The organism is Halostagnicola kamekurae, assembly GCF_900116205.1.
GTDB classification, from domain to species: domain Archaea; phylum Halobacteriota; class Halobacteria; order Halobacteriales; family Natrialbaceae; genus Halostagnicola; species Halostagnicola kamekurae.
The window spans coordinates 288142-344297 of sequence record NZ_FOZS01000004.1; the positions used below are offsets into that span (position 1 = coordinate 288142).

The window sequence follows — 56156 nt, forward strand, 5'->3', positions numbered from 1 at the left end:
GATTTCGCGTCGAACCCGTGATCGCGGAGGAACTCGGCGGCTCGAGCGGACGTAACGCCCGCCACGCAGACGACCGCGATTTCCGTGTCTTTCGGGAGTTCGTCCAGCCGGTTCTCGAGCGTGGAGTAATCGTACGCGAGCAGTTCGTCGTAGATCGGGAGGTTCGTGCTGCCCTCGATTTGCCACTCCTCGTACTCGGCTTCGTTTCTGACGTCGAGAACGAACAGCTCCGGTGTCTCCTCGTCCTCGAGTCGTCGAGCGACGTCCGACGGATCGATCTTTGTATTGCTCATTATGCCCAATACTACTGGGCCGTGATACTTAAAATCTCGGTCGCGTGTAGATAAATCAATAGGAGCGATAGAGGCGGCTGAGAGACGGTAGCGTAGTCGAGCTTTGGATCCCATATACGTATTCGTTGACCGAATTCCGACCCGGTAGGAATTGCCTTTCCGGGTATATATGGTAGCGTTCGTACACTCACATGTACTATGAGAGGATCCACAGAACCACTCGTCTCGAGAGTATCTCGCCGAAAGCTCCTCATAGCCTCCGGCGCGGCGGGTTTCTCGGTGCTAGCGGGGTGTGCTAGTGAGTCGACAGATCCGGCGGCGACCCAGACCGCAGAGACCATGACGGCGCATTCGTCTCCGGACCTAGAGAAGTGGGTCACCGAGCTTCCCAGACCGGCCGTCGCCGAGCCGTCGGGGACGAAAGACGGACACCCACACTACGAACTCACGATGGGCGAATTCGAGCAGAAACTCCACCCCGACCTACCGGAGACGACCGTCTGGGGGTACGGTGGGTCGTTCCCCGGGCCGACGATCGAGGCCGAGCAAGGCGAACCGATCTCCGTTCGGTGGGAAAACGACCTCCCGGACGAGCACCTCCTGCCCGTTGACACGTCGATCCACAGCGAGACGATCCCGTACGACCTGCCGGGCATTCGAGCCGTCACCCACCTTCATGGCGGGAACGTCGAAGCGGAGAGCGACGGTCACGCACAGGCGTGGTACACTCGAGACTTCGAGGAGACCGGGCCCGCCTTCGAATCGAAAGACGACTACTACGCGAACGAGCAACCGGCCTCGACGCTGTGGTATCACGACCACTCGCTGGGTATCACCCGGTTGAACGTCTACGCCGGACTCGCGGGGTTCTACCTCCTTCGAAGCGACACCGAACGCTCCCTCGACCTGCCCGACGGAGAGTACGAGATTCCGATCGTCTTGCAAGACCGAAGCTTCAACGAGGACGGCTCGTTGTTCTACCCAAGCGCCATCTCGGAGGAACAATCGCTCGGAGACGACTCGAAACCCGATCCGAGTATCGTTCCGCAGTTCTACGGCGATACCTCGGTCGTCAACGGCAAAGCGTGGCCACGTCTCTCCGTCGAACCCAGAACGTATCGGCTGCGCCTCCTCAACGGTGCGAACAGCCGGTACTACTCGCTCGCGCTCCGCGAGTACGACGAATCGTCCGGCGAAACCGGCGGCGACGGACCGGCGTTCGTCCAGATCGGAAATGACGGCGGACTCTTCTCGGAACCGGTCGAAGTCGACGGTCGGCTCGAGCTATCAGGCGGACAGCGCGCCGACGTCCTCGTCGACTTCAGCGAGTACGCGGGCGAAACACTGCTCTTGCACAACGACGCGCCCGCGCTCTACCGCGGCGAAACGAACGCACCGGACGACGACCTCGTCCCACTGCCGGAGATCATGACCATCGAGGTGAGCGACGACGGTACTGCGGGCGAATCCGCGCAACTGCCCGAGTCGCTCGCACGGGTGCCGGACATCCCGGTCGACTCCGTCGACAACCAGCGCTACCTGACGCTCAACGCCGGCGCGACCGACGACTACGGGCGGAAACTCCACCTGCTCGGAAACGAGGACGACCCCTCGGGACTCATGGTCACCGACGAAGTCACCGAGGAACCGTCGCTCGGCGATACCGAAATCTGGAGCATCGCCAACCGGACCGCGATGTCGCATCCAGTTCACCTCCACCTTGTCCACTTCCAGGTGCTCGGCCGAGAGGGTATCGGCGACTACGAACCGGGTGACGAAGTCGATCCGGACGCACTCGAGGAACCCGCCCCCTACGAACTGGGCTGGAACGACGTCGTCAACGTCGATCCCGGCGAGGTGGTTCACGTCATCGTCCACTTCGGGGAGTACGAGGGTCTGTTCACCGATCAGACCGGCGAGTATATGTGGCACTGTCACATGCTCGAGCACGAGGACCACGACATGATGCGTCCGTTCACCGTCGTCGAGAGCGACGACGACGGATCCGACTCGACGAACGAGGGCGGCACCGACTCCGATACCGACCAGTAGCCGTCCTCAGTCGGAAAGTTGAGTCTCGTTTGACGGATCGTGGGTCAATCGATGCGCCGTATACTACACGGTATTGCTGCCGTTCTACAGGCGGAGCAGGCCGAGTGCCTCGGGTTGTCCGAAAGACTCGTCTTTCGGGATCAAGCGAACCCTTCGGGTTCACGGGCGGTAAGGCCTAGAGAAATCCGAAAAAATCACCTGTTTGATTACGGACAACTGGTACGATTTCGTCAGAACGAATCGTGCTACCACCGTAATCGCCATCTCGGTGTTAACACATACCGATCCGTGAGCTGTTGTCGCGTCACTCGGTCCAGCTAACTCGAGGCGGGCGCTTCCGCTTCGGGCCCGGCGTTTTCGTACTTGTCTTCGAACTCCTGAATGAGCAGCCCCATCTTCGCGTACCAGTCGTTCAACATGCGCTGCATGTCGTTTGCGATCTGGGTCGGGTCTGCGGGGTGATAGACGTGGTAGTAACCGCCCTGATCGTAGTTGATCTGCTCTTTTTGGATGAAGCCGCTCTGGAGGAGCCGCTGGATCGACCGGTAGGCGGTCGATCGCTCGCGGTCGACTCGCTCGCCGATCTCGTCGATCGTGAGCGGTTCCTCGCTCTCGACCATCACGCGGAAACACTCCTTGTCGAGTTGCTTGAGTCCGTGGATGCACTCGAGCAGCCCCTCGCATTCCATGTCCTGCTGGAGTTGTTCTGCCATCGAGTTCGCCATGTTACTATCCCGGAGTAGGGGACGTGTCGATATAAGAGTTGTGTGAATATTGCGCAATCTCACTGAGCAATCGTCGTGTCTGGACCTGGTACGAGATTACGGGAAACGCTGAGTGTAGACATAGCTCTCAGAGTTCAACCAGCCACATCGAGCCGTACCCGAGACCGAACGCGAGTCCGAACGACCCGATCCACGCCAGCACGGTGAACCCGAGTTTCCGCGGGCTGATACCCTCGCCGCCGGTGACCGCGAACCCGCTGCCGACGATCGCGCTGACGATTATCTCGTTGAACGAGACCGGCACTCCCAGCAGAACCGCACTCTGGGCGATGAGAAAGGACGGGACGAGCGTTGCGATCGACCGGCGCGGTCCGAGCGACGCGTACTCCTGGGAGAGGGACTTGATCATCCGGGGTGCGCTTGTCCACGAGCCGACGAGGATTCCGATTCCACCGCCGAGCAACACGACGACCGACGACACCATCGGCACCGCCTCGAGCAGCGGGAACAGCGGCCCGACGGCGAGTCCAACCTGACTCGCACCCGCGGAGAACGCCACGAGCGCGCCGAGCGAGAGCAGGAATCGGCGGAGCCCGCCGGCCTGATCACGGCCGATATCCCAGTGGACGACCGCCGCGGCGACGGCTCCGAGGGCGATCGAACTCACGAGCGTCGCGCCCGCTCCGTCGACGGGAACGAGCGCCGCGCCGCCGGCGGCGATCGTTCCGCCGATCGACGAGAGAAACGCGAACTCGAGGTTCGCGACGACGATACCGACGACGCCCGCAAGTATCGGGACGCTTTTCGCCTCCGGGACGTCCGCTCGTGGAAGCACGCTCGCGATCCCGTAGGCGATACCCCCGCCGACGAACGGCGTGAGCACCCACACCAGCCCGATCTCGACGTACTTCCCCCAGACGGGAGCGCCGCCGAGGGCGAATCCCACGCCGATCACCGCGCCGGTAACGGTGAACGCGGTCGCGATCGGATACCCCGTGTAGATGCCGATCGCCATCAGTCCGGCACCGAGTCCGAGCACGACGATGACGGCGATCGTCGGCAGGGAGACGCCTTGGACGAGTCCGCTTCCGACGGTTTCCGAGACGCTCGTCCCCTGGGTCACCGCCCCGGCGAAGCCGAAGATCCCGACGAGAAAGGCCGCGCGCATCGTCGAGATGGCGTTCGCGCCGACGGCCGGTGCGAAGGGAGTCGCGCCGCTCGAGCCGGCTCCGATCACCCAGGCCATGAACAGGCTCGCGACCCCGGCAGCGGCAAACAGCAGTAGCGTTGTGAGTTCCATGAGTACTGATCGATTGATCCGATCGATTCGACCACTAGCTAGTCCGCTCGGTTCGTCGCCGGACCGGTCTGCGCGGATTCGCTCCGCCAGACGCCTTGCAGGTACGCGCCGGCGAACATGCCGACGAGCGCCCACAGGATGGTGACGTTCCCGACGCCGAGACTGGCGTAGGCAGCGCCGGGACAGATCCCCGACAGGCCCCAGCCGACGCCGAATATCCCCCCGCCGAGCAGGACGTTCCGGTCGAACGACTTCAGCCGTCGCCCGTAGGTGTCTCCCGTCAGCGGCGCGGTATCGCCAACGCGGGACATGACTGCGAACGCGATCCCGGAGACGATGGCCGCGCCGAACATGACGAACACGAGTCCGAAGTCTTCGAACTGGAGGAAATCCAACACGACTTCCGGCCGGGCCATGTGGCTGTAAGCGAGCCCGAATCCGAAGATCAGGCCGCCGACGAGCACGAGGGGCATGAACAGGGGATGGCGATTTCGGGCCATCTTACGGACTCACCCCCATCACCTGGACGAGTTGTGCGGTCGCGATCGCGACGCTCAGGAACGTGATCACGCCGACGATGGACGTTTTCGACGCCGAACCGACGCCGCAGACGCCGTGGCCCGAGGTACATCCCTTGCCGACGCGCGTCCCGATTCCCACGAGCACGCCGCCGATCAGCAGTCGCCAGGGCTGTACGTCGGTCGTCCACGCACCGCCCTGCCAGACGACGCCGTAGACCGCCGCCCCGAGTACGATCCCGATCGTGAAGACGACGCGCCAGTCTCGAGAGGCGCGATACTGCTGGAATCGCGATTTATCCGAGACGTACGACAGCGTCGACTCGAGAAACGTGCTCGCTCCCGCTGTGATTGCGGTCCCGAGGTAGATCACGACGGCACCAAGCCCGACGAGCAATCCTCCGATCGCGTACCGGGAGATGCCGTTCGGGAACGGTTCGGCGGGCACTATCTGCCCCACGGTTGCCAGTTCGGCGAGCATTGTGATCTCGGTCACGGCGTTAGTCACCCGCGAGTGATTCCTGGCTGGCCGCGCAGTTGTTCGGGCCGAGCTCGAGTTCGAACGCCTCCTCGTCGTCCGGCGCTCGCTGGCCGAGATTCGTCGCGATGATCTCCTCGTAGTTGGCCGGTCGCGGCGGCATGTCCGACAGGACCAGCTCGACGAACTCGTCTTCATCCAGCGACAGGGCGTCCATTCTCGCCTCGAGGTCGCCGATCGATGCCGTGTAGGTGCCGTCGGCGGCGGGTTCGGCAGAATCGCTGACGTGTGCGCCGCCGACGAGGGTGTCCTCGGGCAGGGCCAGCACGCGCTCTTGGAGCGACTCGTAGAGCTGTGCGGCCGCTTCGGGCGCGCCGTCGTCACCCTCCTCGAGATCGGGGCGAGCGACGCTCTCGACGAACAGGCCGTCCCCGGTCGCGAGCAGCGAGCCGTCGATCAGGTAGGAGGTCATCCCCGAGGTGTGCCCGGGCGTGTAGACGGCCTCGATCGCCGCGTCGCCGACTTCGAACTCGTCACCGTCGCTCGCGTGGGATACGTCCGACGCGTAGGTGACCCCGCGGGCGGCCGCCGGATCGGGGATGACCCCCGTAACGCCCTCCTCGAGCAGCGTTCGAACGCCCGAGATGTGATCGGCGTGAACGTGCGTGTCGAACGCGTATTCGACTGTCACACCGAGGTCGTCGGCGTCGGCGAGATAGCGATCGGCGAACGCCCGCAGCGGATCGATCACCGCCGCCTCGTCGCCGTCGACGAGGAGGTAGGCGAGACAGCCGCTCGAGGGCCGCTGGTACTGATAGAGGTCCCCGGCCCCCTCGTAGCGTTCGACTTCGACGCGGTCGTAGATGCGCGCCCAGCCGTTCATCCCGTCCTCAAGGTGATCGACGTCGTACCCGCACTCGGCGAGCGCGCCCGCAACGAACTCGCTCGCACCGCCTTTCGCACAGAGTACCGTGATTTCACGATCATCTGGAATCTGTGCAAGAACGCTCTCATCGACGTCCTCTTCGAGGAACTCGAAGTACGGCACGTTGATCGATTCCACGTTCTCGCCGTCGATGTGCCACGCTCGGTAGTCGGACTCCATCCGCGCGTCGAGAAGGGTGACGCGCTCGCCCGCGTCGATCCGGTTTCGCAACCGCTCCGGGGCTACCGTCTCCACCTCGGCGGCTGGCGTTGGAAGTTCCAAATCGCTCATGTACACCGTCCAGTATCGGGCGCTGGCACTTAAGGATTTGTATAGTAATTCCTATTATACACAATATGGTGTAGCCACGATTACGACCAGAACCCACTATTACTGTATCTATAGGCCTCTAGAACTCCATATAGGGCGTATGTGCGTGTGGCTGGCGATAATAGTATATCTTGTATTGTGCAATAACCAATAGGCTTTTATGCTGTAGGCCGGTATTGTAGGGCAACCCCAATACGGGAGACAGCAAACATGAGTTCGGAATACCAAGCCACGGAAACGCTGGACGTGAAAGGACAGTCCTGCCCAATGCCAATCGTGAAGACCAAGCAGACGATCGACGGCCTCGAGGCCGGCGACGTCCTCGAGGTCCTCGCGACGGATTCGGGCAGCATGAGCGACATTCGAGGATGGGCAGACGGCACCGACGGCGTCGAACTCCTCGAGCAGGTCGAGGACGACGACCTGTACACCCACTACGTGAAGAAGACGGAATAATGAGCACGGACAACTCAACGACGCCGGTCGAAGGCGCCGGGGAGGTCGACGCTGCCGAGTTGCAGGCGCTGCGCGAGCGCGTCGACGAACTCGAGGAATCGCTGGCGGCGGTCGACACCGGCGACGACGGGAACAAGATGACCATCGTCGCCACCCAGGGCAGCTTCGATATGGCGTACCCGCCGCTGATCCTCGCGAGCACGGCGGCCGCGTTCGGCTGGGACGTCGTCGTGTTCCACACGTTCTGGGGACTGGACATCCTCCACGAGGAGAAATCGAAGGATCTCAAGCTGAGCGCCGTGGGTAACCCGAACATGCCGGTTCCCAACGCCGTCGCCGCGTTACCCGGCATGGACGCGATGGCGACGCGGATGATGCAGAAGAGAATCGACGAGAACGGAACGGCAACCATCGAGGAGCTGATCGACGTCTCCCTCGAGAGCGGCGTCGACCTGCAGGCCTGCCAGATGACGATCGATCTGATGGACTACGACGAGGACGACTTCTACGACGGCGTTACGACCGGCGTCGGAGCCGCGACCGCGTTACAGCACATGGCCGACTCAGACGTCCAATTGCTCGTCTGAACACCGGCGGATAGGGGGTGACGGCGGAAAAAGCGTTGGCGATTTCTCGAATCGAATATTGACTCGAGACCCACTCGTCTGTAAACTGTTCGTCCCATCAGCTATCGGTATTGCTCCACACAATACCGAGGGCAACACCGAGACTTACTCCGATTCCGGTCCCCAGCGCGAGATTGTCCACCACCACACCGATCGCAGCGCCGAGACCGACGCCGACAGCGATACCGAGACCAATTTTGGGCTGCTCTTCGTCTCCGTTCTTGTTGGCGGTCACGACAGTTCGTTCGTTTTCAAGAACAGTAAATGTGTTAGTCGACTCGGTGCGGACCGTCTCGGACGGTATCGAGACGTTCGAGTGGGATTAGTCCTCTGTGCCACGCTCTTCGAATGATCCCCACTCGAGAAGCCCCGCAAACCGACAAATGAAATCGACACGTGAAAGCCGCGCTTAGGCTGGTGTCGGCTGGTAGGTCTGCAGGCGGTAGATCGCTCGAGCGACACCGAACACGACGATCGCGAAGAACGCGGCCGCGATGGCTTCCGGCACCGAGACGACAGCGGCGAGGACGCCGAACAGGGCCGTCGCGATTCCGATGCGGATCGCGAGCGAGCCGACGATGTCCGCTGCGACGGATCGTGGCACGTCGGTCGTTTCGTCGTATCCGGCGATGAGGAACGTCCATTCCTGGTACTTGATAAGATAACCGAGGACGAGCACCGCGAGTCCGGCGAGCAACGCCCCTGGCGATTCGAGTATGGCGTCGATCATACCTCAACATATGTCATCCTAATATATAAATATGGTCACGTGCAGATCAGACGGGCAGCATGAATCGATCCATCGACGCTCGTATCGCACGCTCACCGAGACCGGCGACGATCAACCCGACGATGTGAACTGGAATCAGTTCAACGGACACGAACAGCGGGTCGACCTCGGTAACGAGCGTCATCGGAACTGGAGCGATAGCGTACGTGATCGCGCCCGACTGGTTTGGGACGGTAAGAAACGCCGATAGGAGCGCCGTCGTGGACACGAATAACCACACCAGCGGAACGCGGAGGCGTTCCCGTTGATACGCGTATGCGGGAATGACCGCGTTCAGACACAGGGCAAGGAAAGTGGCGAGGAAGACCGCGCCGATCGGGACGATACCGGGTTCGATCGGGAGAGAGCCCTCGATACCGTACCGGGTCGCTGTCCAGACCGCGAGAACTCCGACTGCATACACCGTGCCGGCCGCAATTGGACGCCAGCGACCGGCGGAGGAGTGGCAAGCGGAGACGAGGGTCGGGACAACGCCGATCACGATTGAGAGAACCGCAGCGACGGCAAGAGAGAGTTCGTCGCTCACAAGCGCGAAGTGTGGGGTAGACGAGGGCATGCTTGAGAGTCGGTGGACAGTATGTTTAACTCATTGACTTCTCTTCAATTGTGCGCCACAGAAACCCCTCACGCATAGTGGACAAAACGCCTTAAATACATGCTACCGCGGCCTCTCTTATCCATCCTACGGTAGGCAGGCCTGGTAAAATAACAAATATATAAGTATAGTAAGAAAGAATTTTCAACTAATGTCAACCATTGTCGATCCCCGCTCGGTAACGACGCTTCCGATTACCAACATTGCCGTCCCCACTACCCTCATCGTGCTCGTCCTCCTCGTAGTCGGACTGATTAGTGGAGGACTACTATTCGGTCTCGTTTATCTCTTCTATTTGTTCTCTCGCGAATCGAAAGAACAGCCCGGAAAATGACACGAGAGCAGACGCGCCACAGCAAAGCGTGGTATAACACGCTCAGCAGGTATTACGACACCCTCATCGATCCCTTTCAGGGTCCGCTTCGGCGACGCGGAATCGACAGCCTTCGCGTGGCTCCCGACGACCACGTTCTCGCTGTGGGCTGCGGGACCGGCCGAGAGATTGCCACATTGCAGAACGCTGTCGAGTCTAGGGGGCGAGTCGTCGGGATCGACGTCGCAGAGCAGATGTGCCATCTCGCACAGGATCGACTCGACGAGGCGGATGCGTTCGCGGTTATCTGTGGAGATGCACTGGCGTTGCCGTTCGACTCCGACAGGTTCGATGTCGTTCTCGTAAGCTTCACACTCGAGCTGTTCGAAGCCGACCACCGGGCAACTGTCCTCGAGGAAATCCGTCGCGTACTCGAGCCCGGCGGTCGAATTTGTGTCATCAGCCCCTCCGCGACAGCGAGCAGTATCATCTCGCCGCTCTACACGCGACTCAACGAAGCTTTTCCGAGGCTAGTCGACAGTCGTCCGTTCGATGTCAGTGCCGTCCTCGCTGAAGCCGGCTTCGAGATCCTGCAGACCCAGGTCGAGTGGGCACTCGTTGTCCCGGTTGAACTCGTCGTTGCGCGTTGGGAATCGTGAGGGTGAACGACCCGTCTCCTGGCTCCGTTTGCAGATGGTGGCATGTCTGTGTTCATCCGATGCTCTGACCACCACACAGGCCCGGTGGACATCGATAGGCGATAAGAACACTCACTTATCGATAGCATCCGAAAACGTACGGTCACGCTCAGGGGGAACTGAGAACGACGACCGGACAGGGCGCGTTCGTCAGAACGTCCTCAACGTTCGGGCCGAAAAACGCCCGTCGGGTCATCGGTCGTTTGTTCGATCCCATTATCACGGCGTCCGCGTCGGTCCGGTCCGCGATCCCGACGAGTTCCTCGCCGGGGGAGTCAGAGAACAGCACGGTCGTGACGACGTTCGCTCCGAGCTGTCGGCCGAGTTCGGCTTCGCGGTCGACGATCCGCTCGCCGATCTCCACCTCCTGGGGCGGCGGTGTTCGGGCGACGAACCGATCGTCTGACCGGTGGCTCGTGACCACGTGGACGACCTCGACGAGCGCTCGCTCCTCGAGCGCGATCGTAAATGCGATCTCCGCGGCGTGACGGCTCGCCTGCGTCCCGATCGTCGGTAACAGAATTCGTTCGATCGGCTCGTCCATCTTCGTTGGCTCTCGACCGTCAACGCCGGACGCGCTGACGACCATCGCGGGACACGGGGTCTCCTGAACGACGCGATCGACCGTCGGGCTGAAAAGCGACGCGTCCGTCGAGCCCTCGAGCGTTCGCTCGCCGAGCACAACCAGATCGTAGCCCCCCGCGGCGGTCTCGAGGATCGATTCGGCGGCGCTCCCGTCGGTTTCTCTGACGAGACGCCGCGTCTCTCCCGAGAGCGTTCCCAGTTGCTGCTCGATACGGGAAAAGACCCGCTCGGTCTCGTCCGAGTCTGGATGACCCTTCCGATTCACTCGGTTCCGATCGGACCCGTCCCCCCGGCGATCCCCGAGTCGGGTAACGAATCGTCTGATCCGGTCACGAACGCCTCCGCTGGACCCTCTCGTCTCGGTCGATGGCGTGATACAGAGGAGGTCCAGATCGGTCTGGAGGTTCCGGAACAATGGACTGAGCAGTCGGGCCGCGTACTGCGTATCGGCGGTGCCTCGAGTCGGCAACAGAACGCGATCGAGGTTGTTGACGAAGCTGTCCTGGAGGTACCGCTCGCGCTCGATACGCTTGCGTTCGGCCTCGCCCATTTCGATCTTCGGGATCGACCAGCGCATGATCGCCGGCGCCATCAACGAAGTGACGATCGCAACCACGACGATGATGCTGTACATGCTCGTCGTCAGGATTCCGAGTCCGAGGCCGATCGTGGCGACGATGATCTCCATCGCGCCGCGGGCGTTCATGCCGCCGCCGATGGTGATCCCTTCCCACTTCGAGAGGCCGGCCAGTCCCGAGACGCTCACGATGCCGCCGAACTTGCCGATGCAGGCGACAGAGAGAACGACGAGTCCGACGCCGAACACGAGCGGGTCCGCCAGGACGGTGACGTCCATTCGGAGGCCAGCGATGGCGAAGAAAAGCGGCGCGAAGATGGCGAGAGTCACGGCCTCGAAGACGTGCCTGACCCGGTAGGAGAACCGCTTCACCTGACCGGCCAGCACGCCGACGACGAACGCGCCGAGTATCGCCTCGAGACCCATGTACTGGGTGAGCGCACCCGCGGCGAGTGTAAAGAGCATCACCGTCGATATCATCGCGATATCGCCGCCGATGACGTTGTCGACCCATCTGATCGTGTCCGCGATGATTCGCCGTCCGATCGTGAACGCGGCGCCGAGAAACGCGAGCACCGAAACGATCGTCACCGCCGCCGAGTCGAGATCCGCGACGCCCGTTCGAGCGAGGCCGGCGACGGTGGCCAGCAGAATCCAGCCGATCGTATCGTCGACCATTCCCGCCGCGAGGATCAACTGTCCGATATCGCGCCGGATCACGTCCAACTCGAGGAGGATCTTCGCGATCACCGGAATCGCGGAGATGCTCATCGCGGTGGCGACGAAGAGACTGAAGACGAGCCGGTCGTCCGCGGAGACGATGAACTCCGAGGGGAGAAACCACCCGAGAGCGAAGCCGGTCACGAACGGGACGAGGATTCCCCCCAGCGAGAGCAACAGCGCCGTCCGCCCTTTGCTGATGACGAGGTCGATGTCGGTTTCGAATCCAGTGACGAGAAGCAACATGATGAGCCCGAGCCAGGAGATGATCTCGAGGAGGTGAAACTGGCTCTCGGAGACCACGAACAGCGACTCGTAGGCGCCCGGGACGACGACGCCCAAAAGCGACGGGCCGAGAACGACGCCGGCCAGGAGTTCGCCGACGACCGCCGGCTGTCCGATCGAACTGAAGGCTTCGCCGAGGACGCGCGCGACGAACAGCAGGACGGTCAACTGGAGGATGACGAGGAACAGTTCGTGGTGTCCGAGCGGTTCGATGAGTTCCATATCGTCCGACCAGCGGTTTTCGAATCCTACCCTCCGCTCCCACTATACACATTCCCCTGTACGGAATCCATGACAGACACCGGTCAGAATGTTTTCCTCGCCTACCCGATAGACGTCGGTGCTTACGGTGGATTCGCCACGGCCGTTATGGTGACGACCGTGCCGACAAGTGCGAGAAACAACCCGCCGAGCGACAGCGACGACATTCCGTCGAAGTACGTGACCACGACCAATCCGACGACGGTCAGTTGTAGTCCGAGAATTCCCTGTTTCGTCGAATCCATAGTGATAGTCACCAGAAAATGACTAAAAATCTACTGGTGTTTGGCCACAATTCTCAGTGGGCTCGTTTTTTCGCCGTCTCGGCAGTCAATCCCGCAGTCGCGCTGGCGCGGCTCACTCGAGTTCGCGAACGACCTCCGCGGGGTTGCCCTGAACCACGACGTTGGCCGGAACGTCCTCGGTGACGACCGCCCCCGATCCGATCACCGCGCCGTCTCCGACGGTTACCCCGGGATTGAGCACCGCTCGGCCCCCGATCCAGACCGCATCGCCGACGGTAACCGGCTTGGCGTACTCGAGGCCGGCTGTCCGTTCGGCCGCCTCGAGCGGGTGGGTCGCCGTGTACACGTGGACGCCGGGCGCGAGCATGCAGTCGTCCCCGAATTCGACCGGTGCGGCGTCCAGAATCACGCAGTCAAAGTTCGTATAGAAGTCCTCACCGACGTGGACGTTGTAGCCGTAGTCACAGCGAAACGGCGGCTCGAGATAGACGCCGTCTCCGACCGACCCGAACAGGTCGCTCACGATGTCGGCGCGTCGTCGCTCGTCGGAGACCGGCGTGCGATTGAACAGGGCGAGGCGATCTCGCGCGGCCCGGCGGTCGGCGACCAGCTGGGGATCGTCGGGGTCGTAGCGATCCCCGGCGATCATCTTCTCTCGTTCGGTCGGCATACTTCGACGAGCACCAGCTAGCCTAATACGGGTTCCGTTATCGCCATGTCCGGGGATTAGCCACGAGATTCACGAACCGACAGCATACACCACAGACGGTCGACCGCCGAACGCTCGAGTGCCGTCGAAACCGATCGTCAGGTGCCGACTGGAAAGACAGGATGCACAGGCAAGCCCAACAGCTACCTCGGGGATCGAGAGAGGTGTAATATGGTCAGACTGTCGACGATCGTAATCGGTCTCGCGATACTCTTTGGTATCGGACTCATACCGATCCCGATTCCAGGGATCGGAGTGCTCGTAGGTCTCTCAGGGATCGTTATCGGCGTTATTCTGCGTCTCCTCGGGCACTAACGCGCGGTTTCAAGAAACTTCTCGAGCCGTCCGCACCAGTACCTGCTTGAGTCCCGAAAGGAACTCTCGAGCCACGGGAGCGCCGTCGTAGAGCCACAACAACGCGGCGAACGCTCCCAGGCTAAGTTGGAAGAGGAGGTACGGCGACGGCGATCCGGAGAGAAGTTCGTAGGTGTATCCGCCCAGCAGGTGAAAGAAGTACTCGAAGAACGCGATGTCCCGTTCGTATCCGGCGACGGTGGCGACTGGCCAAAAGGCGATTTCGGGAACGAAGTACCCGCCGCGGACGACCCGATCGAGGATGTCAGAGGGGAGGTGAAGCAGATAGACTACCCCGAACGCGGCTCCGACGTGTGTTCGGTCGTAGGATCTGGCGACGAGCCCGACCGCGGTCGCCACCGGGATGACGAAGAAAATCGAGTGGCCGATCGCGTACCCCGAGTCGAAGATTCCGAACTGCCAGGACAGGGGTTTGTCGATGAGATCCGGGAGGACCGACGCGAACACGACGGCGAAGGCCTCGAGACCGCCGGGCGCGCTCCGATAGTAGGCGTGACAGAACAACGAGTAGGCGACGTACCCGACGATCGCGTGCTCCCACGGCCACATATTAGGAACTCACCGGGGAGAGGACTACGGTAGTTATCGCGGGCGTGCGACGCCGCACTGCGACAGTGACCGACGCTGTCGGGGGACCCATTGGTAGAACGGAGGGTCCAGTCGGCAAAAAGATTTCCGAGACGGAATCGGGTACGCCGCCGTCTCGATACCCCCGCTGCATTCGATTCGCTCGGTCTCTCTCGAGTCCGAAACGGCCAAACGACTCGGCCGCGTCCGTCTTCGCATGAAGTTCGCGCCCGGTGCCTGGAAGTACGCGATCTGGCCGCTCGTGGTCGCCCCCTTCGCGGTTCTGATCAGCGCCACCGCGAGCGTCGTCTCGCTCGCACTCGGCGTCGCAACGCTCGCGTTCTTTCGCGACCCCGACCGAACGCCGCCGGTATCCGGCACCGTCGCCCCGGCCGATGGGAACGTCTCCGTCCTGCGAACCGAGGGCGACCGCACTCGCCTCGGGATCTTCATGAACGTCTGGCACGTCCACGTCGTCCGGTCGCCGTTCGACGCCACGGTGGTGGACGTCGAACACGTCGACGGCGCGAACAGGCCGGCGTTCTCGAAGGACTCCGATCGGAACGAACGGGTCCACGTCACGCTCGAGCTCGAGGACCCGGCTGCCGTCGTCCCCGACCAAGCCGACGTCGTCTCCGATCCCAACTCGCAAGCGCCCACCGCGACCGTCACCTTCGTCGCCGGCGCGTTCGCCAGACGGATTCACCCCTACGTCGAAGCGGGCGATCGACTCGAGCGCGGGCAGCGAATCGGCCACATCGCGTTCGGTAGCCGCGTCGACGTGCTGTTCCCGACCGGCGTCTCGGGCGACGATATCGCCGTCGAACCGGGCCAATCGACGACAGCGGGCGAAACCGTCATCCTGGACGCACCGCCGACGGCGGACGAAACCGGATTGGCGGGAGCGACCGACGAGCCGTAGCGCGATGGAAGACCGTAACGCGATCGATTATCGACGCAGTCAGCTATCGGAGCGCGGCCGATTACCGAGCGCGACCGGCGGTCCGCCCGGTCGTTCTCGAGTTTACCGGTTGTCCTCGAGTGCGTCCCGCGCCGCCTCGAGATGCGCGCGTTCGATGACGACGTCGCCCGCACGTTCGTTGGCTTCTTCTGGGCCGTACTCCGTGGCTACCTCTCGGATGGCCTTCATCGAAGCGTCGCGAACCAGCGCCTCGAGGTCCGCACCCGTGTGCCCCTCGAGTTCGTCCGCGAAGGCGTCGATGTCCACGTCGTCGGCGAAGGGCTTGCCGCGGGTGTGGACCTCGAGGATCTTGCGCCGAGCCTCGGTGTCTGGTTCGGGGACAAGTACGTGCGTGTCGAGTCGGCCGGGTCGGAGCAACGCCGGATCGATGAAGTCCCGGCGGTTGGTCGCGGCGAGGACGACGAGGTTCGGATTCTCGCTCATCCCGTCGAGTTCCGTCAGGAGCTGTGAGACGACGCGTTCGGTGACCTCGTGGCTCTCGCCTCGAGTCCCTGCGATGGCGTCGATCTCATCGAAGAAGACGATCGACGGAGCGGCCTGCCGTGCGCGTTCGAACACCTTTCGAATGGCCTTCTCCGACTCGCCGACGTACCGATCGACGATCTCCGGGCCGTCGACGCGAACGAAGTTAACGTCGGTTTCGCCCGCGAGCGCTCGCGCGAGGAGGGTCTTCCCGGTTCCGGGCGGGCCGTGGAGCAAGACGCCGGAGGGCGGATCAGTGTTGGTCTCCTCGAAGAGCCGTTCGTACGTCAACGGCCACTCGACCGACTCGCGCAGCGTTCGCTTTGCGTCCTCGAGTCCGCCGACGTCCGTGAAGTCGGTCGTCGGCGATTCTGCGACGTACTCGCGCATCGCCGAGGGCTCGACGGACGCGAGCGCCGCGTCGAAGTGGGATCTGGTCACCTTCGGGTCCTGATTCCACGCCGTGCGACCGTCGGCGTCGGTCGGCCTGCCTCGAATTGCGGCCATGGCCGCCTCGCTGGCTACCGCGTCCAGATCCGCGCCGACGAATCCGTGCGTTCGAGCCGCTATCTTGTCGATTCGAACGTCGTCGGCCAACGGCATGCCGCGGGTGTGGACCTGTAAAATCTCCTTGCGGCCCTCCTCGTCGGGAACGCCGATCTGAATCTCCCGGTCGAATCGGCCGCCGCGTCTGAGCGCCGGATCGATCGAGTCCACGCGGTTCGTCGCCCCGATGACGATCACCTCGCCGCGGGCGTCGAGGCCGTCCATCAGCGTCAGCAACTGCCCGACGATCCTGTTTTCGGCGTCGCCGTCGTCGTCCCGCGTGCCGGCGATAGAGTCGATCTCGTCGAAGAAGATGATCGTCGGCGAGTTCTCTCGAGCGGCCTCGAAGGTCTCCCGAAGCTGTTCTTCGGATTCGCCCTTGTACTTCGACATGATCTCCGGGCCAGAGACGGTCTCGAAGTTGGCGTCGACCTCGTTTGCCACCGCTCGAGCGATCAGCGTCTTGCCCGTGCCGGGCGGTCCGTAGAGCAACACGCCGGAGGGCGGTTCGACGCCGAGGCGCTGGAAGAGGTCCGGCTCCGAGAGCGGGAGCTCGATCATCTCGCGGACGAGCTCGAGTTCCTCGTCGAGGCCGCCGATATCCTCGTAGGTCACGCCCGAGGGCGTCTCCGGTTCGGCGTCGGGATCGCTTGTCTGTTCTGACGCGGACGATTGACTAGTGGCGGGCTCGCTCGCCGTCGGATCCGCCTGGGCGACGTCGATCGACGTCGAACTCGTGATGCGAACGTCACCGTCAGGATCCGTATCGAGCACGGTAAACGGCTCGGGCGCGACACCTTCGATGCGGATCTGCTCTCCGGATCGAATCGGTCGGTTGCGAAGTTTCTGGGTCGCGACCCGCTCTGCTAGCTGCGATTCGGCCTCGGCAAGTTCCGACGGCGCGCCGAGGGTGACACGTTCTGCCTGCCTGATCGCGGCGGTGTCTTTCGCCCGAACGACCACCGTATCGCCCACGTGAACGCCCGCGTTGGCCCGCGTGTCGCCGTCGATCTGGATCACCGTTTCCGGGATCGACGGATCGGCAGGCCACATCTTGGCGATCGTCGTCTGCTCGCCGTCGATCACGACGGTGTCACCGCTTAGCACACCAAGTTTCCGACGGGCGATTTCCGGGATTCGGGCGACGCCGCGTCCCGCATCCCGTTTCTCGGCGGCCCGAACGGTCAGGCTGACCTGCACGGAATCCGACTCACTCATACCCCATCGTTTCAGCCGTACGGTCTTGAGAATTGTCCTGGGCCGCTTTGGATCTCCCCGTGCTCGACTTGGCTTGCCACTCTGAACGTCGTCTCACCGCACCGTTCCCCTTCGAACCCACTGTGCCAGAGAAACGCCTTTGGGGTGTGACACCCCTAGACGATCCATGGTCGTCGAGACTGAGCGCGATAACGCCACCTGGTACGAGTGTGAGACCTGTGGGCTGCTCTTTACCGATGAGTCCGAAGCAACCGAACACGAAGCCCAGTGCGACGGAGACGATCCGTCCTACATTCAGTGACGGTCCAGCGCGGCTCATGACGGTCGGCTTCGAACGCCGGCTTCGGCCGCCACGTTGGCAACTCCCCGCCTACTCGAGGCGGTCCCGGTGTTCGGCAGCCAGTTCTTCGGCTTGCGCTCGAGTCTGCGTCGCCGTCCATCGAACGCGCTCCCCGTCGCCGTATGCGAGCGCCGTCTTGAGTTCGTCCCGCAGGATGCCGGTGCCGATCTGACGAACCGTGCCGTCCGCGTCACCGAGTTCGTAGACGCCCGGTCGGTCCGGGACCCGGCCGACGGTTCGCCGATCGAGATCGTGCCACTGCTTTCGAAGGGGCATTACTCTCCCCCTTCGACGAGTTCGTATGCGTGTTCGCTCATCTCGTCCTCGGCGAAGACGAACACCCGACCGTCGACGAGAGACGGCTCGGCATCGACGCGGATCGAGTACGCCTCCGTCGAAACCCGGACGCCGGGAAACAGCTCCTCCTCGTCGGTTCCCTCGAGCATGACCCGCCCGACGCCGGTCGTTTCGAGAATGTCGTCGTGAGTGTTGCGATCGTTGACGTAGGTCATCACGCCCTCGATACCATCGGGGTCGGTGACCAGCACGTGGACCTCCTTTCCCGGCGGCGTCGTGATCGACTCCTCGACAGCCTCTGGCGGCCCGTGATAGAACGCCTCGCGCCCGTCGAGGTAGTGGACGACGATACCGCCGTCGACCAGATCGACCTCGAGCGTGCTGGGGGGAACGTTGTTTCGCATGCTCATGCCCGGACTGACGTGATGAACTTGCAAAAACGAACCGCTCTCGCGTCGCGCGGCTCACCTCGGTATTTCTCGAGGACCGCACGGTTGACCACACCGGTCACAACGGCGTCGACCGCCAGCGGTAAATAGTCGCTCTGAATGGTGATAGATATGGACGGCCGTGCTGTCTCCCCCGCTGCAGGAACGGTGCTGAACGCGCTCGCGACCAGGACCGGGTCAGCCTTCGCTATCGACCTCGAGACGACAGCGACGGTCGATCTGACCGACGACGGCGAGATCGATGCCGAGATCGACGATCGGCCCGACGCGGACACGACGCTCATCGAATACTGTGCCGAACGCGTCCTCGAGCGATACGCCGAGGACGCGGGTCTCGACGCCGAAACGGTGGGCGCGCGCGTTCGCACCGAGAGCGAGATCCCGATGGCGGCCGGGCTCAAGAGTTCGAGCGCCGCGGCCAACGCGACCGTTGTGGCGACCCTCGACGCCCTCGAAATCGACGACGCCGTCGAGCGCGTCGACGCCTGCCGCCTCGGCGTGCAGGCCGCTCGAGACGCCGGCGTGACTGCAACGGGCGCGTTCGACGACGCAAGCGCGAGCATGCTCGGCGGCGTGACGATCACCGACAACACCACCGACGAACTGCTCGCTCACGAGAGCGTCGACTGGCACGCGCTGGTCTACACGCCGCCGGAGCAGGCGTTCAGCGCGGACGCGGACATCTCCGATTGCGAACGCATCGCGCCGATGGCGGATCTCGTCGCCGAACTCGCTCTCGACGGTCGGTACGGCGAGGCGATGACCGTCAACGGCTTCGCCTTTTGTGGCGCGCTCGGATTCTCCACCGGTCCGATGCTGGACGTCCTCCCGGACGTCGCGGGCGTCTCGCTGTCGGGCACCGGCTCGAGCTTCGTCGCGATCGGCGATAGAGAACAGCTCGAGGGGGTTCGCGACCGCTGGGACCGACGGGACGGATCGACGCGACTGTTGCGGACACGAACCGACGGAACACGAACGCTGTAACATACTCAGGACTATCTATGACCGAGGAATCACCGTCAAACGGGGAGAATCGAACGCCGGAGGAGATGGATCTCGAAGAGCTACGCGAGGAGATCCGTACGATCGACCAGGAACTGGTCGAACTGATCGCCCAGCGGACGTACGTCGCGGACACCATCGCCGCGGTCAAAGACGAACGGGACCTACCGACGACCGACGAGAAACAGGAAGAACAGGTCATGGAACGAGCGGGGGAAAACGCGGCGCAGTTCGATCTCGATCCGAACCTCGTGAAGGCGACGTTTCGAATGCTGATCGAACTGAACAAGGTTCACCAGCGCGAGAATCGGTAGCAAACAACACTGAGTTCACGTATGTATTGCTGTTTCTTCTCGTCGATAGCTTCAGCGGTCGGACGGCGAAACACCTACAGTAACACGCACGTAATACGACCGTATGTCTGAAGCGGCCACAAACAACGGCGATGACGAGATTGTCACGGTGAACTTCAAAGTCACACGGTCGTTTCTCGACGAAATCGAAGACACGTGGCAGGGACGAGGATTCAACAGCCGGAGCGAATTTATTCGGTATACCCTACGCGATGCCATCGAACATCCTACGTTCGACCGCGACGAACTCGTTGCACTCCTCCAAGCCGAAGAGGACGTTCGTGAACAACGAACGATGAGTGCCGAAGAAGCACGCGAACGATTCGGCACTGACGGGGCGAATGAGTGACGACGAGTGGACGTGGGAACTAGCGTCGAAAGCACAAGACGACCTCAGTACGCTCAACTCGAACGAGCAACAGCGAATCATCGACAAACTCGACGAAATCATCGATTCCCCGTGGCGCGATCCGCCAGACTATGGCGAACCGCTCCAGAACAGCCCACGCCGGAAAGTTCGCATTGGTGAATTCCGCCTTGCGGTAACGTTCCACCGAAACGAGTATCGAATGATCGTCGCGCGCATCAAACGCCGCGGTGGCGCGTATACCGCTGACGACGATTGAGTAGCTTTGCCGAAAATACTCACTCCGTACTCCCTCTAATCACCATCACCTTCACCCGCCGAACACCGTCGAAGTCACGAAGTTGGTAGGTCAATTCGCGAACTCGCTCGGCCGACCCCCGACAGAACAGCGACTCGAGACACCACTCACCCTGGTGGGTGTGACTGGTGTTGAGGATGACGTCCTGATACCGGTGCTGGACGGCGTGTAGTTCTCGAATTACCTCGTGGTGGCGATAATCGAAGGCGAGGAGGGAAACGACGTCACCGCTGGTGTCCTCGAGGCGGGAGTGGGATTCGATGTACTCGAGCATCGCTTCCCTGACCGCCCGTGACCTGTTTTCTAACTCCTGTTCTTGCCAGACCTGATCGAACTCTTCGACGACGTCATCGGGGATGTTGAAGCTCGTTCGCATACGTGTACTCTCCGCTTGGGTTCAGACGGCCCGCCTGTATTACGATTCCCCCGATACGGTAGTAACAACCGTTATCCTCGCATCGTCGGATACCTACTCGTATAGATGTTTCATGGAGACTCGTTCGGCCTTCTCCTCGGGGCGGTCGCACTGGGTGCCGTTCACGGTATCGAACCGGGCCACGGGTGGCCCGTTGCCGCCTCCTATGCGCTCGACCAGACTAACAAGTGGGTGTACGGATTTGCGGCGAGTTTCATCATTGGCGTCGGCCACCTCGTGAGCAGCATCGCGATGGTCGGCGTGTTCTTCTACGCGAAGAGCTATTTCGAACTCACACAGGTCAACGAGCCGATTACGATAGCCAGTGGCATCCATATCGGCGGCCCAGTCAGTCTCGTGGCCGGTATCTTGCTGATCGCGCTCGGCGTCCGTGAGTACTTCCACGGACACTCTCACGGCGGTCACGACGATGACCAAGACTCCGGTCAGAACCACCACGGAGACCCGAACGAACACGAACACGAACACGATTCGGATACTCATCGTCACGACTCGGAGGAGCATCACGGCCATGTACTCGAGGAAAGCCACAGCAATGCGCATGAGGAGGCTCATTCGCATGATCGCATCCACAGCAATCCGCACGATCACGATGATAACGGCGTACTTTCGCGTCTGAAGGGGTTCGTTCCGTTCGTCGGCGGGCACTCGCATTCACACGATGATCCCAGTGAGACCGCCGACCGGGGACTTCTCGGTATCGCCTGGTTCGCGTTCGTTCTCGGGTTTGCCCACGAGGAGGAGTTCGAAATTATCGCGCTTTGTGCCGGATCGAATCACTGTCTTGAGTTGATGAGCGCATACGCGCTCACCGTGATCCTGGGTATCGTCGGACTGACGATGCTGTTGATCGCGGGCTACCAGCACTCCGAGGAGAAAGTCGAGCAGTACACGCCGTATCTCCCGGTGTTCTCCGCCGCCGTCCTCGTTGTTATGGGAGTCGGGTTTATTATCGGGCTTTTCTGACCCATCGTCTTTTTTACATAGAAACGATCCAGTAACAGGCGGTCCGGCGACAGGTAGCGCCTCTGTGCTCTTTCGAAGATACGACGCAGTCCCGTGGGATTGACCGCCGATAGCAGGCCGGCGGAGAAACCCGGGGGTTACTCTCCGGGATTCTCGTCGGGCCCGAAAGCTCGATTGCTGGTTCGCATCCCCTGGTAGGCGAGAATAGCGCCCACGACGAAGACGATCGTTGCGAGATAGATTGGGCCAAGGTGGGACGTCCAACTGTACGTGAAGAGCTCCATATAGTGCATCGGGAGTGCGAGTCCGAGGCCGACCACGGCGCCCACGACCGCAGTGGCCCACGCCCACAGCTGACCGGTGCGAACACCGTACCACGACAGCGCCGCGATGGCGATCCCGGTGGTGATGATGAACGCCGCGGTCGCGACGTGGAGGTGGTTGATGTAGTGCATAACCGCCGGATCGATCGCGTTGAGATCCGCGGGAGTGACTCCGTTCAAGGTCGCGACGCCGAGTTCGAACCCGGTGCCGAAGAACGTTCTGGCGAGGAACACCATCCCGTACCCGACGAATGCGATACCCGCCAGCGCCATCAGTACAGATCCGCTTCGTCCGCCGCGGCCGAGTTCGTAGTCAGTTTCGTGCTGTTCGACGGTTGCTCGATCGACGCTCATAGTTCGGCTTTCCCTTGTATTGGCGTTCGTCCGTCGAGTCAGACCTCGACTTCGGTTACGTGTTGTTCCTCGATCTCCTCGAGGCTGTAGTCTTTTCCGTGCTGGTATCGGACGTGATCGCGGGTGATCTCGAGGAGTCGGTCTCTGTCGTTTTCCTCGGTCCGCATGAGGAAAAGACAGCCCGAGACCTCGGTGTCGCACGCTACTTGTAACGCTGTCTGCTGTTCTTCGGTCAGGGTGTCGTCTGGCATTGTCAGTCCCCTCCAAGTGGAGGTACAGCGAGCGTGGTGATGTAGGCATCTAGTGAATTTCGTGCGACTAGTGCGTTTCGTGCAGACGTTAGGTGCCGTGCAGGCGGTGGGTATCGTGCAGCCCTTGCATCTGGTCGTCGACAACGAAACGAGCGCACCGAAAGCGGAAACTGCGGGGAAACCCGTTGTGACCGCGCGATCCCGGTTAGGCTTCGGTCCCCTCGAGCGCGAGCGGCCGAGCCTCGTCGTGATAGGACTCGAAGATCGACTCCGCCCAGTCTCGCGCGACGGGGTCGTCCGTATCGAGTATCGCTCGAACCATTCCGCTGTCCGGGTCGTAGCAGCTAACGGCGATTCGGTCGTCGAAGAGGCTGACCCCGTAGGGCGGTAGATCGTCGTGTAGCTTGACGGTGAAATTCCGCCGCTCGAGGGCCGGCGAGCAGTGGTCTCGGTACGTCGAGAGGATGTATTCGGCGACGCTCGGCGGGTCGATGATCGACGTCTGCATTCCGCTTACGATCTGTTGGCGAAGCTCGTCCTTACAGGGCTCGAGTAGGGCGATATCGGCGCCGACGAAGCGAAACTGATCCGTTTCCCGGAGTAGCGACAGGAATCGATTGACCGGTGCGTACGGGGCGTCGGATTCGGCGACCGTCACAGTCGCATCGGCGACCATCTCGACGGTAAACCCGCCCGCATCGCTCGGAAACCACTGCCAGACGTCCCGAAGCGTTCGCTCGGTCTCGAGGCGGTCGATCAGGTCTCGCATTCCGGTCGCGACGAACGCACCCAGTTGCGTCGCTTCGTACCGATCGCCGTTTCTGCTGATCCAGTTTCGTTCTTCGAACGCGCGTACCGTCCGGCTGATCGTCGACGGCGACGCCGCCGTCTCGGCTCGAAGGTCTTCCCGGGTCGCTGGGCTTTCGGTCAACGCATCGAGGACGGCCACCCGATGCTTCGACCGGACGAGGAATTCGATGTCCTCGAGCGGGTCGCTGGTGGTTCTAAATAGCATGGTAATAGTACACACTCGAAGAGCATAGTTGTTGGTTCTTCCGCGATTACTAACAGATGACGAGTCGTCGTTCGAAGTTCGAATCGATGTTCGATAGCTCGGGCGGCTCCTCCCCTCTCGTCAGAAGGCCACTGTGAGAACAGTAACTGACGAATCCTGAAGCGGTTTCACGGGTTTCTTAGCGACCGAACGTAAGATTAGCCCGATGAGCATTCCCTCGTACATGGTCGCCATCGCCGGTGGGACCGGAGCCGGCAAGACGACGGTCTCGCGCGAACTCGCCGACGCCGTCGGCGAAGCGGTGACGCGGATTCCGCTCGATAACTACTACAAGGACCTCTCTCATCTCGAGTACGAGGAGCGAGAGTCGGTCAACTACGACCACCCCTCCGCGTTCGAGTGGGACCTCCTGTGTGACCACCTCGATTCGCTCTCGAGGGGGCAGGCGGTCGAGATGCCCCAGTACGATTTCGGCGTGCACAACCGCAAGGACGAGACGGTGACGGTCGAGCCGACTGACGTGATGGTACTCGAGGGGATCCTCTCGCTGTACGACGAGCGGATACTCGAAATGCTCGACTTGCGCGTCTACGTCATGACCGACGCGGACGTGCGCATTCTCCGGCGGATTCAGCGCGACGTCATCGAACGCGGACGCGATCTCGAGGGCGTCATCGACCGGTATCTCGGCACCGTCAAGCCGATGCACGAGCAGTTCGTCGAACCGACGAAATCTGACGCCGACGTCATCATTCCCGAGGGGGCGAATCGGGTCGCTGTCGATCTGCTCACCGAAAAAGTCCAGGCCGAACTCGGGACGGACTCGACTGACGTGACCGAGCGCGGTTCGTTCGACTCTCTCGAGGGCCGTTCGTCGACGGTCGGGACCGAATCAGATCGGTCGGACTAGTCGGACCGTTGGATCGGAGACGCTCGGGTGGATCCAAGGCGGCCCGATGAATCGGTCTCTACACCAGCGTCCGGTCGTTTAGGACATCGGTAGCGCGACTGTAGGCAGACACTGTCGGCGGTAGGCTGAGTCGTCCTCACGGACGAAAATAGATCACGGCGGCTGTCACTCGATGGATTCGAACTGACACGGTCGTTCGACACTCACCGGGAGTAGTACGATGCTACTCGTGACCGTCAGGGATTTCTAACAAATGATTGATACGCCGAGTGACGGAGAGGGCTCGTATGGTAGGGTACGACCGACGGCGGTTTCTCGCGGCCGCGGCGACCACGGCGGGTCTCTCGTCGATACCCGGATCCGCGCTGGGCGGCGGGGAGTCGAACGTCACTACAACCGGTGGAACCGAGTGGGAATACGCGAGGCCGCCGAGCAGTCTGTACGAGGACGTCCTTCGAATCGATGACGGCTATCTGGTCGTCGGCGGCACCGACGTTCCGGACGTATTCGAAACGCGAGGACTCGCAACGGCGCTTTCGACGGACGTCGAGGAGCGGTGGAATCGTACGTACCAGTCGACGCCACAACGAGAGGCTCGAGCGATGGAGCCCCAAATCGGACCGATCCCCGAGGATTGGCTGACCCTGGCGTTCGAGACCGGCGACGGCTATCTGTTGATCGGGTGGACTTACTTCGACAGCGCCGCGGTTTACGTTACTCGTGTCTACGAGGTCGACGAGGACGGCACTGTCCGAAGCGAGCGCTCGCTCGGCGACCTCGAGGACGCGTCCGCGTTCAGCTACCTGACCGACGGCGTCGAGACCGCCGACGGCTTTCTCTGCTGTGGGACCGAATCGCCCGGTATCTCGCTCGGAAGCGCCGGGTGGCTGGTGGACCTCGAGGGAGACGGCTCGGTCGCCGACTACACGAGAGTCCCGGCGACCGACCGTGATCTCGAGACGACGACCCGGTCCGACGTGTTTCAGGCGATTACGCCGGCCCCCGGCGGGTACGCCGTCGCCGGTTCGTACGAACCCGAACCGGATGCGCCAGCAGAGGGCTGGATCGTCGGCCTCGACGCGGACCTGAACCAGCGCTGGGACGAGCGGTTCGCACTCGAGGCGGGCGAACCGACGATCGTCTACGATATCGCGCCCAGCGACGTCGACGGGTACGATTTCGTTGTCGTCGGAACGACCGGCGAGTTCGATCGGTTCGGACGGTCGATACTCACCGATCCCGCCGTCACGGGTGACGGTTTCGTCGCGGGGTACACGGACGCCGGCGAACGGCGGTGGCTCGAGGTGCTCGAGAACCAGCCGCTTTTCTGTGCGCTGCGGACGCCCTCGGGCGTCGTCGCGGGCGGCGCTCGAGACGGAAACGGGTGGGTGGGAACGGCCGATCGAACGGACTTCGAGACCGACGATCCGGGTGTCGTCACCGCGCTCTCGCGCGGATACGGACGCGAGGTAGTCGCCGCGGGAAGGCGAATCGAAGACGGAGCACCCGCAGCCTGGGCGCGGACCGTCTCGGTCGGGAGCGGGACCGACCGACCCGAGACGCCGTCGAACGACGGACCGGCCGAGTTCCTCGATTGCCAGCGCGTTCGAATCGACGGAGATTATACGGACGTTATCGCTCGCGTCACGTTCGACCCCGGCGACGGCCAGGTCGGAAATATCGTCGAACCGATCGGTGGCGTCGACGGAAACAGACTTATCGACGTCGTAGCCGAGTTCGACGTCGATCCGACCACCGCCGCCCTGACCTCCGTCGAACTGTTCACGTCCGACGGCATCGCGGTTCCCGGCCTCGGCGACGACGAAATACGGAACCCGAACCTGAGTGCGTGTTTCGACGACGTGCTCGGCCACCTCGACATCGACTCACTGGGCCAGTGACGAGTTGCAGTATCGAAATGAAAAACTCGGCAAAAGCGTCAGACGGAGGGCAGACGAGCGTCATCGGAGGATCACCGGAGTTTATATAACGGAACGTGGCAGCGAAGTATATGACACGCGAAGAACTGATGAGCGTTCGAGTCGCCGAGAAAATCGCAGCTCGTGAAGGGGTACCCTCTTCTGAACTGACGCCGCCGATGTACAACGTTATCGACACGGACGCGCTCGACTCACTCTATCGCTCGACCCGCGACGGTCAGGTCAAACCGAGCCTCGAGTTCACGTACAACGGCTACTTCGTTCGCATCGATTCCTCCGGGCGGATTCACGTCGACGAGACGGCGACGACCCCCGACCCCGACGCCCACGGATTGAGCTGTTGAGAGAGACGCATTCACGTTCTATCGCTTCGTGCGGCTATCGGACCGAGTGAGAGACCGAGCTACCCCGATCAGTAATCGCTAAAGAACCCGAATTCCTCACCGCTACGGTGAATATAGTCCGTTTCCAGAACGTCACTAACCGTCCGGCCGAGTTCGTTTAGCTCCTCTTCGATACCTTGGATCTCCCCCCGATCGAATCTGTCATCGTATGGTGCTGGCAAATCCTCGGGGACGGCGGGTGCCCGGTACCCGACGTCTTCCGCGGCCACATTCCAGTAGAAATCGAACGCATCGATCAGTCCAAGCTCACGTACGAACTGGAATTCATCCACTTCCATATACGTCTGATCCTGCCATTCGTCGAATCCGGTTTCCCAGGCACCCTCCTGGAGGAACGTCGCTAACGCTTCGCGAGGGGTACTATCGCCGACCCGTTCGTCCGGTTCGACGACGGCGTCGTAGTCGCCCGGAGACGGTGGACTGTCGAGCGTCGGTGGTTCGGGGATATCGACATCGAGTGACATACTACGAGTTCGTTCGACAGAGATTTGATGGTTTCTATCACGGTGCTTGTCTCTCTGATTCACCGATGTGTTTCGATTTCGGCATCCGATTTGTCGATCAGCTCCGCTCGGTCCGACTCGGCCAGCCGTCGCATTGGCGTGCATCCAACCGGTCGTCGGTCATTGCGACCCACCGGATTTCGTTCCAGCTCAATCGATAGTGACAGGTATCTGGCTTGAGCTGTTCCCAGTAGATGGTTTGCATGGAGGGGGCGTTTCCGTCCGCGGGGGTTATCGGGAGGTCCTCCCCGGGTGGTTCGGCCTGCTGTTGATTCGTTTGCAGCGTCGGTTTCGGTGGCGGCGAATCGAGGTGCCAGACGACTCCGCCGAGAACGAGCACACCGACGAGCAATACGATGACGACACTCGCCAACAGACTGTTGTTCGTTCGGGAAATATCGTCACGGCGATCGTCTGTCGACTCTGTGCGCAGCGCGATTACGCGCTCTACGGTGACCGCAACTCCCAGTGCGATGAACGAAAGCAACAGGAACGCATCCGTCGAGCCGTCGAGATCGACGAACAGTACCTGCAGGGTGAGAATCACGCCTCCGACCGGTATCCACCAGCGCGAGTCCAAATCGCGGACGGCTGCCCGGCCCCAGCCGTAGAGCGCCACAGGAAAGATCACCGCTCCGTAGCCGAACACCAGCAATATCGAGTAGACGCGTTCGGCCAGAGTATACGGTCCGCCGGCGCGCAGCGGCGCGACGATCGACTGGACGACCATGGGAACGAAAGCCCCCGCGGCCGCGAATACGACGACGACGATCCCGGTCACGACGCCACCGCCCGCGATGGCCCTGACCGCGGCTCGTCCGCCGTATCGCTGATAGGCCATCCCGACGATCAGTGGCGCGAAGACGGCCCCCGACTGCCACGATCCGGCGGAGAGCGCCGCGGCGACCCCCGCGAGAAATGGGCGGTCGCGGAGGACGAGTACGAGCGCGAGCGATCCGAAAAACAGCGCGTAGAACTGCGCTCTGACCCCTTCCAGAGAGAGGACGACGAGTTCCGGAACGATCAGCATCGCGAGGCCGGCGGCGATCGCCGCAACGTGCTCTTCGGTCACGAGATACGCAGTCCAGCCCACGAGCAGGACGCTCGAGGCCGCGACGAGCACCGTGAGTGCGGTGCTCAGACCATGGAGGACGAGCATGTCCCCGCCGGAGAGGACGGCGAGCACGGCCGTAATGGCGAATGGAACGGGCGGGTTCACATCCCAGACGTCGACGTATGGAACGCCGCCGTGAACGATGTACCAGCCCGTGTGCTGGAAGAACGCCGGATCCGTTGCGAGCGTGGGCCACCTGGTCTGTACGTAGCGGACGGACGCGATAGCGAACAGGACCGCGACTATCGGACCGAGGACGACGAGCCAACGGGCGTGGATCTCGGAGAGTGAACGCGGCGACATAGTTGGGAATTCGTCGGGACCGACTCGTCAGATTCGCTGGGAGACTTTCTTCGCGATGGTGAGTGCTCCCTGATCCCACGCGACGCGGTGATCGAGGCCGGTTTCGTCTGCCGCTTCGTCCGACGCGTCGTGCTCTAAGTACCAGTCGTACGTCTCCACGAGCGCCTCTCGATTGGAGTACGTCGGCTCCCAGCCGAGCCCTTTCAGTTTCTCGACCGAGACGTAGGAGTCCTCGTGGGCTGTCTCGTAGACCCATGGGTAGAGCGGAGAGAGGTTCAGGCGATCCAGGACGCGCAGGACTGCAACCGTGAGGAAGGCCGGCGTTCCGATTGTGCGCTTGCCCGTATCCGCGTAATCGATTGGCGCCTGAAAATCCGCTTTCATGGTCGTGAACTCATCCGTGCCGACGTTGAACGTGTCGTTGGCCGCCGCCTCGTCGGCGGTGAGCAGCAGGTCGATCGCGGTGAGGAGGTCGTGGACGTGCAACAGTTGGTACCGGTTGTTTCCCCACCCGACGAGCGGGACGTTCGCGCCGTCTTCGATCCAGTCGAACAACACCTGAAACACGCCGAGCCGTTTCGGCCCGATGAACGTTTTCGGACGAAGGATGGGGACGCACAGCCCCATGCGCCGGAAGTCTTCGCACACCTTCTCGGCCTGTATCTTGGCCTCGCCGTAGGGACCGACCCCCTCGAGCGGCGACCGCTCGGTGATGGGATGCGTGTCGTGGGTCCCGTACACCGCGGTCGAAGAGACGTAACAGACCCGTTCGACGCCGGCTTCTTTCGCCGCCCAGAGCACGTTTCGCGTCCCGTCGATGGTCGTCTCTCGGATGCGGTCTGCGTCCCACAGCGGGAGCGCGGCCGCGGCGTGGACAACGGCCGTGGCGTCGCTGCGCTCGAGGGCGTCGGCCACGGAGCTTTCGCTTCGCACGTCTCCCTCGACGTAATCGATTCCGTCCGCGTCGTCGTCCGCCTCGAAGGGCTTCAGATCGAACGCGGTAACGTCCCACCCTTGATCCCGGAAGTACTGGCACGCGTGGAGACCGAGGAATCCGGTTCCCCCCGTCACGAGCAGGGAACCGGCGGCGGTACCGTCGTCGCGTTCACTCTCGCTCATTGCGGTATCGAACTATTTCTCGAGACGACGGGTGAATAGTGTATCGCCGAGTAACACCTGTCTAACCAGCAGTATCGGCCGTCGGCTAACGAAAAGGAGTTATTACGATACCGCGCGAGTAGGATGGCCGAATCGAGCGATGCGTATCGTACGTTCGTCTGACCGTTTCATCAACACATATCGTGCGCTCAACTGACCGTTTCATCGGTAGTCGGATATTACGGGCTGGAACGGATTTCGGATAAGCCGGGTTTTTTTGCCACTATATGTCGGAGTGAGACCGATCGATGGCCCGAGCATACACCACTCATCGCCGGGTCGCAGTGACCGTTTCGGGATTGGCCAAGGAGATCCGTCCCTGGCAGTGGTACAAACAGGGCATCCTGCTGCTGGGGCTCGTTTTCTCGGGACGCCTCTTCGATCCGGTCGCCGTTACGGACGTCACCGTCGGGATCGTCGCCTTCTGTGCCATCGCGGGCGCGACGTACATCGGTAACGACATCGCCGATCTCGAGGAGGACCGCAAACATCCGCAGAAGAAACATCGTCCCATCGCAAGCGGGCAAGTGCCGATCGCCGTCGCTGTGACGTTCGCGGCGGTGTTGTTCGTCGGCGGTATCTCCCTTTCTGTCGTCCTCGGACCGCTTTTTCTCCTGATCGTCCTCGCGTACCTCGCGCAGAACGCGCTTTACTCCGTGTTTCTGAAGCAGGTCGTCCTCGTCGACGTGATGGTGATCGCCGTCGGGTTCGTGTTGCGGGCCATCGCCGGCGTGGTCGCAATCGACGTCTCACTGAGTCCCTGGCTCGTCGTCTGCACCTTCCTCGGAGCGCTGATGCTCGCGTTCGGCAAGCGCCGCCACGAACTGGTCGTGAACGACGATCCGTCCGCATCGCGGTCGATTCTCGCCGACTACACCGAGGAGATACTCGACCAGTTCCTCGTCGTCGTGCTGACTGCGCTGCTCGTTTCCTACTCGCTGTACACGTTCTTCGGCAGCGGCGTCTGGATGATGGCCACCTTGCCGTTCGCTTTCTTCGCGGCGTTCAGGTACCACTATCTCGCCCACACGCGCGATCTCGGCGGCGATCCGAAGTTCCTCTTCGCCGACCGCCCGTTCTTTCTCAATCTCCTCGTCTGGGGTCTCGTCGTCGTCGGGATTCTGTACGACGTCCCGATCGTGCTCGTCGAACTATTCGCCTGATACGTAACACATAGAGTCTACCACCCACATGACCCGTCGATACGATCTACAGGTCCACACGGACGCTTCGCCCTGCTCGAGCACGCCGCCAGAGCGCGTCGGTGCGGCGGCGGTCGAGGCCGGCCTCGACGGTATCGCGGTTACCGACCACGATACGCTCGCCAACGTCGACGCCGTTCGGGACGCCGCGCCGTCGTCGCTGGACGTGATCGCAGGAGTCGAGGTCACGACGACCGAGGGGCATCTTTTGGCACTCGAGGTGACCGAACCCCCGCCCCAGACCGACCCGCTGACCGTCGTCGACCACGTTCACGATCAGGGGGGAATCGCCGTCCTCTCGCATCCGTTCGACGCGATGCGCCAGTCCTACGTGACGAACCTCGACGAACTCGCAGACGCCATCGACGCGGTCGAAGCGGTAAACTCCCGCTGCGTTCGCCGCCGGTTCAACGAGCGCGCGACGGCCTTCGCGGCCGCCCACGACTTGCCGACGACGGGAGGGAGCGACGCCCACTTCCCGATGGAGGTCGGTCGCGCGTACGCCGTCGTCGAGGGAGACGGGTCGCTGGTCAACGCCGTAGTCGAGGGTCGCGTTCGACCCGGCGGCCGCGGCCGGTACCTTTCGGGTCACATCGCGACAAAAATACATCAGTTCCGCACCGTTTCCGGTCGTCTCGTCGCCGACCTCAAACCGGGGCGATCACCGTGACGGAGAGCTCGAAGGCGATCGTCGATCGCGGCTGGACCGTCGTCCGGGATCACGGCGTCTGGCTGACGGCGTTGCTCTCGGTCGTCGTCTTCTTCGCCCTGGCCGCGTACGCGGACATCGACAGCGTGACGAGCGCGCTGGCCGCGGTGGACTGGAGCACGTTCGCAATCGTCATCGGTCTCACGACAGTCGGGTACGGCTTTCGATTCGCCAAGTGGCACTACTACCTCCGACGCCTCGACGTGAACGTCCCGCTCGAGGCGAGCGCTATCACCTTCTTCAGCGGGCTGATGATGGTCGTCACGCCGGGGAAAGCCGGCGAGGTCTGGAAGGCGTGGTTCCTCCGGGACACGCGCGACGTCCCCGCGAGCAAGACCACCTCCGTCGTGGGCGCAGAGCGCATCACCGATCTCATCGCGTTGAGTGCGTTGGCCGCGCTCGGCGTCCTGGTTTACAGCCGCTCGACGTTCGCCGTGATCGCCCTCTTCGGCTCTCTCATGGTCGGGATCGGTCTGCTCCAGTGGCGACGGGGCTGTTTGGCGCTTCTCGGACGGCTCGAGTCGGCCCCCGTCGTCGGCGAGTACGCGGCCGAACTCGAGCAGTTCTACGAGAGCGCCTACAGCCTGTTCCAGTTTCGCCCGTTGGTCGTCTCGACGCTGCTGAGTCTCGTCGCGTGGGGACTCGAGGGCGTCGCGTTCTGGCTGGTACTCGCCGGGTTCGGCGTCGACGCCGGCGTCGTGATCGGCCTGTTCGTCTTCGGCTTCGGGTCGGTCGTCGGCGCGGTGTCGATGCTCCCCGGTGGACTCGCGGCGACGGAGGCGTCGATGGTCGGCGTCTTGCTCTCGATCGGATACCCCGAGACCGTCGCGGCCGCCGCCACGATCGTGATCCGCGTGGGAACGCTCTGGTACGCCGCCGCACTCGGAACAGCCGCATTCCTCACGTACAAGGGGACGCGATGAGGGGGAACTCAGCCGAACCAGCAGGAAGTAAACCAACCAAATCGGCCGAGAGCGAGCCAACTGAACCAATCGAGAGTCCATGAACCAGCGTACCCGCGTCACCATCGCCGCCGTTGCCGTCGTCCTTCTGGTCGCATCGCTCGGCGTTCAGGCGCTTGTCATCGATCGCGAGCCGACCGTCGTCAACGAAGACGGCCGCTACCCTGGAAACACGCTCGTGGGCGTCCACTCCTATACGGATGACGGGCGAGTCGTCGAACTGGCGCCGGACGGCGACGTCGTCTGGGAGTGGTCGATCCCTGACTCGCGCGTGTTCGGCGTCGAACAGATCGATCCCGAGCGGGTGCTCGCGGCGGTCGCCGTCAAGACACCCGCTGAAGCGTGCGACGAGGAGTACCTGGAGTACGAGGAGTACGACGACCACTGCGTGCACAACCGCGTCGTCGAAATCGACAAGGAATCGAAGGAGGTCGTCTGGGAATACGACTGGTACGACGACTTCATCGACTACCAGGAGGTACACGACTTCGAACGCCTCGAGAACGGCGAGACGGCGATCATCGACATGGGAAACGACCGCTCGTTTACGGTCGACCGCGACGGTGAGATCACCTGGGAGTGGCACGCCGAGAATCATTTGACGCCCGGGACGCCGTTCTACGAGGAGTACGGCGGTCACGAGCGGGACGGCGAACACGACGACTGGACGCACATGAACGACATCGACCGTCTGGAAAACGGCAACTTCCAGATGAGCATCCGTAACTTCGACTCGGTGATCGAAGTCGATCCGGAGACCGACGAAATCGTCGACGTAATCGGCGAGCCGGGGAACAAAAGCGTGCTGGACGAACAGCACAACCCCCACCGCATCGAAGCCGAAGGCACGATGGTCGTCGCCGACAGCCGAAACAACCGGATCGTCGAACTCGACCTCGAGGACAGCGAGGAGATTTGGCGCTATACCGGTCCTGACCACGACCCTCTCCAGTGGCCTCGTGACGCCGACCGACTGCCCAACGGCAACACGCTCATCACCGATTCGCGGAACAATCGCGTCCTCGAGATCGACCCAGACGGTGAGATCGTCTGGGAGTTCGACGATGCCGCCGGGGAGGTTATCCCGTTGGCGTACGAGGCCGACCGCATCGGAGTCGGCGAACGATCGGACGTCCCGCCGGGGAGCGAACTGACCGAGGTCGACGACGAACCCGGTCCAGTCGAGTCGACGATTCTGCGGGGGGAAGCCATGGCGCAGTACGTCTTTCCGACGTGGATGCACCTCCCGCAAATACTCCACGTCGTCGGTATCGCCCTGGGGATGCTATGGCTCTGTGTCGAAGGGAGCGTTATTGGCTGGCGGAAAGTGAGGGTGCGATATAAGCGGATCTGATTGCCTCCTGTCTCGATACGCGCAGTTAGTGTCTCGAGCAGTCTGAACGGGATTCGCCTCCATGCTTCGTGTCAATCTCCGGACCAGACCGTCCACTCCCGCGCGGCACCATGTCGTATGGTGTCGAACCGGAACCGGGCTTCCCTGCCGCGTCGCGAACGTCTTTTTTAGGTGGCCGGCTAGGCGCGACAGATTCGTTTGACACGACGCATTCCGAACCCGTTCCGACAACTCATCCTGTGGATCGGTCTCGCGCTCGCCCACCTCGGTCTGATCGACCGCGAGCGGGCGCGCCGCACGGCCGATCTCGCGTGGCCGCGGATCGTCACCGGCCTCGCACGGATGTCGAAAAACGCGGTCGACGTCGCGATGGTCGGCGTCGCCGTCGGATCGGGTGCTATCGCGGGGGTCGGCTTCGCCGCGCCCTACTGGGGGCTCGCGTTCGCGCTGGGCGGCGGCGTCGCGGGCGGAACGATCGCGCTCGTTTCACAGCGCTACGGGGCCGACCGCTTCGACCAGATGGGGCAGGCTGTCCGCTCGAGCGTCGTCTGCGTGCTGGCAGTTACGATCCCGGTCGCGGCCCTGTTCTGGGCGTTTCCCGTCGAGCTCATCTCGCTGATCAGCGACAATCAGGAGGCCATCGGCTACGGTGCAGACTACCTGCAGATCGTCGCGCTCGGGATCCCGTTCGCCGGGTTGAACCTGATCGGTAGTCGCACCTTCGTCGGCATGGACGACTCGTGGACGCCGATGGTCATCAGGGCGGGCGGCGCCGTCGCGAACATCGTCCTCAACTCGGTGCTCATATTCGGGTTCGATATGGGCGTCGACGGCGCTGCGCTCGGAACCGTTCTCGCGAACGTCGTCGTGACGAGCGCGTTCGGCATCGGGCTTGTCGCGGGACGACTCCCGGGACTCGGCTCGTTCGACGTCTCCATCAGCCCCGTCGGGACGTACCTCGACGGCGAGACGATCTGGGACCTGACGACGATCGGCCTCCCCGTGCTGGGATCGAAACTCGTCTGGACCGTCGCCGAGTTCCCGATGCTCGCCATCGTCGACATCTTCGGACAGGACACCGTCGCCGCCTACGTCATCGCCCGCCGGATCTGGGGCCTGATGAACACGCCCGGCTGGGGCTTCGGTCTCGCCGCCTCGAGTCTGGTCGGCCAGCACCTCGGGACGGGCGACGAGCACACCGCAGAGCGGTACGGTCGTGAGATCGTCTACTTCTCGGCGGCGGTCTACATGGTCGCCGCGGTCATCGTCTTCGCGCTCGCCGAACCGATCACGCTCGCGTTCACCGACGATCCGAGCGAGCTGTCGGTGCCGACGACGGTCGCGCTCATCCGAGCGGCCTGTGGCGCCATCGTCTTCAAGGGGATCCACACGGCCGCAGCCGGCGCGCTCAACGGCAGCGGCGACACGCGATGGCCGTTCTACAGCCAACTGCTCGGCATGTTCGGCCTGTCGATTCCGGTGGCGTACCTCGGCGCGACTGCCGTCACGATCCCGACTATCGGCCCGATTCCGTTGCTCGGGGTTACCATCCCTGGCGGGACGATACCGGCGCTAGGACTCACCGGCCTCTATCTCACTTTCTTCGCCGAGACGCTCACGCCGGCGCTGATCAACTACTACCGGTTCTCGAGCGGCAAGTGGAAGGCCATCAGTCGAAGTTATCGTCCGGACGCGGCCCCGGCCGACGACTGACGATAGGTGAGTACAAGGACTGCCTCACGGCGAGTAGGCAGTCAGGATATGCGTGCACGAGCGCGCGGTTGGCCTCGCCAGCGCCGACGGTCACTCGAGCACCGAGAGATCTCGTCCGCAACAAGTGCTGAGAGTATCATAGAACAATTCTATGGTGTTTTTCGAACCAATTGAGATGAGTTAGCCGTTAACCACACGTGCGTACTTACTGCTGTGATTTCCATCAAATTATGAATGTATTATGTGGATCATGTTGAATAGAGGGTGCGTATCTCTCACAGCCCTGTTAACGGCAGATTGGTAGGGTTACGCCGGTAATAAAATACGACGGATTTTTATTCCTATGATTTTTGATTTAATTTTATTTACTAAATTCAGTCAGTTCTTGGTTGAGCTTCTCTTTTTCCTCGTAGAAGAGTGCATGGCTACTCTCCTCGAAACTAACGAGTTCCGTGTTTTCGATTCCGTTGTGGAGCTTCTCTGCCGTCAAGTCGAACGGACAGGCTTGATCGTGGACACCGTGACAGATGAGCGTCGGAACAGAGATGTCTGCGAGGTCAGAACGGAGATCCATCTCGCCGACAGCTTCGATCGAATCGGCCATGGCCTGCGGCGACGATTCCATGCTCATGTTTTGGAGCCAATCTTTCAGTTCGGGACTGGGTGCGGAGTGAAACATCGAATCGGCGAAGTCACTGCTGATCTTCGCCCGGTCCTCATAGCACCCCTCGGCAAGATCCATGAATGCGGCTTCATCAACACCTTCCGGAAAGTCGGGTTTCTTAGCCAGGACGGGGCTCGCAGCACCGAGCAGGGCCAATTTTGCAACATGTTCTTCGTTATGACGGCTCATATATCGTGTGACGACTCCCCCACCCATCGAAAACCCCGCAAGTGTTACATCATCGACGTCGAGTTCATCGAGAATCCTCTTAAGATCGTCAGCGAACATGTCGAAGTCGTATTCACTCCACGGTTTACTTGACCGTCCATAGCCACGGAGATCAATACCGATGCACCGAATGCCCTCCCTCGGGAGTTGGATGTACTGATATTCGAACATCCTGTGGCTCAGCGGCCACCCGTGAATAAACACAATCGGAGTACCTGATCCCCAGTCCTGAACGAACAGCTCTACTCCCTCTTCAACTTGTATTCGGCTCATATTGACCAGAGTTCAGTCCCACATGTGAGTATATAAACACCTACCCAACTCTCTTGGATGTTTGATGTTTTTCGTAGACGGTTTTTCTTGCTATGTTCGGTTGTATCTTATAATTATAGAAACTCACCAGATGATTCCACTTCTGCTTAGATACGTATTTGAGAAAACGACCAGTTGCTAAATAGGTTCTCTGGGCCTTATTCAGGACACTGCTGATATTCAGCCGAGATCGAGTCGCCGCTCCGGTAACGCCTTCACCCGTACTTACCGTTCGTCGGCTGGTCACAGAGTGGGTATGCGAACCGTTCTATGACACCCCCCTGCCGCATCTACAGACAACCCAATGCAACTCTCCCTGATTGACCGGGTTGTGACTCTCGAAAGTAAAGATTTAGGAGAACGCCCCTTGCCGTATCTATACCTTGTGACGAGAAGCACTTAAATAGAATCTGTTTTTCAGTGCGCTTTTAGCGCCCTTGGCGAAAGACAGAGTCGTCAGAGGCCCCCAATCTGCAGACATCGGTTCGATATATACGATACCCTCTCTATCCACTCGAGGAACAAACAGTAACCCCACGGTGCAATCAGTTTCTTCGGCGCTTAGTTCCTGTGTCAACGTTTTGCCGAGCGAGGGAGCGTAGAGAAAAACGTTGATGAAAATCACTCCTCTCCGGGTCGGTCGTCGGCCCGTTTCCACAACCGACTGCAATGAAGAACGAAGTTTCGGTAACTACGTGTGCGTACTTATCGAAAATGATTACATAGAAACGGCTAATGTTATGCTATGGACGATACTCGGATTATTCAGGTGGCAACTCTCTGGTTTGTTGTCCTCATCTACATACAGACAGGCTCTGGTGGTGGTGGCGCAATTAATATGGCCATCGGGTTCATTGCTCTTCTCCTCATGTATATTCTTCCGCTCACTCTCGTTATTTTTGTCATCCTACAACTCATCGATAGATAGACCACCTCTACTTACCGTTGCTTCACGATCCTGTCCGTCATTGCACTGCTTCTCGGCCGCAGCACACACGGTAACTACATCTGCGAATTTATGAGATGAACAGGCGCGAAACCTCGCGCTTCAGCGCGGGGAGGGTATCAAATACCAAACAACGTGCCTGTGATAGCCCAGAGCTATCGTTCTCGAAGTCCAAGAGAGCGTATGGGCACCACGACCTCCCCCATTGAGGAAATAACGATCGGGCAGATCCATCGAGCATTCGAAGCGGGAACGCTCACCAGCGAAGACCTAATCGAGCGGTACGAAGAGCGCATCGAGAGCTACGATCGGAACGGCCCGGAACTCAATTCGATCGTCACTTACAACGAAAACGCGAGGGAACGAGCGGCGGAACTCGACGACGAGTTCGCCGAGTCGGGAACGTTCGTCGGCCCGCTACACGGGGTTCCGGTGGTCGTCAAAGACCACATCGAGACGACCGATCTCCCGACGTCGTACGGCTCGGTCGCATTCGAGGACTACTACCCTGAGGCAGAATCGGGCGTAACCCAGCGCCTGCAGGACGCAGGAGCGATTATTCTGGGGAAGACGACCATGCCCGACTGGGCCACGTCGTGGTTCGGCTTCTCCTCGCTGACGGGGCGGACGAAAAACCCCTACGACCCGGAGCGCGATCCCGGCGGCTCGAGCAGCGGAACAGGCGCGGCCGTCGCCGCGAACCTGGCGACGGTCGGCATCGGAACCGACTGCGGTGGCTCGATTCGCGTCCCCGCGTCGTTCGACAACCTCGTCGGCGTTCGCGTAACGCCCGGACTGATCAGCCGTGCGGGGGTGAGTCCGCTGGTCTCACAGCAGGATACCGCCGGGCCGATGACCCGGACGGTCCGCGATGCGGCCAAGATGCTCGACGTGCTCGTCGACTACGACGAGCACGACGAACTGACGGGAAAGACCGAACTCGCACAGACCGGCGGGTCGTATACGAACGCCCTCCGTGCCGACGGCCTCCGCGGCGCTCGAGTCGGCGTCCTCCGGGACGGGTTCGGCGACGACGAGAACCCGGACGCTGCGCCGGTCAACGAGGTAACTGAGCGGGCTATCACGACGATCGAAAACGTCGGCGCGGAAGTGGTCGATCCGGTAGAGATTCCGCGGCTCGAGGAGTATCTCGGCGAGACGATGCTGTACATTCTTCAGTCCAAGCGAGATCTCAACGAATTTCTCGCCGACCGAGACGGCCCGGCCGATTCCGTCGACGAACTCTACGAGAACGGACAGTATCACGAACTACTCGATCTCTTTATCGGTTTCGCCGAAGACGGGCCGGACGACCTCTCGGACCACCTTGAGTACTGGAAACGCCGAAACGCTCAGCACGACTTCCAACAGGAGATCTTGAACGTCTTCGCCGCTCACGACCTCGACGCGATCGTCTATCCGGACGTGCAGGTCGTGCCGCCGACGGCCGAGGAGATTCGGGACGGAAAGTACGAAACGATGACGTTCGCAACGAACACGATCATCGCCTCCCAGTCGCTCTGTAGTGCGGTCTCAGTCCCAGCGGGGTTCACCGACGACGGCCTCCCGGTCGGACTCGAACTGCTCGGACGGCCGTTCGACGAGCCGACGCTACTGGAACTGGCCTACTCGTTCGAACGAGAGACGGAGCACCGTCGGACCCCGGAGACCGCATCACCGCTGTCGGAGTAAGCGCGACATCGCTCCCGTGGTTCCGAATTGGATAGCGTTTTTGAGTCCCGAGCCATCTACACGCATACATGTACGCTTACTCCGTCTGGTCCCCCGAACGCGGGCCACAGACGACCGCTCTCATCGCGGGACTCGCTCGAGCGCACGCCGAACGGGACGATCGGGTTCTCGTCGTCGACTTTACGCCACCCGGCGACGGGGTGTCCGAGTACTTCGGGGTCGAACCGGGCGGCGAATCGGACGAAAACGTCGTCACTCACCTGATCGAAGAGAACGACGACCCGTTCGAAGAACTCGCAGAGCCCGTCGAACCGGGCGTCGATCTCGTGCCGACCCACGAGCACCTCGCAGACCTCGAGAACACGCTCGATCAGAACGCGATGCTGGCCGAAATTTCCGCGTCCAGCCGAAACTACGAGTACCCGCGATCGGAACAACTCCACCGCGTCATCTCCGATTCGAAAGCATTCTACGAATATGATATAATACTGGTCGACGCCGGGTCCGGAACGGATCAACACGCGTACAACGGGATATACGCCGCCAACAGGGTGCTACTGCCGTACGAGGCAGGTGGCGATCCCGAAGCCGTGACCGCCGGGTTCGAGGACGTCCAGAACGCCCTCGAGTCAATCGACGTCGTACCGCTCGGGACGGTTGCGACGGGCGTCGAACCAGGAGAAACCGGCGACAGGGGCGACACACCTCCAGATCTGCCGTCGATGGATAGTTCGATTGCGGACTGTCCGTCGCTGTTCGAAGACGCTCGAGTCGCCTGCTCGAGTTTCCTCGATTTCGAGCAAAACGAGGAGTATCGTCAGCTAGAACCGAACGAACGAAACGTCGTGGAATCGATTTCGAAACTCGCCGCGGACATCGCGACGACGCTAAAGAATCCGAACTAACCGGTTGACGACGTTCTCTCATCTCGCACTGTATTGACACCTTCGAGGAGTGATCGATAGATACGGTAGTTGTCACTACCGCAAATAGATATTCTTCTTAGAGTATTCAAATACTATTATTTTTGCTACAATACGATGGCTAGGAGGAGATGAGAACGATGCGCTTCAAAAAGAGTCGACGAGCGGTTGAGTAAAACGACGTGATTAGTCCATTTCGCTGTCCGGTTTGACCACCACTTTCCCGAATCCTTCTCGGTTCTGTAGCATCTCGTGGGCCCGAGACGCCTCGCTCATTGGGAGAACATCTCGAATCGCCGGCTCGAAGGTGCCGTCCCAGACGAGTTCCATCACGTCGTCGACTTCGCCCGGCGTCGCCATCGTCGAGCCCATGATGTTCAGCTGATTCCAGAAGATGCGCTGGATATCCGTCTCGGGCGCACCGCCTGCGGTCCCGCCGCAGGTCACCAGCCGCCCGCCTTTCGCCAGACTCTTGATCGAATCGCGCCAGGTCGGTTCGCCGACGTGTTCGACGACGACGTCGACGCCACGGCCGCCGGTCTCCTCGAGGACCCAGTCGGCGAAGTTCTCCTCCTCGTAGTTGCAGACGTAATCTGCCCCGTGTTCGCGCGCGTACTCGAGTTTCTGTTCGCTGCTTCCGGTCGCGTAGATCTCCGCCCCTGCGTAGTCGGCGATCTGGAGCGCCGCGTGGCCGACCCCACCGCTCGCGCCCAAAACGAGGATGTTCTCGCCCGCGGAGAGTTCGGCGCGGTCGATCAACATCCGCCAGGCGGTCTGGAAAACGAGCGACGACGACCCCGCGGTCTCCCAGTCGACGTGCTCCGGGACCGAGATCAAATTCTCCTCCGGGATCGCAGCGTACTCGCTGTGAACGCCCGGCACGTGCTCGCCGATGATGTGAAAGGTCTTACAGAGCGAGGCTTCGCCGTCGCGACAGAACTCGCACTCGCCACAGGAGACGCCGGCCGAGAGCGCGACTCGATCCCCGGCTTCGTACTGTGTCACGTCCTCGCCGACGCGTTCGACGATGCCGGCCCCGTCGCTCCCGGTGACGTGTGGAAGTTCGAGGTCGAGTCCCGGTAGTCCGCGGCGCACCCAGACATCGAGGTGATTGAGCGCACCGGCTTTGATGTCGACTAAAACCTCATCGCGGGCGGGCTCCGGATCCGGAACCGATCCGTACTCGAGTCCATCCGTGCCGCCGTGTTCCGTGACTGTGATGGCGTCCATACGCTGGTAATTGTGAACGTGGGGGATAATTCTGGTGGAACCGGCGACGGGAGCCGCGGGCCGTAGGCATCTGGACCCGGCAAATGAGCGCGCCGACGGTGGTGTGAACGACGAGTACGTCCCACAGCTGTCAGAGCCGTTATCAAAGAACGACCGACGGAAGCCGCCTCAAAGCCGCTCGAGACGACGTGCTAGGCGAGGCTCACGGCTTCCTGGTAGGAGCCGTATTTCTCCTCGAAGACCTGCATGATCTCTCCCATCGTCGCGTAGGCTTTTACTGCGTCGACGATCGGCGGCATGACGTTCTCACCCTCCTCGAGTCGACGCGAGAGGTCCTCGAGCGCCGCCTCGACTTCGGCGTCGTCGCGTTCGGATTTGACGCGCTCGAGTCGCTCGAGCTGTCGGTCGCGCGCCATCTCGTCGACCTGGAGGATCTCGGGCGAGGTGTCCTCTTCGATCGTGTACTCGTTGACGCCGACGACGACCTCCTCGCCGCGTTCGACGCGCTGTTGGTACTCGTAGCTCGACTCTTGGATCTCTCGGTGGAAGTAGCCCTCGTCGATCCCCTGGAGGATGCCGTCGCGGACGGAGCCGTCGCCGATCGATTTGATCTCCTCGAGGTAGTCCATCATCGCCGCCTCCATCTCGTCGGTCAACGCTTCGATCGCGAAGCTCCCGCCGAGCGGGTCAACGATGTCCGCGGCGCCCGACTCCTCGGCGATGATCTGCTGGGTTCTGAGCGCGACGCGAACCGCCTCCTCGCTCGGCAGCGCCAGCGCCTCGTCGAAGCTGTTCGTGTGCAGCGACTGGGTCCCGCCGAGAACGCCCGCGAGCGCCTGAATCGTCACCCGGACGATGTTGTTGAGCGGCTGTTGGGCCGTCAGCGACTGGCCGGCGGTCTGCGTGTGGAACTTCAGTCGTCTGGATTCCCGGCGCTCGGCGCCGTACCACTCGTTCATCACGTGCGCGTAGAGCCGCCGCGACGCGCGATACTTCGCGACCTCCTCGAAGATCGAGTTGTGAGAGTTGAAGAAAAAGGACAGCAGCGGCGCGAACTCGTCGACATCGAGACCGCGCTCGAGACAGTCCTCGACGTAGGCGAAGCCGTCGGCGAGCGTGAACGCCGCCTCCTGGGCGGCCGTCGAGCCAGCCTCTCGAATGTGATAGCCGGAGACCGAGACGGGGTGAAACGACGGCGTTTCCTCGACTGCGAACTCGATGGTGTCCGTAACGATCGACAGCGACGGTTCGGGCGGGATCACCCACTCCTTCTGGGCGATGAACTCCTTGAACATGTCGTTCTGGAGGGTCCCGCGCAGTTCCGAGCGCGGAACGCCCTGTCGGTCCGCCAGCGCGACGTACATCGCGTAAATGACCGCCGCGGAGGGATTGATCGTAAACGAGGTCGAGATCTCGTCGATGTCGATCCCGTCGAACAGCACTTCGAAGTCGGCCAGCGTATCGACGGCGACGCCCTCTTTGCCGACTTCGCCCTCGCTCATCGGATCGTCCGAATCGATTCCCATCAGCGTGGGCATATCGAAGGCGACTGACAGTCCCGTCTGACCCTCGTCGATCAGATACTGAAAGCGTTCGTTCGTCTCCTCGGCGGTCCCGAACCCGGCGAACTGGCGCATCGTCCACGTTCGCCCGCGGTACATCGTCGGATACGGGCCGCGGGTAAACGGCGGTTCGCCCGGAAACCCAAGATCCGACTCGTAGTCTAGGTCTGCGACGTCCGCGGGCGTGTAGAGACGGTCGACTTCGTGATTCGATACCGTCGCGAACCGATCCTTCCGTTCGTCGGCCTCCAGGGTTTCGCTCTCCCACCGACTGCGGTGGTCGCGAACCGCCTCGAGGTCGTCTCGGTCATACATGGTCGTCTATGATGGTCCCGACGCTCTAAATTCTTGTTCTCGTTTATTTATATTTTTGAGCGGGATTTGTTCGCGTTGATTCGACGGTCCGTGGTCGATCCAAACCGTACCCGTCTGATTTATTGCTTTAGATGGCCGGCGATAATCTTCTTTTGGATCTCGGAAGTGCCCTCGTAGATCGTCGTTATCTTCGCGTCGCGATAGTAGCGCTCGACGTCGAAATCGGTCGTATAGCCGTAGCCGCCGTGGACCTGAATGGCCTCGCCTGCGACGTCGACAGCCGTCTCGCTCGCGAAGTACTTCGCCATGCTGGCGGCCATCGGATCGACCCCGTCCTCGTTCTTTCGGGCGGCGTCTCGAGCCAGCAACCGTGCGGCCTGGACGTTCGTCTGCATGTCCGCGAGTTTCTGTCCGATCGCCTGGTGTTCGATGATCGGGTCGCCGAACTGCTCGCGTTCGTTCGCGTAGGCGACAGCGTCCTCGAGAGCGGCTCGGGCGACGCCGACGGCCTGACTCGCGATCGCGATACGGCCGCCGGTGAGAATCGAGAAAGCGGCTTGCAACCCGTCGCCGACAGCAGTGAGGCGGTTTTCAGCTGGGATACGGACGTCGTCGAACACCAGCGTCGTCGTATCGCTCGCTCGAAGCCCGAGTTTGTCCTCTTTCTTCCCGACCGAGAGCCCGTCCGCGTCTTTGGGCACGAGAAACTGGGTGATTGTCCCCGGATCGTCCCGGTCGGTTTTGGCGAAAAGAATAACGACGCCAGCGCGTTCGCCGTTCGTGATCCACTGTTTCGTTCCGTCGATGACGTACTCGTCGCTGTTGTCATCACCCAAACTTTCCTCGAGGCGGGCCTCAGTCGTCATCTCGGCTGGATTCGATCCGGCGTGGGGTTCGGACAGCGCGAAGGCGCCGACCGGACGACCGTCGGCCATCGACGGAAGCCACCGCTCTTTGTGGGCCTCCGAGCCGAACGTGCGGATGCAGGAAGTCGCGAGACAGTGGACCGAAAGGGCCGTCGCGACCGCGAGGTGGCCCGCCGCGAGTTCCTCGTTGACGATGCTGTAGGTGAGTTCGTCGACGTCGATTCCGCCGTACTCCGTCGGGACGGTCAGCCCCGTCAGGTCGAGTTCTGCGAGGCCGTCCCAGACGGCTTCAGGAAACTGCTGTTCGCTCTCGGCTGTCGATGCAGCCTCGCTAACCTCCGATTCGACGAACTCCCTGACGGTATCTCTGATCAGCCGTTGTTCGTTCGTGAGGGACATACCTCAGTATCTATCGTGCAGATAGTAAAGGTCAGGTCTCGACCGATCCATTACGCGCATATCTGTGTAATCGAATACGCATTGCTAGTGTATAGCGGCTACTTTCGGGACGAATGCTCGATCGGTCCATCTCTGGGAGTCAGCCCAGAGCGAGTGCGTTCTACTAATAATTTGTTCACGGTCTCGCACCCAACAGAGGCAGATAACGACCGAAACGATGGCATTCGGAACATTTGTATCGCGGGACGACGATGCGTATCCTATGACAGGTGAGTCGGATAGCCGCCGACGAACGAAGGTCGAGCGAGTGATCGATACCTACGATCTCGACGAGTGGGGGGCCCGACTCGAGGCCGAGTGGCTCGGCGACGGCGGGAATCGAACGAGTCTGCGCGACCTCGCGACCGAGTTCAATATCGCGATTCTCCAGAAAGCGCTTCGAGAAGCCGGCGGCACACCGACACGACGAGACGTCGAGAACACCTACGAGATACTGACCGACCAGGAGGGCAGTTCCGCAGAGCGGATTCGGAAACGACGGGGCTTAGAGCGCACCGGGGTCGACATCGACGAGGTTCGATCAGATTTCGTCACCCACCAGGCGATCCACACGTATCTCACGACGGTCAGGGAAGCCGAACTCCCGAAAGATGACGACGACGAATCGAGACGAGACCGAAAGAAAGAGACCATCCAGCGTCTGGCGAGTCGGACCCAGGTCGTTACGGATTCGACCGTCGGGGAACTGGTTCGGGCCGGATTGCTCACGGATCGCCAGTACGACGTGCTCGTCTCGGTGACGGTCGTCTGTGAGGAGTGTGGAACGACCTACACCGTCGACGAACTCATCGATACGGGTGGCTGTGAGTGTACGCCGTGAGAAGCGTTCCGGTGTATCGACACGCGAGACCCGTCGCTGGTGATGGTTATTTATACAGGGAACACAAATCTGCGGGCAATGTCAACAGCGAGGTCACTCGAATCGACTATCGATCTCACCGCCGAAAATATTGGCGGGATCGACGAAACATCGGTTCGGCTACATCCGGGCGTGAACGTCCTCACGGGACGAAACGCGACCAACCGAACGTCGTTTCTGCAGGCGATTATGGCTGCACTCGGAAGCGAGCAGTCCTCGCTCAAGGGCGACGCGGATAGGGGAGCAGTCGAGTTGACGTTCGGAGACGACGAGTACACCCGATCGCTGTTTCGCCAGAACGGCGGCGTCTCCTTCGACGGCGATCCGTACCTCGAGGATCCGGAGCTCGCAGACCTCTTCGCGTTTCTCCTCGAATCGAACGAGGCGAGGCGAGCGGTCGGCCGCGGTGACGACCTCCGAGAGATCATCATGCGGCCAATCGATACTGACGAAATCGAAGCCGAGATCAGCGCCCTCGAAACCGAGAAACGGGAACTCGACGACCGAATCGCCGAACTCGAACGCCTCGAGGAGGAACTGCCCGATCTCGAGTCAGAACGAGTCTCCATCGACGAGGAAATCGATCGCCTCACGGCGCGGATCGGCGAACTCGAGACCGAACTCGAAGAACACGAGATCAACGTCGACGAGAGCCGAACGCGAAAGGACGAACTCGAAACGGCCTTCGAGCAGCTTCGAGACGCGCGCAAGGAACTCGAATCCGTCGAATACGATCTGGAAACCGAACGAGAGAGCCTGGCAGAACTCGAGCGAGAGCGGGAAGAACTCGAGGAAACGATAGACGAGCAGACGGCCGACGACACTGAATCGCCCGACCAGTTAGACGGTCGTATTTCGGAGCTTCGAGAGCGGAAGCGATCGTTGGATTCGAAGCTCACCGAGCTTCAGAACGTCATACAGTTCAACGAGAATCGGCTGTCGGGAGACGGTGTCGCCTTGGAGGGCGAACTCGGTGCGCCTGCCGATTCGGCTGAACTCACGGACCAGTTAGTCGAAACGTCTGACGAAATCGTCTGCTGGACCTGCGGGTCGAGCGTCGAACGCGACCGCATCGAATCGACGCTCGAACGACTGCAATCGCTTCATCAACAGACGCTTGCAGAGCGCAACGACGTACAGGACACGATCGACGAGTTGGCAACACGAAAGGCGACGATACAGGAAAACGCCCAGCGTCGGAGCCGACTCGAGCGGAAACTGTCGTCGATCGAGGACGAAATCGAACTGCGAGACGAACAGATCGACTCGCTCGTGGACGAACGGGACCGACTCCGCGAGCGGGTCGAACGACTCGAGAGCGAGGCGGAATCGTTCGAGGACACGGATTACAGCGACGTTCTCGAGACACACCGCGAGCTTAACCGTGTCGAACTCGAACTCGAGGAGCGACGTTCGGACCGAGAGCGCGTCGAGGGTCGCATCGAAGAGCTCGAGACGGCGGTCGACGAACGAGCGGATCTGTCCGAAAGACGCGCAGAACTCGAACAGGAGTTAACGGAGTTACGTACCCGCGTCGAACGAATCGAATCGGATGCGATCGACGCGTTCAACGACCACATGGAGTCGATCCTCGGCGTCCTCGAGTACGCGAACATCGACCGAATCTGGATCGAGCGTCGCGAAACGAACGTTCGAGAAGGTCGATCCACTGTCTCGAAGACCGCCTTCGACCTCCACGTCGTTCGAACCACCGACGACGGAGCGACCTACGAGGACACGATCGGACACCTCTCGGAAAGCGAACGGGAGGTGACCGGCCTCGTCTTCGCGCTGGCCGGCTATCTGGTTCACAACGTCTACGAGGTCGTTCCGTTCATGTTGCTCGACTCGCTCGAGGCGATCGACTCCGACCGGATCGCCTCGGTCGTCGAGTACTTCGAGGAGTACGTCGACTGTCTCGTCGTCGCCTTGCTTCCCGAAGACGCCGAACCGCTCCCCGAGTCCCATCACTACGTCACCGAGATATAGCCGCTCGAGCCTCAAACGGGGTGACACGACGACTTCCGATCCGAACTACGTTACACAGATACGGGTGTAACGTCTATTCTGTGCGGAAACAGTTTTTGGCAGCTGATCGCCGATTACGAGAAACAGAATCGTCACTCCGGAGCGTCTCGGAGTCGTTCGAGAAGTAAATCGATGTCTATCGTCGTCACGGCGAGGGAGATGTTTTCGCTGCGGGCGAGATCGGGCGCGTACTCCCACAGCTCCGCCTCGCTCACCCCGTGGAGGACGACGGCGTTCGGCGTCGGATTGATCACTCGCAGCGCCACGAGCGCTCCCTTCCCCGAGGTGTTGTTCGTAAAGACGAGCGCACGATTGGTGCTCTGTCCGTAGAGGTTGTAAAACTCGCTGCTCGAGAGGTGTCTGATCGCCTCGACGCTGTCGACGACCGTGTGTCCTGCGACGGTCGTGCGTTCCCCTGTCTCGACCTCCGTCGCCTCGATGTTCTCGTAACACTGTGCGAGCGAAACGTTCGCACGATATTCGTGTAGATCCAGAATAATTCCGCTATCGACCCCGGCAGAGAGCGCCCGCGTGTGCTGGCGAATGTGAGCGCCGCCGCGGTACTCGTCGATATCGAGCAAGGCCTTGACCGTGCGCCGGATCGTTCCGCTTCCCGGGTTCTCTCGTCGACCCGTTTCGTAATCCGAAATGACAGAGACGGAGACGTCGAGCTCGTCGGCGAGATCGTTCTGTGCGATCTCGAAATCCGTGCGCCACTTTCGAAGCGTCGCACCCGGATCTTCACTTAGGGCGATCTCACCCGCGATTTTTTCGGCCAGTTTGTCCCGTGCTTCGACCATATGTAAATAATGTGCCAAACAGTATTTAACGGTGCCGAAATGAAGAACGTCGACGAAGCGTATCAACGAGCAGTTATATAAACGTTAAGATGCCAGTACGCTCGAGAGATTCGATGTGGTGTCCAACACTCGGGGGAGAACAGATCGTCCGAGAAACGCCGTCCTCGAGCGCGAACGATACTTCTCGGGACGGACCGAGTGAAGTCAGCCAGATCAGTCATAATCGTAAAACAATGAATTTATGATTATTGGGACGAACTAGTTCAATGAATGTACGACCTCACTGGATTCCAACGTGACTTGCTGTTAGTAATCGAAGGACTGGACGAGCCACACGGGCTCGCAATCAAAGACGAACTCGAGGACTACTACGAAAAGGAGATTCATCACGGCCGGCTGTATCCGAATCTCGACACGCTCGTCGAGAAGGGGTTGGTCGAAAAAGGCGAACTCGATCAACGGACGAACTTCTATACGACCACGCGGCGAGGTCGACGTGAGATCGAAGCCCGCCGCGAGTGGGAGAACCAGTACATCGACGTCTGAGACGAACAGGGACTGCCGCTTCACGCCAATATTTTCGCCGCTGAGGGCACGCTGGCCAAATTCTCGAGAGAGGGATCACGCGGTGGGAGAGGGAATCGGGATGCAGAAAAGTACTGCACTAAACTGTCCTTTAGTGCAGTGAATTGAGTTAGCCATCTATCGCAGGAATATGAGGGTTTGAGCGTCCCTGGGCGGCCAATGCAGCTTCTATAAATGATATAATGCAATATTAAATCCGATCGAACGGCACGGTACTGGTGAAAAGGGTACCCCCGACAAAACAGTCGAGATGGGGCCGATCACGGCTGGCTGGGTCTTCGACAGACGGCTCGAGCGAGATTTGGGTCCAGAAACGAGTCGTTTCCACTCCGCGGCCCGCTTTCGTACTCGAGTCGCGTACGCAGAAGTCGAATTCACGCTGGCGATGGCACCGAAGATCGGTCCGTTCCCTATCACAACGAATATCGGCTGCGCCTTCGTCGTGTGAGTATGCAGCGAGCCGAACAAACGGATCCGTATATCGATGTCGCGGTTCTCGGCGGCGGTGTCATCGGAATCTCAACTGCACTCTATCTCGAGTTACGAGGGTATTCGACCGCCATCTATACCGAAAAGATCCCGTTCCGGGACGAGCCAGCGCCGCGGTTTGCGACGCCGTACGCCGCTGCATCGATCAAGCCGGCGTCGGTAACCATGTCGGAACAGCGGCAGGCGCTTTCGATTTCCCAGGACGTATTCCGACTGTTCGCGGACTCGGGATCGATGGGAATCCGCCAGCAGGCACATTTCGTCGTCTACGAACGAGATCGTGCCGATCCTTCGTACGCGGAGATCGTGAGCGGATTTCGACGCCTGTCCGAGGTCGGACGGCACCCGAAACGTCCGGACGCCCGATCCGTCTTCGGGTGGCAGTTCGAGGCCTACTTCGCCGAACTCCCGGCGTATCTCTCCCGCTGTTATGCCCTCTACGAGTCCATCGGCGGGCACGTATTCGAACGCTCGCTCACTCGAGACGACTGTCGCAACCTTCCCGGCGAGGCGCTTGTGAACTGCACCGGACTCGGCGCTCGAGACTTGTTCCCGGATCCACGGCCGTGGACGGTTCACGTCGGACATCAGGTGCTCGCAGATGGAGTTCAGCTCGTCCGAAACGATGATGGCGAGCCGTTTTCGTACAACTATACGCCAGATCCCGACGCTGTCGGGGACGGAACGGCTGGCGAAGTGTATGCCTATCCTCGGATGGACACGCTCGTGCTGGGCGGCAGTCGAATAGAGGTCTCGCCGGACGACGAGTGGAACGGAGACGTTCCGGGTCGTTCCCGGTCGGTTGGCGGAGTCGAGGTGCCATCACGCATCATCGACCTGAACCAGGAGCTCCTCGAGACGTACGCTGGCGTGACACTCGAACGAGGAGAGCTGACCGGCCGCTACGGGTTCCGACCCGTTCGTGACCCCGATGGCCAGGGCGTTCGGCTCGAGCGCGTTTCGCTCGATGGTCGTCCAGTCGTGCACAACTGCGGCCACGGTGGTGCCGGCGTCACCCTCTCCTGGGGCTCCGCAGCGAAGGCGTGCGAACTGGTAGAAGAAGTGCTAGAACCGGAGCCGACTTCGCTTTCCGTGCCGCGCGAGTTCGCGGTTGCCGAGCGGTTGGCGGACCGAATTCGCTGTGGCCGCTACTCGTGACGAAACGTATTCAGTCCCAGTCTGACAATTCGACCGGCACGTCTCACTCTGACTCCGACGACTGGTATCCGTGTCCCTCGAACGTGCGAGAGTCGAACGCTCGGTCGACGGTCCGTGGGGAATAATACGACAGGGCGACCAGCAGTTTGATTCGGGCCTTGTGTGCCGGGAGATTCGATGCGAACAGGACGCCTTTTTCCGCGAGGACTGCGGCTCCCCCATCGGATCCGTATACGGGCGAGACGACGCCGTTCCGACATCTCGTCGCGATCGAGACGACGATACCGTCGTCGATCGCATCGTCGATAGCGTCCGCGACCCCGGCGGGGACGTTTCCCAATCCGAGCGCGTCGACGACGATCCCGTCGACGCCGCGCTCGAGGGCGGTCTCGATCTGCGCACCCGTCGTTCCCGTCGACGTGGGAACGATATCGACAGTTGCCGTCACCGTTTCAGCCGGGATCGATGCTGTGAGACTCTCGGGCCGACGGTAGAACCAGAACCCCTCGGGCGTTCGCTCGGCAACGATACCGTAATTGCCGGAGTCGTACGCGTCGAGATTTGTGCTGTGAGCTTTGGTTACCGGTCGAGCCGCATGGAGTCGATCGTTGAAGAAGACGTAGGTCCCGGATCGAACGTGATCGTGACTCGCCGCGGCGAGGGCTCCGCGAACGTTTGCCGGTCCGTCGGGGTTCAGGCTATCGTTCGCTCGTTGTGCGCCCGTGAGAACGACCGGGACGGTCTCCTCGAGAACGAGGTCGAGGAAGTAGGCGGTCTCTTCGATCGTATCGGTTCCGTGGAGGACGACTACGCCGTCAGCGTCATCGGCGACGTCTCGAACGCGATTTCCGAGCGCCTCGAGATCGGCGATCGTCAGCTCCGAACTCGGTATTTGCGCGAGTTGGACCAACTCGAGGTCGACGTGGTCGACCCCCTCCAGCGAGGCGTCCATCAACTCTTGGACCGATTCCGTCGGAACCGTGCCGCGTTCGCTCGAGGTGCTGGCAATTGTCCCACCGGTGGCAATGACGTAGACAGTCGGCATACGTCGTATTGTTCGAACGAAACGTATAGCGATTATGATTAACTACGGGTTTGCGTCCAGAGCCGAGTCGAAGCGATTCGGGTTACCGGCTATCACGTGGTCCAGTCAGGGAAGTCGATAACAACCGGAGCCGACCAAACCGGTAGGAGCCGAACGCTTCGCAGTGCCAATAGAAAACCTGTGTGATGGTCAGTAGCCGAGTTGCATGAACGCGAAGACCAGACAGAGATATCCGACGACGATACCGATCGAAATCACCGGAATCGACTCGAAGAACTTGTAGGTCCCGTTGATACGTGTCTCCTCGGTTCGAGTTCCGTTCTCGAGCGCCTCGACGTTTATCTCCCCGCTGTCGATCGCCTCGGTTGTCGGCATGACTTCGGGGAGGTCTTTGCGCCGTGCGTCGACCTTGTTCAGCGCGACGACCGCGACCGCCGTAACCACTATCGAAAGCGGCAGGAGGACGACCGCGGAGGTAATTCCGATCGCGTACAAAAGCAACATCAGTACCGTCACACCTGCTGCGGTCATCGCGAACGGAATCTGCGTGCGCACGTGATCGATGTGATCCGAACCGGCGAAAATCGAGGACATGACAGTCGTATCACTGATGGGTGAGACGTGATCGCCCCAGATCGCGCCACCGAACAGGACGCCAACGAGGACCGGGAGAATCGATAGCCCGGATAGCTCGTAGCCGAGCGGAATCGCGAGCGGCGTCAGAATAGCCATGGTTCCCCACGACGTTCCCGTCGTAAACGCGATGAACATCGCGGCGAGGAAGATCAGTAGCGGCAGGAACGAACCCGGGACGCCGCTGTTGACCATCACGTCGACGATGTACTGGGCTGTCCCAACCTGTTCAGCCGCGTGGCCGATACTCCAGGCCAGCACGATGATCGCCGCCGCGATCATCATCGTCTTGAACCCGCTAATTACGGTATCACTCGCCTCCTCGAGGTCCATCGTCCCGAAACCGATAGAACCGACCATACCGACGACCATGAACGCGAACGAACCGTAGAGCAAGCCGAGTGCCACATCGGTTTCCTGGAACGCAGTCGCGATATCGACGCCGGACTGGTGGCCTCCACCGAGCCACCACATCGAGACGAGTCCGACCACCAGAAGAGAAAGGATCGGCGCGAAGAAATTGATCAGCGTCGGGTTCTTCTCGCTTGGCTCACCGACGTCGGTCTCAATATCCGAGAGGGGCGTCGCGTCGTCTCGTCGGGTCTTCTTTTCTTTCCTGGCGCGCCACTCCGCGTTCAGCATCGGGCCGTAGAATCGCTGGGTGATCGAAATGAATCCGACCATGAAAAACGCCAGAAAGCAGTAGATGTTCCACGGAATGCTCTGTAAGAACAGGCCGAACGCTGTAATCCCAACTTCCTCGGCCGTAAATCGCGCGGCCTCGAACCCGACGATGATCATCGAGACCTGATACCCTATCCAGTTCGAAACGGGACCGAACGTCGTGACGGGCGAAGTCGTCGAGTCCAGCACGTACGCGTGCATCTCCCGGGACGTATTGTTCTCCTGGGAGAGTTCTCGAGTGGCGTTCCCGGTCACGATCGTACTCGTATACGAATCGAAGAAGATGAAGATTCCGATGAGCCAGGTGAGCACCTGCGAGTCACGGGCGGTAGTAACATGGTCTCCGATCCAGTTCTCGAGGGCGAGAATACCGCCCGATTTGTAAATAAACGCGGCCCCGGCCCCCATGAACATGATCAAGAGCAAGAATTTGGTATCGAACGGCGATCTGACGACTTCGACGAGCCAGTCCATCGATAGCGCCGTTGCGGCTATCGGGTTCCAGTCGGCGATCATCAACGCACCGATCCAAACGCCGGCGAACAGCGACACCAACACCTGTCGCGTGTACATCGCGAGTACGATCGCGAGCAATGGAGGTGCCAATGCTAGCGCTGCGAACGGCAATGATTCGTATGGCATACATTCTCCTACGAGTCCGGTTCTCGTACTTTAACCTTTTGAATGCAGTTTCGGAAAGCGTCCATCTGCAATCGATTGGCGGAATTCGATTGGTGACGTTCAATAATATCTCCGATTAGCTTGTGGAATTAGAGATTATTTTGGATTTCGAGGGTGGGAACAGTGATCGTCGTCTCGGATCGTCCAGAGATAGCGAGTCAGCCCAACTCCTGTGAGGCGAGTTCCGCCTCGAATTTGGGGACCACCCGCTGCAAGATATCCGGGAACTCCTGGTGGAGATCAGCGTCCTCGATCCTGTAGTCCGGTCCGGAGACCGTGAATCCGCCGATGATACTCCCTGACGGACCTTCGGCGACGACACCAGCCACCCGCTTTCCCAATATCGACTCTTGGTCGTTGATCGCGTAGCCACGGTCTCGGACCCGATCGAGTTCGGCCTCGAGTGCCGCTCGAGACGTAATCGTGCTCTCGGTGAGTTGGGGGAGCCCCCACTGATCGACGATGTCATCGATTCGTGAGTCGGGCAGGCGTGCCAGAATCGCCTTCCCGATCGCCGTAGCGTGTATGTACTCGTAGTTGTTGAGCCTGGAGCTCGGTTTTGCGGACGGACCGACCGCGTCGAACAGGGTGACGATTCGGCCGTTCTGTTCGATTCCGAAATCGGACTCCTCGTTAGATTGCTCGACGAGCTCGACGACGTACTTTCCGGCCAGTTCGTACACTTTAGAGCGGTTGCGGACGTACATACCGATATCGTAGAATCGCCCGCCGAGGTGATATTCGTCGTCGTCAGCGACAACGTATCCGTGCTTCCCGAGCGTGTACAGGTGTTTGTATATTGTGCTCTCGGACCGCTCGAGCGCCTCCGCCAGTTCCGGTGGCGTCGCCCCATCGAGTTCCTGAATCGTTTCGATGACCGCTAACGACGTCTCGGTCGTCGTTAAAAGTTGACTGGGAGCCATACTCTCTCTGTTACGGGAGACTACTTAAATCCATATATTGTAGAACGATCTCTTTTGTCCGTGTGGCTCTCGTTCATAGTAGACGGCTTTAGAGTTCGAGAGCGCTAAATTCTAAGGTCGTAGAACAACGCTCGAAAGCACCGAATTTTGGCTATTGAAGCACGATAACAGCAAGTATAGTACCATGATGACACCGATTTCATTACACAAGTATGTGTGTAATTCGATTGTTCGACTGACGGGGACATCTATTCTATAAAACATAGAATTATGCTCGCTAATTTCAGTTTTCCAATAGCCATTACTCGTTTGGCTCGTTGCACTCAGGTAGCACTCAACAACAAAAATATTTACACAGTATATATCATATAAGGTGATTACTATATCTCACCGCGGATGATGTTTACTATCTATATTCATAACTTGCATTATTATTATCAGTAGCCATTTCTATACCGAGATACCGAATCTATGAATCATTGGACGACGGTATAAACTAGCTGCTGTGGAGATACAGATGGCATTCGTCATATTAATTGAAGTTTCAATAGGTCACTCTCATACACGCTATTCAATACGTTCGATATATATGATGTTTAGTCAGCTATCAAAATATATCTTCTTGCACTCCTTTTATACTACTATTATAATGTGATTTACTGACTTATACTGGGTAAATATATCTAATTCTATTACAGCCAGTAGCCAACGAGTTCTGCA

57 protein-coding genes (1 of these 57 running past the window's edge) are annotated in these 56156 nt (G+C 60.8%); 26 read left to right on the top strand and 31 right to left on the bottom strand.

Annotation, left to right across the window (positions count from 1 at the left end):
- Positions 1–293: the beginning of an MBL fold metallo-hydrolase gene (locus tag BM348_RS17535; protein WP_092906886.1), read on the bottom strand. Its footprint begins 841 nt before the window's first position; only the first 293 of its 1134 coding nucleotides appear in the window; it begins with the start codon at positions 291–293; its stop codon lies off the left edge, out of view.
- A gap of 198 nt (positions 294–491) precedes the next feature.
- Between BM348_RS17535 and BM348_RS17540 the strand changes: the two genes are divergently transcribed.
- Entirely contained in the window at positions 492–2345 is a 1854-nt protein-coding gene (locus BM348_RS17540) for a multicopper oxidase family protein (protein ID WP_092906888.1), read from the top strand.
- A 317-nt stretch (positions 2346–2662) separates the two neighbouring features.
- Here BM348_RS17540 and BM348_RS17545 read toward each other — a convergent pair whose 3' ends face one another.
- From BM348_RS17545 to BM348_RS17565, 5 genes are all read right to left on the bottom strand, one after another.
- Positions 2663–3070, bottom strand: a complete 408-nt coding sequence (locus BM348_RS17545; protein ID WP_092906890.1) for a helix-turn-helix domain-containing protein — start codon at positions 3068–3070, stop codon at positions 2663–2665.
- 127 nt (positions 3071–3197) lie between these two features.
- On the bottom strand, positions 3198–4370 hold the full coding sequence (locus BM348_RS17550) for an inorganic phosphate transporter (protein ID WP_092906892.1): 1173 nt from the start codon (positions 4368–4370) through the stop codon (positions 3198–3200).
- Between the two features lie 38 nt (positions 4371–4408).
- Positions 4409–4870 carry a DUF6691 family protein gene (locus BM348_RS17555; RefSeq protein WP_092906893.1) on the bottom strand — a complete coding sequence of 154 codons (462 nt, stop codon included), beginning with the start codon at positions 4868–4870 and terminating at the stop codon, positions 4409–4411.
- A gap of 1 nt (position 4871) precedes the next feature.
- The gene (locus BM348_RS17560) at positions 4872–5369 is read right to left on the bottom strand and encodes a YeeE/YedE family protein (RefSeq protein WP_092906895.1); all 498 of its coding nucleotides are present in this window, start codon (positions 5367–5369) and stop codon (positions 4872–4874) included.
- Between the two features lie 19 nt (positions 5370–5388).
- Positions 5389–6582: an MBL fold metallo-hydrolase gene (locus BM348_RS17565; RefSeq protein WP_092906897.1), complete on the bottom strand. Its 1194-nt coding sequence runs from the start codon at positions 6580–6582 to the stop codon at positions 5389–5391.
- A gap of 249 nt (positions 6583–6831) precedes the next feature.
- On the opposite strand from BM348_RS17565, the gene BM348_RS17570 reads away from it, so the two are divergent.
- Both BM348_RS17570 and BM348_RS17575 read left to right on the top strand, forming a co-directional pair.
- Positions 6832–7077, top strand: a complete 246-nt coding sequence (locus BM348_RS17570; RefSeq protein ID WP_092906899.1) for a sulfurtransferase TusA family protein — start codon at positions 6832–6834, stop codon at positions 7075–7077.
- Entirely contained in the window at positions 7077–7664 is a 588-nt protein-coding gene (locus BM348_RS17575) for a DsrE/DsrF/DrsH-like family protein (RefSeq protein WP_092906901.1), read from the top strand. The genes BM348_RS17570 and BM348_RS17575 overlap by 1 nt, the downstream gene beginning before the upstream one ends.
- Positions 7665–7761: 97 nt before the next feature.
- On the opposite strand, the gene BM348_RS21505 is transcribed toward BM348_RS17575, so the two are convergent.
- The 3 genes from BM348_RS21505 to BM348_RS17585 form a co-directional block, all read right to left on the bottom strand.
- Positions 7762–7938, bottom strand: a complete 177-nt coding sequence (locus BM348_RS21505) for a hypothetical protein (protein ID WP_175507225.1) — start codon at positions 7936–7938, stop codon at positions 7762–7764.
- Between the two features lie 174 nt (positions 7939–8112).
- On the bottom strand, positions 8113–8433 hold the full coding sequence (locus BM348_RS17580; RefSeq protein ID WP_092906903.1) for a DUF3784 domain-containing protein: 321 nt from the start codon (positions 8431–8433) through the stop codon (positions 8113–8115).
- Between the two features lie 46 nt (positions 8434–8479).
- Positions 8480–9049, bottom strand: a complete 570-nt coding sequence (locus BM348_RS17585) for a hypothetical protein (RefSeq protein ID WP_139231230.1) — start codon at positions 9047–9049, stop codon at positions 8480–8482.
- A gap of 369 nt (positions 9050–9418) precedes the next feature.
- Here BM348_RS17585 and BM348_RS17595 point away from each other — a divergent pair, with 369 nt between their 5' ends.
- Complete coding sequence (locus BM348_RS17595; protein ID WP_092906909.1) at positions 9419–10060, top strand: class I SAM-dependent methyltransferase; 642 nt, start codon at positions 9419–9421, stop codon at positions 10058–10060.
- Positions 10061–10208: 148 nt separating this feature from the next.
- On the opposite strand, the gene BM348_RS17600 is transcribed toward BM348_RS17595, so the two are convergent.
- From BM348_RS17600 to BM348_RS17610, 4 genes are all read right to left on the bottom strand, one after another.
- Positions 10209–12488 carry a cation:proton antiporter domain-containing protein gene (locus BM348_RS17600; RefSeq protein ID WP_092906911.1) on the bottom strand — a complete coding sequence of 760 codons (2280 nt, stop codon included), beginning with the start codon at positions 12486–12488 and terminating at the stop codon, positions 10209–10211.
- Positions 12489–12610: 122 nt separating this feature from the next.
- Entirely contained in the window at positions 12611–12772 is a 162-nt protein-coding gene (locus tag BM348_RS21510; protein WP_175507240.1) for a hypothetical protein, read from the bottom strand.
- 112 nt (positions 12773–12884) lie between these two features.
- Entirely contained in the window at positions 12885–13442 is a 558-nt protein-coding gene (locus tag BM348_RS17605) for a sugar O-acetyltransferase (RefSeq protein WP_092906913.1), read from the bottom strand.
- A 363-nt stretch (positions 13443–13805) separates the two neighbouring features.
- Positions 13806–14405, bottom strand: a complete 600-nt coding sequence (locus BM348_RS17610; RefSeq protein ID WP_092906915.1) for a metal-dependent hydrolase — start codon at positions 14403–14405, stop codon at positions 13806–13808.
- Positions 14406–14640: 235 nt separating this feature from the next.
- On the opposite strand from BM348_RS17610, the gene BM348_RS17615 reads away from it, so the two are divergent.
- Positions 14641–15345, top strand: coding sequence for a protein sorting system archaetidylserine decarboxylase (locus tag BM348_RS17615; RefSeq protein WP_092906917.1), 705 nt, complete (start codon positions 14641–14643; stop codon positions 15343–15345).
- A gap of 102 nt (positions 15346–15447) precedes the next feature.
- Here BM348_RS17615 and BM348_RS17620 read toward each other — a convergent pair whose 3' ends face one another.
- Positions 15448–17631, bottom strand: coding sequence for a CDC48 family AAA ATPase (locus BM348_RS17620; RefSeq protein WP_092906919.1), 2184 nt, complete (start codon positions 17629–17631; stop codon positions 15448–15450).
- A gap of 166 nt (positions 17632–17797) precedes the next feature.
- On the opposite strand from BM348_RS17620, the gene BM348_RS22250 reads away from it, so the two are divergent.
- Positions 17798–17932 carry a DUF7128 family protein gene (locus BM348_RS22250; protein WP_281244711.1) on the top strand — a complete coding sequence of 45 codons (135 nt, stop codon included), beginning with the start codon at positions 17798–17800 and terminating at the stop codon, positions 17930–17932.
- A gap of 69 nt (positions 17933–18001) precedes the next feature.
- On the opposite strand, the gene BM348_RS17625 is transcribed toward BM348_RS22250, so the two are convergent.
- Positions 18002–18247, bottom strand: coding sequence for a DUF7508 domain-containing protein (locus BM348_RS17625; protein ID WP_092906921.1), 246 nt, complete (start codon positions 18245–18247; stop codon positions 18002–18004).
- On the bottom strand, positions 18247–18678 hold the full coding sequence (locus BM348_RS17630; protein WP_092906923.1) for a DUF5796 family protein: 432 nt from the start codon (positions 18676–18678) through the stop codon (positions 18247–18249). The genes BM348_RS17625 and BM348_RS17630 overlap by 1 nt, the downstream gene beginning before the upstream one ends.
- Positions 18679–18828: 150 nt before the next feature.
- Between BM348_RS17630 and BM348_RS17635 the strand changes: the two genes are divergently transcribed.
- The 4 genes from BM348_RS17635 to BM348_RS17650 all read left to right on the top strand — a co-directional run bounded on the left by BM348_RS17635 (position 18829) and on the right by BM348_RS17650 (position 20698).
- On the top strand, positions 18829–19701 hold the full coding sequence (locus BM348_RS17635; protein ID WP_092906925.1) for a shikimate kinase: 873 nt from the start codon (positions 18829–18831) through the stop codon (positions 19699–19701).
- Positions 19702–19718: 17 nt separating this feature from the next.
- Entirely contained in the window at positions 19719–20033 is a 315-nt protein-coding gene (locus tag BM348_RS17640) for a chorismate mutase (RefSeq protein WP_092906927.1), read from the top strand.
- A 103-nt stretch (positions 20034–20136) separates the two neighbouring features.
- Entirely contained in the window at positions 20137–20421 is a 285-nt protein-coding gene (locus BM348_RS17645) for a ribbon-helix-helix domain-containing protein (protein WP_092906929.1), read from the top strand.
- The gene (locus BM348_RS17650; RefSeq protein WP_092906931.1) at positions 20414–20698 is read left to right on the top strand and encodes a type II toxin-antitoxin system RelE family toxin; all 285 of its coding nucleotides are present in this window, start codon (positions 20414–20416) and stop codon (positions 20696–20698) included. The genes BM348_RS17645 and BM348_RS17650 overlap by 8 nt, the downstream gene beginning before the upstream one ends.
- A 19-nt stretch (positions 20699–20717) precedes the next feature.
- On the opposite strand, the gene BM348_RS17655 is transcribed toward BM348_RS17650, so the two are convergent.
- Positions 20718–21113 (bottom strand): CopG family ribbon-helix-helix protein, encoded by a 396-nt coding sequence (locus tag BM348_RS17655; RefSeq protein WP_092906933.1) that lies wholly within the window; start codon positions 21111–21113, stop codon positions 20718–20720.
- A 105-nt stretch (positions 21114–21218) separates the two neighbouring features.
- On the opposite strand from BM348_RS17655, the gene BM348_RS17660 reads away from it, so the two are divergent.
- Positions 21219–22139 carry a hypothetical protein gene (locus tag BM348_RS17660; protein ID WP_092906935.1) on the top strand — a complete coding sequence of 307 codons (921 nt, stop codon included), beginning with the start codon at positions 21219–21221 and terminating at the stop codon, positions 22137–22139.
- A gap of 137 nt (positions 22140–22276) precedes the next feature.
- Here BM348_RS17660 and BM348_RS17665 read toward each other — a convergent pair whose 3' ends face one another.
- The 3 genes from BM348_RS17665 to BM348_RS17675 form a co-directional block, all read right to left on the bottom strand.
- The gene (locus tag BM348_RS17665; protein ID WP_092906937.1) at positions 22277–22816 is read right to left on the bottom strand and encodes a hypothetical protein; all 540 of its coding nucleotides are present in this window, start codon (positions 22814–22816) and stop codon (positions 22277–22279) included.
- A gap of 38 nt (positions 22817–22854) precedes the next feature.
- Entirely contained in the window at positions 22855–23067 is a 213-nt protein-coding gene (locus BM348_RS17670) for a hypothetical protein (protein ID WP_092906939.1), read from the bottom strand.
- 205 nt (positions 23068–23272) lie between these two features.
- The gene (locus BM348_RS17675) at positions 23273–24082 is read right to left on the bottom strand and encodes a helix-turn-helix transcriptional regulator (protein WP_092906941.1); all 810 of its coding nucleotides are present in this window, start codon (positions 24080–24082) and stop codon (positions 23273–23275) included.
- A 205-nt stretch (positions 24083–24287) separates the two neighbouring features.
- Here BM348_RS17675 and udk point away from each other — a divergent pair, with 205 nt between their 5' ends.
- The 3 genes from udk (at position 24288) to BM348_RS17690 (ending at position 27276) form a co-directional block, all read left to right on the top strand.
- Positions 24288–24992, top strand: a complete 705-nt coding sequence (gene udk / locus BM348_RS17680) for a uridine kinase (protein ID WP_092906943.1) — start codon at positions 24288–24290, stop codon at positions 24990–24992.
- A gap of 287 nt (positions 24993–25279) precedes the next feature.
- A complete protein-coding gene (locus BM348_RS17685) occupies positions 25280–26893 on the top strand; it encodes a hypothetical protein (RefSeq protein ID WP_092906945.1) in 1614 nt (537 codons plus the stop codon).
- A gap of 110 nt (positions 26894–27003) precedes the next feature.
- On the top strand, positions 27004–27276 hold the full coding sequence (locus tag BM348_RS17690) for a HalOD1 output domain-containing protein (protein WP_092906947.1): 273 nt from the start codon (positions 27004–27006) through the stop codon (positions 27274–27276).
- Between the two features lie 68 nt (positions 27277–27344).
- On the opposite strand, the gene BM348_RS17695 is transcribed toward BM348_RS17690, so the two are convergent.
- From BM348_RS17695 to BM348_RS17705, 3 genes are all read right to left on the bottom strand, one after another.
- The gene (locus tag BM348_RS17695) at positions 27345–27800 is read right to left on the bottom strand and encodes a hypothetical protein (protein ID WP_092906949.1); all 456 of its coding nucleotides are present in this window, start codon (positions 27798–27800) and stop codon (positions 27345–27347) included.
- Between the two features lie 97 nt (positions 27801–27897).
- Complete coding sequence (locus tag BM348_RS17700) at positions 27898–29256, bottom strand: DolP-mannose mannosyltransferase (RefSeq protein ID WP_092906951.1); 1359 nt, start codon at positions 29254–29256, stop codon at positions 27898–27900.
- Between the two features lie 27 nt (positions 29257–29283).
- On the bottom strand, positions 29284–30375 hold the full coding sequence (locus tag BM348_RS17705) for an NAD-dependent epimerase/dehydratase family protein (protein WP_092906953.1): 1092 nt from the start codon (positions 30373–30375) through the stop codon (positions 29284–29286).
- Positions 30376–30662: 287 nt separating this feature from the next.
- Here BM348_RS17705 and BM348_RS17710 point away from each other — a divergent pair, with 287 nt between their 5' ends.
- From BM348_RS17710 to BM348_RS17730, 5 genes are all read left to right on the top strand, one after another.
- Positions 30663–31577 carry a decaprenyl-phosphate phosphoribosyltransferase gene (locus tag BM348_RS17710; protein WP_092906955.1) on the top strand — a complete coding sequence of 305 codons (915 nt, stop codon included), beginning with the start codon at positions 30663–30665 and terminating at the stop codon, positions 31575–31577.
- A 28-nt stretch (positions 31578–31605) separates the two neighbouring features.
- The gene (locus tag BM348_RS17715) at positions 31606–32286 is read left to right on the top strand and encodes a PHP domain-containing protein (RefSeq protein WP_092906957.1); all 681 of its coding nucleotides are present in this window, start codon (positions 31606–31608) and stop codon (positions 32284–32286) included.
- Complete coding sequence (locus BM348_RS17720; protein ID WP_092906959.1) at positions 32283–33248, top strand: lysylphosphatidylglycerol synthase transmembrane domain-containing protein; 966 nt, start codon at positions 32283–32285, stop codon at positions 33246–33248. Before BM348_RS17715 ends, BM348_RS17720 begins: the two co-directional genes overlap by 4 nt.
- Positions 33249–33327: 79 nt before the next feature.
- The gene (locus BM348_RS17725) at positions 33328–34641 is read left to right on the top strand and encodes an aryl-sulfate sulfotransferase (protein ID WP_092906961.1); all 1314 of its coding nucleotides are present in this window, start codon (positions 33328–33330) and stop codon (positions 34639–34641) included.
- Between the two features lie 198 nt (positions 34642–34839).
- A complete protein-coding gene (locus BM348_RS17730; RefSeq protein ID WP_092906963.1) occupies positions 34840–36354 on the top strand; it encodes an MATE family efflux transporter in 1515 nt (504 codons plus the stop codon).
- A 361-nt stretch (positions 36355–36715) separates the two neighbouring features.
- Here the strand turns inward: BM348_RS17730 and BM348_RS17735 are convergent, their stop codons facing one another.
- On the bottom strand, positions 36716–37519 hold the full coding sequence (locus tag BM348_RS17735; protein ID WP_092906965.1) for an alpha/beta fold hydrolase: 804 nt from the start codon (positions 37517–37519) through the stop codon (positions 36716–36718).
- Positions 37520–38303: 784 nt separating this feature from the next.
- On the opposite strand from BM348_RS17735, the gene BM348_RS17740 reads away from it, so the two are divergent.
- From BM348_RS17740 to BM348_RS17750, 3 genes are all read left to right on the top strand, one after another.
- Positions 38304–38486 carry a hypothetical protein gene (locus BM348_RS17740; protein WP_092905765.1) on the top strand — a complete coding sequence of 61 codons (183 nt, stop codon included), beginning with the start codon at positions 38304–38306 and terminating at the stop codon, positions 38484–38486.
- A gap of 201 nt (positions 38487–38687) precedes the next feature.
- A complete protein-coding gene (locus BM348_RS17745; RefSeq protein WP_175507241.1) occupies positions 38688–40196 on the top strand; it encodes an amidase in 1509 nt (502 codons plus the stop codon).
- Between the two features lie 68 nt (positions 40197–40264).
- Positions 40265–41101, top strand: coding sequence for a ParA family protein (locus BM348_RS17750; protein ID WP_092906967.1), 837 nt, complete (start codon positions 40265–40267; stop codon positions 41099–41101).
- Positions 41102–41305: 204 nt separating this feature from the next.
- Here the strand turns inward: BM348_RS17750 and BM348_RS17755 are convergent, their stop codons facing one another.
- The 3 genes from BM348_RS17755 to BM348_RS17765 all read right to left on the bottom strand — a co-directional run bounded on the left by BM348_RS17755 (position 41306) and on the right by BM348_RS17765 (position 45491).
- The gene (locus BM348_RS17755) at positions 41306–42349 is read right to left on the bottom strand and encodes a zinc-binding dehydrogenase (RefSeq protein WP_092906969.1); all 1044 of its coding nucleotides are present in this window, start codon (positions 42347–42349) and stop codon (positions 41306–41308) included.
- A 191-nt stretch (positions 42350–42540) separates the two neighbouring features.
- Positions 42541–44226: an acyl-CoA mutase large subunit family protein gene (locus BM348_RS17760; protein WP_092906971.1), complete on the bottom strand. Its 1686-nt coding sequence runs from the start codon at positions 44224–44226 to the stop codon at positions 42541–42543.
- A gap of 119 nt (positions 44227–44345) precedes the next feature.
- Positions 44346–45491, bottom strand: coding sequence for an acyl-CoA dehydrogenase family protein (locus BM348_RS17765; protein WP_092906973.1), 1146 nt, complete (start codon positions 45489–45491; stop codon positions 44346–44348).
- A 262-nt stretch (positions 45492–45753) separates the two neighbouring features.
- Here BM348_RS17765 and rdfA point away from each other — a divergent pair, with 262 nt between their 5' ends.
- Positions 45754–46371, top strand: a complete 618-nt coding sequence (gene rdfA / locus BM348_RS17770; protein ID WP_092906975.1) for a rod-determining factor RdfA — start codon at positions 45754–45756, stop codon at positions 46369–46371.
- A gap of 78 nt (positions 46372–46449) precedes the next feature.
- On the top strand, positions 46450–48399 hold the full coding sequence (locus tag BM348_RS17775) for an archaea-specific SMC-related protein (RefSeq protein ID WP_092906977.1): 1950 nt from the start codon (positions 46450–46452) through the stop codon (positions 48397–48399).
- A gap of 131 nt (positions 48400–48530) precedes the next feature.
- On the opposite strand, the gene BM348_RS17780 is transcribed toward BM348_RS17775, so the two are convergent.
- A complete protein-coding gene (locus BM348_RS17780) occupies positions 48531–49238 on the bottom strand; it encodes a helix-turn-helix domain-containing protein (protein ID WP_092906979.1) in 708 nt (235 codons plus the stop codon).
- Positions 49239–49508: 270 nt separating this feature from the next.
- On the opposite strand from BM348_RS17780, the gene BM348_RS17785 reads away from it, so the two are divergent.
- Together BM348_RS17785 and BM348_RS17795 are read left to right on the top strand one after the other, a co-directional pair.
- Positions 49509–49784, top strand: a complete 276-nt coding sequence (locus BM348_RS17785) for a helix-turn-helix transcriptional regulator (protein ID WP_092906981.1) — start codon at positions 49509–49511, stop codon at positions 49782–49784.
- Positions 49785–50273: 489 nt separating this feature from the next.
- Entirely contained in the window at positions 50274–51470 is a 1197-nt protein-coding gene (locus tag BM348_RS17795) for an FAD-dependent oxidoreductase (protein WP_092906985.1), read from the top strand.
- Positions 51471–51513: 43 nt separating this feature from the next.
- Here BM348_RS17795 and BM348_RS17800 read toward each other — a convergent pair whose 3' ends face one another.
- From BM348_RS17800 to BM348_RS17810, 3 genes are all read right to left on the bottom strand, one after another.
- The gene (locus BM348_RS17800; RefSeq protein WP_092906987.1) at positions 51514–52515 is read right to left on the bottom strand and encodes an asparaginase; all 1002 of its coding nucleotides are present in this window, start codon (positions 52513–52515) and stop codon (positions 51514–51516) included.
- A gap of 189 nt (positions 52516–52704) precedes the next feature.
- Positions 52705–54474: a Na+/H+ antiporter NhaC family protein gene (locus BM348_RS17805; RefSeq protein WP_175507242.1), complete on the bottom strand. Its 1770-nt coding sequence runs from the start codon at positions 54472–54474 to the stop codon at positions 52705–52707.
- A gap of 197 nt (positions 54475–54671) precedes the next feature.
- The gene (locus tag BM348_RS17810; RefSeq protein WP_092906989.1) at positions 54672–55436 is read right to left on the bottom strand and encodes an IclR family transcriptional regulator; all 765 of its coding nucleotides are present in this window, start codon (positions 55434–55436) and stop codon (positions 54672–54674) included.
- Positions 55437–56156 lie beyond the last annotated feature (720 nt).

Bases quoted from the DNA above. Each gene is read 5' to 3' on its own strand.
- BM348_RS17615 (WP_092906917.1), top strand. From the start codon at position 14,641: ATGAAGTTCGCGCCCGGTGCCTGGAAGTACGCGATCTGGCCGCTCGTG.
- BM348_RS17645 (WP_092906929.1), top strand. From the start codon at position 20,137: ATGTCTGAAGCGGCCACAAACAACGGCGATGACGAGATTGTCACGGTG.
- BM348_RS17695 (WP_092906949.1), bottom strand. From the start codon at position 27,800: ATGTCACTCGATGTCGATATCCCCGAACCACCGACGCTCGACAGTCCA.
- BM348_RS17725 (WP_092906961.1), top strand. From the start codon at position 33,328: ATGAACCAGCGTACCCGCGTCACCATCGCCGCCGTTGCCGTCGTCCTT.
- BM348_RS17555 (WP_092906893.1), bottom strand. From the start codon at position 4,870: ATGGCCCGAAATCGCCATCCCCTGTTCATGCCCCTCGTGCTCGTCGGC.
- BM348_RS17780 (WP_092906979.1), bottom strand. From the start codon at position 49,238: ATGGTCGAAGCACGGGACAAACTGGCCGAAAAAATCGCGGGTGAGATC.
- rdfA (WP_092906975.1), top strand. From the start codon at position 45,754: ATGACAGGTGAGTCGGATAGCCGCCGACGAACGAAGGTCGAGCGAGTG.
- BM348_RS17685 (WP_092906945.1), top strand. From the start codon at position 25,280: ATGGTAGGGTACGACCGACGGCGGTTTCTCGCGGCCGCGGCGACCACG.
- BM348_RS17690 (WP_092906947.1), top strand. From the start codon at position 27,004: ATGACACGCGAAGAACTGATGAGCGTTCGAGTCGCCGAGAAAATCGCA.
- BM348_RS17750 (WP_092906967.1), top strand. From the start codon at position 40,265: ATGTACGCTTACTCCGTCTGGTCCCCCGAACGCGGGCCACAGACGACC.
- BM348_RS17610 (WP_092906915.1), bottom strand. From the start codon at position 14,405: ATGTGGCCGTGGGAGCACGCGATCGTCGGGTACGTCGCCTACTCGTTG.
- BM348_RS17605 (WP_092906913.1), bottom strand. From the start codon at position 13,442: ATGCCGACCGAACGAGAGAAGATGATCGCCGGGGATCGCTACGACCCC.
- BM348_RS17805 (WP_175507242.1), bottom strand. From the start codon at position 54,474: ATGCCATACGAATCATTGCCGTTCGCAGCGCTAGCATTGGCACCTCCA.
- BM348_RS17740 (WP_092905765.1), top strand. From the start codon at position 38,304: ATGGACGATACTCGGATTATTCAGGTGGCAACTCTCTGGTTTGTTGTC.
- BM348_RS17620 (WP_092906919.1), bottom strand. From the start codon at position 17,631: ATGAGTGAGTCGGATTCCGTGCAGGTCAGCCTGACCGTTCGGGCCGCC.
- BM348_RS17650 (WP_092906931.1), top strand. From the start codon at position 20,414: ATGAGTGACGACGAGTGGACGTGGGAACTAGCGTCGAAAGCACAAGAC.
- BM348_RS17765 (WP_092906973.1), bottom strand. From the start codon at position 45,491: ATGTCCCTCACGAACGAACAACGGCTGATCAGAGATACCGTCAGGGAG.
- BM348_RS17665 (WP_092906937.1), bottom strand. From the start codon at position 22,816: ATGAGCGTCGATCGAGCAACCGTCGAACAGCACGAAACTGACTACGAA.
- BM348_RS17745 (WP_175507241.1), top strand. From the start codon at position 38,688: ATGGGCACCACGACCTCCCCCATTGAGGAAATAACGATCGGGCAGATC.
- BM348_RS17735 (WP_092906965.1), bottom strand. From the start codon at position 37,519: ATGAGCCGAATACAAGTTGAAGAGGGAGTAGAGCTGTTCGTTCAGGAC.
- BM348_RS17630 (WP_092906923.1), bottom strand. From the start codon at position 18,678: ATGAGCATGCGAAACAACGTTCCCCCCAGCACGCTCGAGGTCGATCTG.
- BM348_RS17635 (WP_092906925.1), top strand. From the start codon at position 18,829: ATGGACGGCCGTGCTGTCTCCCCCGCTGCAGGAACGGTGCTGAACGCG.
- BM348_RS17595 (WP_092906909.1), top strand. From the start codon at position 9,419: ATGACACGAGAGCAGACGCGCCACAGCAAAGCGTGGTATAACACGCTC.
- BM348_RS17800 (WP_092906987.1), bottom strand. From the start codon at position 52,515: ATGCCGACTGTCTACGTCATTGCCACCGGTGGGACAATTGCCAGCACC.
- BM348_RS17580 (WP_092906903.1), bottom strand. From the start codon at position 8,433: ATGATCGACGCCATACTCGAATCGCCAGGGGCGTTGCTCGCCGGACTC.
- BM348_RS17700 (WP_092906951.1), bottom strand. From the start codon at position 29,256: ATGTCGCCGCGTTCACTCTCCGAGATCCACGCCCGTTGGCTCGTCGTC.
- BM348_RS17785 (WP_092906981.1), top strand. From the start codon at position 49,509: ATGTACGACCTCACTGGATTCCAACGTGACTTGCTGTTAGTAATCGAA.
- BM348_RS17705 (WP_092906953.1), bottom strand. From the start codon at position 30,375: ATGAGCGAGAGTGAACGCGACGACGGTACCGCCGCCGGTTCCCTGCTC.
- BM348_RS17810 (WP_092906989.1), bottom strand. From the start codon at position 55,436: ATGGCTCCCAGTCAACTTTTAACGACGACCGAGACGTCGTTAGCGGTC.
- BM348_RS17600 (WP_092906911.1), bottom strand. From the start codon at position 12,488: ATGGAACTCATCGAACCGCTCGGACACCACGAACTGTTCCTCGTCATC.
- BM348_RS17585 (WP_139231230.1), bottom strand. From the start codon at position 9,049: ATGCCCTCGTCTACCCCACACTTCGCGCTTGTGAGCGACGAACTCTCT.
- BM348_RS17715 (WP_092906957.1), top strand. From the start codon at position 31,606: ATGACCCGTCGATACGATCTACAGGTCCACACGGACGCTTCGCCCTGC.
- BM348_RS17570 (WP_092906899.1), top strand. From the start codon at position 6,832: ATGAGTTCGGAATACCAAGCCACGGAAACGCTGGACGTGAAAGGACAG.
- BM348_RS21510 (WP_175507240.1), bottom strand. From the start codon at position 12,772: ATGGATTCGACGAAACAGGGAATTCTCGGACTACAACTGACCGTCGTC.
- BM348_RS17575 (WP_092906901.1), top strand. From the start codon at position 7,077: ATGAGCACGGACAACTCAACGACGCCGGTCGAAGGCGCCGGGGAGGTC.
- BM348_RS17660 (WP_092906935.1), top strand. From the start codon at position 21,219: ATGTTTCATGGAGACTCGTTCGGCCTTCTCCTCGGGGCGGTCGCACTG.
- BM348_RS17545 (WP_092906890.1), bottom strand. From the start codon at position 3,070: ATGGCGAACTCGATGGCAGAACAACTCCAGCAGGACATGGAATGCGAG.
- BM348_RS17760 (WP_092906971.1), bottom strand. From the start codon at position 44,226: ATGTATGACCGAGACGACCTCGAGGCGGTTCGCGACCACCGCAGTCGG.
- BM348_RS17565 (WP_092906897.1), bottom strand. From the start codon at position 6,582: ATGAGCGATTTGGAACTTCCAACGCCAGCCGCCGAGGTGGAGACGGTA.
- BM348_RS17795 (WP_092906985.1), top strand. From the start codon at position 50,274: ATGCAGCGAGCCGAACAAACGGATCCGTATATCGATGTCGCGGTTCTC.
- BM348_RS17640 (WP_092906927.1), top strand. From the start codon at position 19,719: ATGACCGAGGAATCACCGTCAAACGGGGAGAATCGAACGCCGGAGGAG.
- BM348_RS17710 (WP_092906955.1), top strand. From the start codon at position 30,663: ATGGCCCGAGCATACACCACTCATCGCCGGGTCGCAGTGACCGTTTCG.
- BM348_RS17540 (WP_092906888.1), top strand. From the start codon at position 492: ATGAGAGGATCCACAGAACCACTCGTCTCGAGAGTATCTCGCCGAAAG.
- BM348_RS17755 (WP_092906969.1), bottom strand. From the start codon at position 42,349: ATGGACGCCATCACAGTCACGGAACACGGCGGCACGGATGGACTCGAG.
- BM348_RS17560 (WP_092906895.1), bottom strand. From the start codon at position 5,369: ATGCTCGCCGAACTGGCAACCGTGGGGCAGATAGTGCCCGCCGAACCG.
- BM348_RS17655 (WP_092906933.1), bottom strand. From the start codon at position 21,113: ATGCGAACGAGCTTCAACATCCCCGATGACGTCGTCGAAGAGTTCGAT.
- BM348_RS17775 (WP_092906977.1), top strand. From the start codon at position 46,450: ATGTCAACAGCGAGGTCACTCGAATCGACTATCGATCTCACCGCCGAA.
- BM348_RS17675 (WP_092906941.1), bottom strand. From the start codon at position 24,082: ATGCTATTTAGAACCACCAGCGACCCGCTCGAGGACATCGAATTCCTC.
- BM348_RS17670 (WP_092906939.1), bottom strand. From the start codon at position 23,067: ATGCCAGACGACACCCTGACCGAAGAACAGCAGACAGCGTTACAAGTA.
- udk (WP_092906943.1), top strand. From the start codon at position 24,288: ATGAGCATTCCCTCGTACATGGTCGCCATCGCCGGTGGGACCGGAGCC.
- BM348_RS17625 (WP_092906921.1), bottom strand. From the start codon at position 18,247: ATGCCCCTTCGAAAGCAGTGGCACGATCTCGATCGGCGAACCGTCGGC.
- BM348_RS17550 (WP_092906892.1), bottom strand. From the start codon at position 4,370: ATGGAACTCACAACGCTACTGCTGTTTGCCGCTGCCGGGGTCGCGAGC.
- BM348_RS22250 (WP_281244711.1), top strand. From the start codon at position 17,798: ATGGTCGTCGAGACTGAGCGCGATAACGCCACCTGGTACGAGTGTGAG.